Annotated in this window: 52 protein-coding genes, 1 tRNA gene and 1 pseudogene (2 of these 54 only partly in view); 27 read left to right on the top strand and 27 right to left on the bottom strand. The window is 32.9% G+C overall.

The genetic code is table 11. The features are described from left to right. Window positions 1–873 carry the beginning of an alpha-ketoacid dehydrogenase subunit alpha/beta gene (locus tag DR871_RS07785; protein WP_113665803.1) on the bottom strand. It extends 1,104 nt beyond the left edge of the window, so 873 of the gene's 1,977 nt are visible here — the first part of the coding sequence; the start codon lies at window positions 871–873; its stop codon lies beyond the left edge, outside the window. Window positions 874–1,044: 171 nt separating this feature from the next. On the opposite strand from DR871_RS07785, the gene DR871_RS07780 reads away from it, so the two are divergent. The 10 genes from DR871_RS07780 (at window position 1,045) to DR871_RS07735 (ending at window position 11,686) form a co-directional block, all read left to right on the top strand. Continuing rightward, entirely contained in the window at window positions 1,045–1,995 is a 951-nt protein-coding gene (locus tag DR871_RS07780) for an isopenicillin N synthase family dioxygenase (protein WP_113665804.1), read from the top strand. A gap of 104 nt (window positions 1,996–2,099) precedes the next feature. Continuing rightward, complete coding sequence (locus tag DR871_RS07775) at window positions 2,100–2,429, top strand: translation initiation factor (protein WP_113666059.1); 330 nt, start codon at window positions 2,100–2,102, stop codon at window positions 2,427–2,429. A 120-nt stretch (window positions 2,430–2,549) separates the two neighbouring features. Further along, the gene (locus DR871_RS07770; RefSeq protein ID WP_113665805.1) at window positions 2,550–3,419 is read left to right on the top strand and encodes a nucleoside phosphorylase; all 870 of its coding nucleotides are present in this window, start codon (window positions 2,550–2,552) and stop codon (window positions 3,417–3,419) included. Between the two features lie 93 nt (window positions 3,420–3,512). Then, window positions 3,513–4,637, top strand: a complete 1,125-nt coding sequence (locus tag DR871_RS07765; protein WP_113665806.1) for an SDR family oxidoreductase — start codon at window positions 3,513–3,515, stop codon at window positions 4,635–4,637. A gap of 162 nt (window positions 4,638–4,799) precedes the next feature. Beyond that, a complete protein-coding gene (locus DR871_RS07760; protein WP_113665807.1) occupies window positions 4,800–5,327 on the top strand; it encodes a GNAT family N-acetyltransferase in 528 nt (175 codons plus the stop codon). After that, entirely contained in the window at window positions 5,327–6,178 is an 852-nt protein-coding gene (locus tag DR871_RS07755; protein ID WP_113665808.1) for a substrate-binding domain-containing protein, read from the top strand. The genes DR871_RS07760 and DR871_RS07755 overlap by 1 nt, the downstream gene beginning before the upstream one ends. A gap of 21 nt (window positions 6,179–6,199) precedes the next feature. Beyond that, window positions 6,200–7,132, top strand: coding sequence for a transglutaminase (locus DR871_RS07750; protein WP_113665809.1), 933 nt, complete (start codon window positions 6,200–6,202; stop codon window positions 7,130–7,132). A 137-nt stretch (window positions 7,133–7,269) separates the two neighbouring features. Continuing rightward, on the top strand, window positions 7,270–9,531 hold the full coding sequence (locus DR871_RS07745; RefSeq protein WP_113665810.1) for an acyl-CoA dehydrogenase family protein: 2,262 nt from the start codon (window positions 7,270–7,272) through the stop codon (window positions 9,529–9,531). A gap of 70 nt (window positions 9,532–9,601) precedes the next feature. Continuing rightward, on the top strand, window positions 9,602–9,925 hold the full coding sequence (locus DR871_RS07740; protein ID WP_113665811.1) for a nucleoside triphosphate pyrophosphohydrolase family protein: 324 nt from the start codon (window positions 9,602–9,604) through the stop codon (window positions 9,923–9,925). Between the two features lie 345 nt (window positions 9,926–10,270). Then, window positions 10,271–11,686, top strand: coding sequence for an FAD-dependent oxidoreductase (locus tag DR871_RS07735; RefSeq protein ID WP_113665812.1), 1,416 nt, complete (start codon window positions 10,271–10,273; stop codon window positions 11,684–11,686). A gap of 510 nt (window positions 11,687–12,196) precedes the next feature. Here DR871_RS07735 and DR871_RS07730 read toward each other — a convergent pair. Beyond that, on the bottom strand, window positions 12,197–13,342 hold the full coding sequence (locus DR871_RS07730) for a serine hydrolase (protein ID WP_113665813.1): 1,146 nt from the start codon (window positions 13,340–13,342) through the stop codon (window positions 12,197–12,199). Between the two features lie 435 nt (window positions 13,343–13,777). Between DR871_RS07730 and DR871_RS07725 the strand changes: the two genes are divergently transcribed. Together DR871_RS07725 and DR871_RS07720 are read left to right on the top strand one after the other, a co-directional pair. Next, window positions 13,778–14,914, top strand: a complete 1,137-nt coding sequence (locus DR871_RS07725; protein WP_113665815.1) for a helix-turn-helix domain-containing protein — start codon at window positions 13,778–13,780, stop codon at window positions 14,912–14,914. Window positions 14,915–15,002: 88 nt separating this feature from the next. After that, window positions 15,003–15,557 (top strand): porin family protein, encoded by a 555-nt coding sequence (locus DR871_RS07720; protein ID WP_113665816.1) that lies wholly within the window; start codon window positions 15,003–15,005, stop codon window positions 15,555–15,557. A gap of 366 nt (window positions 15,558–15,923) precedes the next feature. On the opposite strand, the gene DR871_RS07715 is transcribed toward DR871_RS07720, so the two are convergent. From DR871_RS07715 to DR871_RS07685, 7 genes are all read right to left on the bottom strand, one after another. After that, the gene (locus tag DR871_RS07715; protein ID WP_113665817.1) at window positions 15,924–16,406 is read right to left on the bottom strand and encodes a cyclophilin-like fold protein; all 483 of its coding nucleotides are present in this window, start codon (window positions 16,404–16,406) and stop codon (window positions 15,924–15,926) included. A 17-nt stretch (window positions 16,407–16,423) separates the two neighbouring features. Beyond that, window positions 16,424–17,608: an NAD(P)-dependent alcohol dehydrogenase gene (locus tag DR871_RS07710; protein ID WP_113666060.1), complete on the bottom strand. Its 1,185-nt coding sequence runs from the start codon at window positions 17,606–17,608 to the stop codon at window positions 16,424–16,426. Window positions 17,609–17,617: 9 nt separating this feature from the next. Continuing rightward, entirely contained in the window at window positions 17,618–18,022 is a 405-nt protein-coding gene (locus tag DR871_RS07705; RefSeq protein ID WP_113665818.1) for a (R)-mandelonitrile lyase, read from the bottom strand. A gap of 72 nt (window positions 18,023–18,094) precedes the next feature. Beyond that, on the bottom strand, window positions 18,095–19,171 hold the full coding sequence (locus DR871_RS07700; RefSeq protein ID WP_165355316.1) for an alpha/beta hydrolase: 1,077 nt from the start codon (window positions 19,169–19,171) through the stop codon (window positions 18,095–18,097). Between the two features lie 12 nt (window positions 19,172–19,183). Continuing rightward, window positions 19,184–19,759, bottom strand: coding sequence for a sugar O-acetyltransferase (locus DR871_RS07695; RefSeq protein WP_113666061.1), 576 nt, complete (start codon window positions 19,757–19,759; stop codon window positions 19,184–19,186). A gap of 84 nt (window positions 19,760–19,843) precedes the next feature. Beyond that, window positions 19,844–20,719: a helix-turn-helix domain-containing protein gene (locus tag DR871_RS07690; protein ID WP_113665819.1), complete on the bottom strand. Its 876-nt coding sequence runs from the start codon at window positions 20,717–20,719 to the stop codon at window positions 19,844–19,846. Between the two features lie 201 nt (window positions 20,720–20,920). Then, window positions 20,921–20,998 (bottom strand) — tRNA-Val (locus DR871_RS07685). A gap of 211 nt (window positions 20,999–21,209) precedes the next feature. Here DR871_RS07685 and DR871_RS07680 point away from each other — a divergent pair. Beyond that, window positions 21,210–22,997, top strand: a complete 1,788-nt coding sequence (locus DR871_RS07680) for an ABC transporter ATP-binding protein (RefSeq protein WP_113665820.1) — start codon at window positions 21,210–21,212, stop codon at window positions 22,995–22,997. 98 nt (window positions 22,998–23,095) lie between these two features. Here the strand turns inward: DR871_RS07680 and DR871_RS07675 are convergent, their stop codons facing one another. After that, complete coding sequence (locus DR871_RS07675; protein ID WP_113665821.1) at window positions 23,096–24,265, bottom strand: proline dehydrogenase family protein; 1,170 nt, start codon at window positions 24,263–24,265, stop codon at window positions 23,096–23,098. Window positions 24,266–24,654: 389 nt separating this feature from the next. Here DR871_RS07675 and DR871_RS07670 point away from each other — a divergent pair, with 389 nt between their 5' ends. The 7 genes from DR871_RS07670 to DR871_RS07640 all read left to right on the top strand — a co-directional run bounded on the left by DR871_RS07670 (window position 24,655) and on the right by DR871_RS07640 (window position 33,961). After that, entirely contained in the window at window positions 24,655–27,027 is a 2,373-nt protein-coding gene (locus tag DR871_RS07670; RefSeq protein WP_113665822.1) for an O-antigen ligase family protein, read from the top strand. A gap of 13 nt (window positions 27,028–27,040) precedes the next feature. After that, window positions 27,041–28,108 carry a 3-dehydroquinate synthase gene (gene aroB, locus DR871_RS07665; RefSeq protein ID WP_113665823.1) on the top strand — a complete coding sequence of 356 codons (1,068 nt, stop codon included), beginning with the start codon at window positions 27,041–27,043 and terminating at the stop codon, window positions 28,106–28,108. A 288-nt stretch (window positions 28,109–28,396) separates the two neighbouring features. Continuing rightward, window positions 28,397–29,797, top strand: coding sequence for a type III PLP-dependent enzyme domain-containing protein (locus tag DR871_RS07660; protein WP_113665824.1), 1,401 nt, complete (start codon window positions 28,397–28,399; stop codon window positions 29,795–29,797). A gap of 93 nt (window positions 29,798–29,890) precedes the next feature. After that, the gene (locus tag DR871_RS07655; protein ID WP_073353127.1) at window positions 29,891–30,862 is read left to right on the top strand and encodes a deoxyhypusine synthase family protein; all 972 of its coding nucleotides are present in this window, start codon (window positions 29,891–29,893) and stop codon (window positions 30,860–30,862) included. Window positions 30,863–30,871: 9 nt separating this feature from the next. Continuing rightward, window positions 30,872–31,276 carry a DNA primase gene (locus tag DR871_RS07650; protein WP_113665825.1) on the top strand — a complete coding sequence of 135 codons (405 nt, stop codon included), beginning with the start codon at window positions 30,872–30,874 and terminating at the stop codon, window positions 31,274–31,276. 87 nt (window positions 31,277–31,363) lie between these two features. Next, on the top strand, window positions 31,364–33,475 hold the full coding sequence (recQ, locus tag DR871_RS07645) for a DNA helicase RecQ (RefSeq protein ID WP_113665826.1): 2,112 nt from the start codon (window positions 31,364–31,366) through the stop codon (window positions 33,473–33,475). 9 nt (window positions 33,476–33,484) lie between these two features. Continuing rightward, complete coding sequence (locus DR871_RS07640) at window positions 33,485–33,961, top strand: DNA-deoxyinosine glycosylase (RefSeq protein ID WP_113665827.1); 477 nt, start codon at window positions 33,485–33,487, stop codon at window positions 33,959–33,961. Between the two features lies 1 nt (window position 33,962). Here the strand turns inward: DR871_RS07640 and DR871_RS07635 are convergent, their stop codons facing one another. From DR871_RS07635 to DR871_RS07620, 4 genes are all read right to left on the bottom strand, one after another. Then, on the bottom strand, window positions 33,963–34,478 hold the full coding sequence (locus DR871_RS07635; protein ID WP_113665828.1) for a DinB family protein: 516 nt from the start codon (window positions 34,476–34,478) through the stop codon (window positions 33,963–33,965). Between the two features lie 11 nt (window positions 34,479–34,489). After that, window positions 34,490–37,075: a phosphoenolpyruvate carboxylase gene (locus DR871_RS07630; RefSeq protein ID WP_113665829.1), complete on the bottom strand. Its 2,586-nt coding sequence runs from the start codon at window positions 37,073–37,075 to the stop codon at window positions 34,490–34,492. 92 nt (window positions 37,076–37,167) lie between these two features. Beyond that, window positions 37,168–37,647 (bottom strand): Lrp/AsnC family transcriptional regulator, encoded by a 480-nt coding sequence (locus tag DR871_RS07625; protein ID WP_072943262.1) that lies wholly within the window; start codon window positions 37,645–37,647, stop codon window positions 37,168–37,170. 76 nt (window positions 37,648–37,723) lie between these two features. After that, window positions 37,724–38,878 (bottom strand): M14 family metallopeptidase, encoded by a 1,155-nt coding sequence (locus DR871_RS07620; RefSeq protein ID WP_113665830.1) that lies wholly within the window; start codon window positions 38,876–38,878, stop codon window positions 37,724–37,726. A 311-nt stretch (window positions 38,879–39,189) separates the two neighbouring features. Here DR871_RS07620 and DR871_RS07615 point away from each other — a divergent pair, with 311 nt between their 5' ends. Continuing rightward, entirely contained in the window at window positions 39,190–39,666 is a 477-nt protein-coding gene (locus tag DR871_RS07615) for a helix-turn-helix domain-containing protein (RefSeq protein WP_113665831.1), read from the top strand. 102 nt (window positions 39,667–39,768) lie between these two features. Here DR871_RS07615 and DR871_RS07610 read toward each other — a convergent pair whose 3' ends face one another. Then, entirely contained in the window at window positions 39,769–40,323 is a 555-nt protein-coding gene (locus DR871_RS07610) for a 1-acyl-sn-glycerol-3-phosphate acyltransferase (protein ID WP_113665832.1), read from the bottom strand. Between the two features lie 61 nt (window positions 40,324–40,384). On the opposite strand from DR871_RS07610, the gene DR871_RS07605 reads away from it, so the two are divergent. Together DR871_RS07605 and DR871_RS07600 are read left to right on the top strand one after the other, a co-directional pair. Then, a complete protein-coding gene (locus tag DR871_RS07605; protein ID WP_113665833.1) occupies window positions 40,385–41,050 on the top strand; it encodes a spermidine synthase in 666 nt (221 codons plus the stop codon). A 97-nt stretch (window positions 41,051–41,147) separates the two neighbouring features. Further along, window positions 41,148–41,858 carry a potassium channel family protein gene (locus DR871_RS07600; protein ID WP_113665834.1) on the top strand — a complete coding sequence of 237 codons (711 nt, stop codon included), beginning with the start codon at window positions 41,148–41,150 and terminating at the stop codon, window positions 41,856–41,858. On the opposite strand, the gene kdsB is transcribed toward DR871_RS07600, so the two are convergent. From kdsB to DR871_RS07560, 8 genes and pseudogenes are all read right to left on the bottom strand, one after another. Beyond that, entirely contained in the window at window positions 41,859–42,584 is a 726-nt protein-coding gene (kdsB, locus tag DR871_RS07595; protein WP_113665835.1) for a 3-deoxy-manno-octulosonate cytidylyltransferase, read from the bottom strand. A 66-nt stretch (window positions 42,585–42,650) separates the two neighbouring features. Further along, the gene (locus DR871_RS07590) at window positions 42,651–43,337 is read right to left on the bottom strand and encodes a GNAT family N-acetyltransferase (RefSeq protein ID WP_113665836.1); all 687 of its coding nucleotides are present in this window, start codon (window positions 43,335–43,337) and stop codon (window positions 42,651–42,653) included. A 72-nt stretch (window positions 43,338–43,409) separates the two neighbouring features. Beyond that, window positions 43,410–43,592, bottom strand: a pseudogene (locus DR871_RS07585) (cytidylyltransferase domain-containing protein); the annotation flags it as partial. A gap of 141 nt (window positions 43,593–43,733) precedes the next feature. After that, entirely contained in the window at window positions 43,734–43,991 is a 258-nt protein-coding gene (locus tag DR871_RS07580) for a hypothetical protein (RefSeq protein ID WP_113665837.1), read from the bottom strand. 12 nt (window positions 43,992–44,003) lie between these two features. Continuing rightward, window positions 44,004–44,789 (bottom strand): hypothetical protein, encoded by a 786-nt coding sequence (locus tag DR871_RS07575; protein WP_113665838.1) that lies wholly within the window; start codon window positions 44,787–44,789, stop codon window positions 44,004–44,006. 102 nt (window positions 44,790–44,891) lie between these two features. Beyond that, window positions 44,892–45,722 carry a 4,5-DOPA-extradiol-dioxygenase gene (gene ygiD, locus DR871_RS07570; RefSeq protein WP_113665839.1) on the bottom strand — a complete coding sequence of 277 codons (831 nt, stop codon included), beginning with the start codon at window positions 45,720–45,722 and terminating at the stop codon, window positions 44,892–44,894. Between the two features lie 20 nt (window positions 45,723–45,742). Next, on the bottom strand, window positions 45,743–46,138 hold the full coding sequence (locus DR871_RS07565) for a VOC family protein (RefSeq protein ID WP_113665840.1): 396 nt from the start codon (window positions 46,136–46,138) through the stop codon (window positions 45,743–45,745). An 11-nt stretch (window positions 46,139–46,149) separates the two neighbouring features. Beyond that, complete coding sequence (locus tag DR871_RS07560) at window positions 46,150–47,571, bottom strand: ATP-dependent DNA helicase (protein ID WP_113665841.1); 1,422 nt, start codon at window positions 47,569–47,571, stop codon at window positions 46,150–46,152. A 307-nt stretch (window positions 47,572–47,878) separates the two neighbouring features. Here DR871_RS07560 and DR871_RS07555 point away from each other — a divergent pair, with 307 nt between their 5' ends. Together DR871_RS07555 and DR871_RS07550 are read left to right on the top strand one after the other, a co-directional pair. Continuing rightward, window positions 47,879–48,688 carry a DUF3822 family protein gene (locus DR871_RS07555; protein ID WP_113665842.1) on the top strand — a complete coding sequence of 270 codons (810 nt, stop codon included), beginning with the start codon at window positions 47,879–47,881 and terminating at the stop codon, window positions 48,686–48,688. Beyond that, the gene (locus DR871_RS07550; protein ID WP_113665843.1) at window positions 48,685–49,281 is read left to right on the top strand and encodes an RsmD family RNA methyltransferase; all 597 of its coding nucleotides are present in this window, start codon (window positions 48,685–48,687) and stop codon (window positions 49,279–49,281) included. Before DR871_RS07555 ends, DR871_RS07550 begins: the two co-directional genes overlap by 4 nt. Before the next feature lie 726 nt (window positions 49,282–50,007). On the opposite strand, the gene DR871_RS07545 is transcribed toward DR871_RS07550, so the two are convergent. The 3 genes from DR871_RS07545 to DR871_RS07535 form a co-directional block, all read right to left on the bottom strand. After that, the gene (locus DR871_RS07545; protein ID WP_113665844.1) at window positions 50,008–50,628 is read right to left on the bottom strand and encodes an L-threonylcarbamoyladenylate synthase; all 621 of its coding nucleotides are present in this window, start codon (window positions 50,626–50,628) and stop codon (window positions 50,008–50,010) included. 83 nt (window positions 50,629–50,711) lie between these two features. Then, entirely contained in the window at window positions 50,712–53,048 is a 2,337-nt protein-coding gene (locus DR871_RS07540; protein WP_113665845.1) for an ATP-dependent helicase, read from the bottom strand. 327 nt (window positions 53,049–53,375) lie between these two features. Beyond that, window positions 53,376–54,143, bottom strand: a complete 768-nt coding sequence (locus DR871_RS07535) for a sulfite exporter TauE/SafE family protein (RefSeq protein ID WP_113665846.1) — start codon at window positions 54,141–54,143, stop codon at window positions 53,376–53,378. A gap of 131 nt (window positions 54,144–54,274) precedes the next feature. Between DR871_RS07535 and DR871_RS07530 the strand changes: the two genes are divergently transcribed. Next, on the top strand, window positions 54,275–54,796 hold the full coding sequence (locus DR871_RS07530) for a DUF7935 family protein (RefSeq protein ID WP_113665847.1): 522 nt from the start codon (window positions 54,275–54,277) through the stop codon (window positions 54,794–54,796). A gap of 101 nt (window positions 54,797–54,897) precedes the next feature. Here the strand turns inward: DR871_RS07530 and DR871_RS07525 are convergent, their stop codons facing one another. After that, window positions 54,898–56,961 carry a M1 family metallopeptidase gene (locus DR871_RS07525; RefSeq protein ID WP_113665848.1) on the bottom strand — a complete coding sequence of 688 codons (2,064 nt, stop codon included), beginning with the start codon at window positions 56,959–56,961 and terminating at the stop codon, window positions 54,898–54,900. Window positions 56,962–57,065: 104 nt separating this feature from the next. On the opposite strand from DR871_RS07525, the gene DR871_RS07520 reads away from it, so the two are divergent. Continuing rightward, window positions 57,066–57,671 carry the 5' portion of a Dph6-related ATP pyrophosphatase gene (locus DR871_RS07520; protein ID WP_113665849.1) on the top strand. The gene runs 132 nt beyond the window's last position, so only the first 606 of its 738 coding nucleotides appear in the window; the start codon lies at window positions 57,066–57,068; its stop codon lies beyond the right edge, outside the window.

The raw sequence follows: 57,671 nt of genomic DNA, 5'->3' as shown, positions 1-57,671 counted from the left end.
TAAAGCCGCATCAAAATCTTCAGTAAGCACTCCGTTTTCGGCCAAATACTTTCTGTAATTTTCTACTGGATCTTTAATAGCCCACATGTCCATTAATTCCTGTGGAACGTATTTAGTGCCACTCGCCTCTTCATGCCCACGCATTCGGAAGGTTTTGAATTCCAATAAAACCGGACGTGGATTTTCTTTCATCGAAACCTTCAATTCAGATAACAAATTAAACACTTCAAGAATATTATTTCCATCAACAATATGACTTTCCATTCCGTAGCCTTTCCCTTTATCGGCAAGGTTTTCACAACGGTATTGCTCGTTTGTAGGAGTTGACAATCCATAACCATTATTTTCGATGACAAACATCACCGGCAATTCCCAAACCGAGGCAATATTCAACGCTTCGTGAAAATCGCCTTCGCTTGTGGCACCTTCACCAGTAAAAACTGCGGTAACTTTTCCGTTTTTCTTGAGTTTATTGGCTAATGCGATTCCGTCTGCAACTCCTAATTGCGGACCTAAATGTGAAATCATTCCAATAATCTTGTATTGTTGGGTTCCAAAGTGAAAACTGCGATCACGACCTTTAGTAAAACCATTGGCTTTGCCTTGCCATTGTGAAAAAAGACGGTACAACGGAATGTCTCTCCCAGTGAAAACACCAAGGTTTCTATGCATTGGTAAAATATACTCATCCGAATCTAAAACTGCTGTGACACCAACAGAAATAGCCTCTTGACCAATTCCAGAAAACCATTTTGATACTTTTCCCTGACGAATAAGTATCAACATTTTCTCTTCAATAAGCCTTGGTTTCAGTATTCTTTTATATAAATCTAATAATTGATTGTCAGTAAGATTTTTTCTGTTGAAGATCATTTTTTCAGTTTTAATGTATGGTTCAAAGATAAAAAAATATAACAGTTTAGTATTATTTTGTTATATTTTTTTATATTGTTTGTAAGTTTTAAAATTCAGATATAAAATTATTCTTTACATTTGTATCTGCAAGGTTTTTGACCTTCAAGTTATTAAAAAATATTTAAAAGTATGCAAAACATTCCTAGTGTTGACTTGCGTGATTTCCTTTCGGACGACCCGAAACGTAAACAAAAATTTGTAAATGAAATCGGAAGTGCATTTGAAGATATTGGCTTCGTAGCACTCAAAGGGCATTTTTTAAACGACCAGTTGGTTGATGAATTGTATGGTGAAATCAGAAATTTTTTCGCTTTACCTTTAGAAACAAAACACAGTTATGAAATCCCTGGAATTGGCGGACAAAGAGGGTATGTTTCTTTTGGAACAGAGCATGCCAAAGGCAGAAAAGAAGGGGACTTGAAGGAGTTTTGGCACTTTGGACAATATATGTCTGAAGATTCAAAATATGCTTCAGAGTATCCTGAAAATGTTGAAGTTAAAGAACTTCCCCGTTTTAATGTGGTAGGTAAAGAAGCGTACCAAATGCTGGAAAAAACAGGAGTTTATGTTTTGAGAGCTTTGGCTTTACACCTTGGTTTGGATGAATTTTATTTTGACCAATATGCTAAAGACGGAAATTCAATCTTAAGACCGATTCATTATCCACCAATCACGTCTGAACCTGCAAATGCAATTCGTGCTGCTGCTCACGGTGATATCAATTTGATTACTTTGTTGATGGGTGCGCAAGGAAAAGGATTGCAAGTACAAAATCACAACGGAGAATGGATTGATGCCATTGCTGAACCGGATGAATTAGTGATTAATGTGGGGGATATGTTATCTCGCCACACCAATAACAAATTAAAATCTACGATTCACCAAGTGGTAAACCCACCAAGAGAACTATGGGGAACTTCACGTTATTCTATTCCGTTTTTTATGCATCCGGTGAGTGATATGAAATTGGATTGTTTGGAAAACTGTATTGATGCAGAAAATCCAAAAAAATTCGAAGATATTACAGCAGGAGCTTATTTATATGAGCGTTTAGTAGATTTAGGGCTTATTAAAAAGTAAACTTAATTTACGTCAAATACTAAAAGACATTAAGTTTATGCTTAATGTCTTTTGTTTTTTACCAATTTAAATTAGCATTATCCGTATTCAAAATATATAAAGTTATGGACTTACAAGACCAATTAAAAAACCTTTTTCCAGATCACGAACCATCTCCTGAAGAGCAAATTGAGGAAGTGGCTCACGAATTATATGTTCAAAAAGAACCTATGATTTGTAAATTCGAAAAGCGAAAAGGAAAAGCGACTACCATAATTGAAGGTTATGAAGGCACTGACGAGGATTTTAAAATTCTTGCCAAAGAAATCAAAACCAAATTGAGTGTTGGCGGCACTTTTAAAGACAATTCCATCATTATTCAAGGGGATTATCGTGATAAAATAATGATTATTTTAAAAGAAAAAGGATTTAAAGTTAAACGAGTTGGAGGTTAATCCCCACCTAACCTCCCCGAAGGGGAGGAACCAAACGAAAATAAAAAAAATACAATCTAAATCAGGAACTACTTCCCTTTCCTTTGAAGAGGGCTGGGGAGAGGAAAAAATATAAAAACAATGATACAATTATCAGAATTAATATTAAATCCAGACGGTAGCGTATATCATTTGAATTTAAAACCAGAACATATTGCACACGATATCATCTTTGTAGGTGATCAAAATCGCGTGGAGAAAATCACTCAATTTTTTGACAGCATTGAATTTTCGACTCAAAAAAGAGAGTTTAAAACCCAAACAGGGATTTTCAAAGGCAAGCGAATTACAGTAATGTCTACGGGAATTGGTCCTGACAATATTGATATCGTTATCAACGAACTGGATGCTTTGGTCAATATAGATTTGGAAACCCGTCAACCAATAGAAAAGCTGACTTCATTAAACATCATTCGTATCGGAACTTCAGGTTCTTTGCAAGCGGATATTCCTGTGGATAGTTTTGTACTATCAAAATTTGGATTAGGATTGGACAACATGCTTCGCTCCTATTTGATTGACGAAGTTTCGAATCTTGAGATGGAAGATGCTTTTGTAAAACATACCAATTGGGATTTACGAAAAGGAAAACCATACGTGATTGCTTGTTCTGAAAAATTAGAAAAAATCATAGAAAGCGACAAAATGCACAAAGGAATTACCGCAACTGCAGGTGGTTTTTACGGTCCACAAGGTCGAGTGCTGCGTTTGAATATTCAAGATGAAGCGCTAAATTCTAAAATGGACAATTTTAAATTTGGTGACAATCAAATCACAAACTTAGAGATGGAAACCGCAGCAATTTATGGACTTTCGGCACTTTTAGGACACAACGCATTATCTCTAAATGCAATAATTGCCAATCGCGCTTCGGGAACTTTTAGCGAAGATCCATACAAAGCAGTTGATGAATTGATTGCGTATACATTAGAAAAAATTGCTTTAGGATAGAGAAATTAATTTTCAAAACCGTACCCATTTGTAGTTTTAAAAAAGTGCTTTTAATTTTTTTAAAACTACATTTGTTTTTAGAACAAAACGATAATGAAAATAATACTTACGGGTGCAACAGGAGTTCTGGGATCTCATATTATGTATGAAATTCTGGAGCTTTTCATCACTACTAAAATTGATGGTAAACTTTTTATAATTGCTCGAAATAAAGGCAAAAAATCCGCTTTAGATCGCATCAATGAACTTTTATCCAGCAGTTATACGCCAAAAATTATAAAAGACAAAGGCATCGCAAAACTGCAAGAATACATTGAAATCATTGATACTGATTTGGCTGTTATTCAGGACACTTTTTCAAGTCAAATAAAAGATGCTTATTTTATCCATTCGGCGGGATTCGTGAATTTATCTACCGATGAAGAGCAACGAGAAAAGATTTTTGACGAAAATACCAAAATTACAAAATCCCTTTTCAATCTATTTCATCCTTTCATAAAAAAGTTTATTTACATAGGAACTGCTTTTTCATCTGGAAACCGAAAAGGATTGATTGACAATAATTTTCATAGTTTAGAATTCAAACCGGAGCATCGCAATGCGTATGAAAATGCCAAATTCCACTCGGAAAATTTTATAGCACAAGAATGTAAAAAAATAGGCTTGCCTTTTCAAATTCTGCGTCCAAGTGTGATTGGAGGCAAAATGTTAGGAACCGAAAATCCGTATTTTATATCGAAATATATGGTTTTTTATCTTTTGGCAAAATTCTTTCACTTCACTTCCCAACGAAAAGGAGATCAAGAAAATGTGCGTTTTATAGTCAATGAAGACACTGTTTTGAACATTATTCCTGTCGATTATGTGGCAAAAGTGATTTTAAATACATTCGAAAGAGAAGATATTGAACAGCTTAATATTGTACATAATAAGAGTTTCAATATGGTAAATGGATTGCGATTGATTATGAAGGAAGTTGGCTATACTAATTTTACTTTAATACAAAATTCACTCGATTTTGCATATAAAAATACTATCGAAAAATTGTATTATGAAAGTATTGGAAAACACTTAAGCCCTTATTTTACGACAGCTGCGAATGAATACGATACCACTTTGTTGAATTCCATTCTTGAAATACCAAAACTGGATGAGGAGGCATTCACCAATATGATTCGGTATGCAAAATTGAATAATTTCAAAGATATTAATGTGTAATTTTAGGAGCTATTTCCTGCTATACGTTGCAAATGAAATTCACTGACCTCAAATAAAAATAAAAGTATGGTGAAGTAATCTTTTCCTTTTTAAAGAAAAAAGAAAAAGGATTTTCACTGCGATCAGGGCTAAATCGTTCAACATCAAATTTTCAATAAAAACATGAATCTTATTTTAGAAACCGACCGATTAATTTTAAGAGAAATGCTCGCTTCAGATGCAGAAGCATTATTTGAAATGGACAGCAATCATAAGGTACATCAATATCTTTGGAACAAACCATTGACGGATATTAGCGAAGTACATTCGTATATCGAATCTGTTAGAGCGCAGTATGTTCAAAATAATATTGGGCGATTTGTGGTTGTTTTAAAAGAAACCACTGAATTAATTGGTTGGGCCGGATTAAAATACAACACCGAAATGGTCAATAATAAAATTCATTTCTACGATATTGGCTATCGCTTAAACGAAAAATTCTGGGGAAAAGGATATGCTAGTGAAGCTAGTTTTGCATGGCTGGATTATGGTTTTAATGTAATGGAAATCAAAATCATGGAAGCAGCAGCACACACAGAAAATATCGCTTCAAACACAATATTACAAAAAATTGGATTAAAAATGACTGAAAAATATCTGGAAGATGGTGTTTCTTGGAATTGGTACGAATTAAAAAATCCTAACTTATAATGAAAACAATAAAAATAGCTGGAGTTCCAGAACATTTCAATCTTCCTTGGCATTTAGCCATAGAAAACGGAGATTTCGAAAAAGAAAATATCGATTTACAATGGACCGATGTTCCCGAAGGAACTGGAAAAATGTGCCAAATGCTTCGTGATGGTGAAACTGATATTGCGGTAATCCTAACCGAAGGAATTGTAAAAGATATCATTGCAGGAAATCCAAGCAAAATAGTTCAGGTGTATGTGGAAAGCCCATTAATTTGGGGAATTCACGTAGCGGCAAACTCTAATTATAAGACGTTAGCTGATTTAGAAAACAAAAAAGTTGCCATTTCCAGATTGGGTTCTGGTTCTCAATTAATGGCGTATGTCAATGCTGACAATCAAGGATGGAAAATTGATAATCTGGAATTTGAAATTGTAAATACTATCGACGGCGCTGTTGAAGCGTTGACAAATGGAACGGCTGATTATTTCATGTGGGAACGCTTTATGACCAAACCATTAGTCGATAAAGGTATTTTCAGAAGAATTGCTGATTGCCCTACTCCTTGGCCTTGTTTTGTAATAGCAGTTCGAGAAGAAGTTTTGGAAAACAATCCAGTTCTTGTTTCAAAAATTCTGGAGATCATTAATCAAACTACAGAAGATTTTAAAGAAATTCCAAGTATTGATAAAACGTTAGCTTCAAATTACCATCAAAAAATAGAAGATATTCAAGAATGGATTTCTTTAACACAATGGTCACAAAAGCCTTTATCAACTGAAATGTTAAACAAAGTTCAAAATCAACTTTTTCAACTTAAAATTATCGATAAAAAAGGTACTTTTGAGGATATTGTAAAAACAGTCTAGATTACTGTTTTTATTTTTACTATGATAAAAATAAAAGAAATTAATTTTCAGGGTATAAAACAGCGATTCCAGGTCAAAAAACCTTGGGACGACGTTATTATTTTTGTTCTGAACATATTAATTGCCATTCCGGTTTTTATCATCTTGCATCAAAACTTAATCAACCCAAATTGGCCTCTTAATATTGACAGGGTAGTGCTGTTTTTGGTGATGATTGTAATAATTCAAATCATCCTTCGGTTCTTGCGAACGATTATCCTCTTTTGTATTATTTTGTATTTATTGGTTTTAGTGTACGGTTCTACAATTGGAAACTATGGATTTAACAGCGTTTTTGAAGATTATAATTCGATAATGTATACGATGTCTGACAATCCATATCCACAAGATATTATTATTGCAAAGTTGCTTCCGTTTCCCAATAAATCAAAAATTATCAATGCCATAGAATATCAAAATCCTAAAATCAGGAATTTTGCAGTTATGGCTACTACAAAACATTTTAAAGATATAAAAGGATATTCTGATTACAGAACCATCATACAATGTTTCGCCGTTTTCAAAGAAATAAATAGCCGATGGAACTACGTAAGTGATCCAAAAGCACGTGATTATATTGCAACGGCTACGGAATCGTTGCTTTATTTCTCTGGAGATTGTGATGATCATTCGATACTAATGGCTGCCGCTATTAAGTCTATTGGTGGAACTCCCCGATTGATTCATACTACAGGTCACATTTACCCGGAAATACTGATAGGCTCTCTGACAGATTTAGAAAAAGTCAATTTTCTAATTAAAAATGTATTATTTGTTAATGAAAGTAATGAAAAAAAACTTCATTATCACGTTGATGAGCGTGGTCAAATCTGGATGAATCTGGATTATACGGCCAAATATCCTGGTGGACCTTTCATGTCAGAAGAAATTCTCGGTGCTTTGACATTGGATTAATTTTCATGCCATTTTCGGTTAAAAAACTGGATCCTATTCCCTTCCAAATTTTCAAGTATACCAATATTCCTCATCTTTAGTTAATAAATTTCCCTATCTTAACCAAACTGAAATTATTATTTTAATTAAAGTTTACTATGGAAAATTTAAAATTAAAGGCCTTTATCCCATTTTTTTATCTCGTTTGGTCGGATGACCTTTTATCTCAAAAAGAATTCGTTACGTTACAAGAATTTATAAGTTCACAACGCTGGATTTCCGAAAAAGAACAAGAATTTCTTCTTTCAAAAGTAGCGATATTTGTTCCGCCTTCCCGAGCACAACTTGCTGAATGGAAAGGTGAAATTGATACTGTTATTCATCAAAATCCTTTGCTGAAATCTATATTTGAGGTTTCGATGGTGCTTGCTGAAAACGATTCTTTTATCAAAGACCACATAGCTGATTTTCTTCAATTGGAGAATGATTTGGGAATTTTAGGAGAAGAAGCAATTGGAAATTTTAAAACAAGGTCAAAAACCTTTACTTCAAATTATCAATCTGCCAATACATTCGAAATTGAAAAACTGACCCAAATTCTGGACGGAGAACAGTCCACAATTATTAAGAAGGTAAAATCAATCATCAGCAGACCTAAATTTGCTTATGAAACTTCGACTGATACTGCCATATATCGTGAAAAAGTATATGACTGGTGTAAAATCCTTGCAGACGAAAACTTAGGAAACATGGCTTATCCAAAACAATACGGTGGTGGCGAAAACATAGCCGATTATTTTGCGATCATGGAAACGCTGAGCTATCATGATTTAAGTTTGGTAATTAAATTTGGTGTACAATTCGGGCTTTGGGGAATGAGCATACAATCACTTGGAACCGAAAAACACTATCGCAAATATCTAAAAGATATTGGTTCGCTCCAGTTACCTGGCTGTTTTGCGATGACGGAAACCAATCACGGTTCGAATGTAAAAGGATTAGAAACAACTGCAACATACAATCATAATAACCAAACTTTTACCATTCATACACCGCATGAAAAGGCGCAGAAAGAATACATTGGTAACGCAGCAGTACATGGTCAGATGGCGACCGTTTTTGCTAAATTAATTATTGATGAAATAGATTACGGTGTGAATGCTTTTATTGTTCCAATACGCGATACTAATAGCGAAATCCTGAAAGGGATCACTATTGGTGATTGCGGACTTAAAATGGGACTTAATGGCGTTGATAACGGGACCATTCGTTTTGAAAATGTGGTTATTCCAAAAGAAAACATGTTGGATCGATTTGCCTCGGTAAACGAAGAAGGAAAATTTAAAAGTCCGATTCCAAGTGACAATCGACGGTTTTTTACGATGCTGGGTACTTTGGTTGGTGGCCGAATTGGGATTCCGAGATCAGCTTTGGCCGCAGCCAAATCAGGATTGACAATCGCGATCCAGTATAGCGACAAACGTAGGCAATTTGGCCCCGAAGGAGGCTCCGAAGTTCCAATCTTGAATTATCGAATGCATCAGCGAAGATTAATTCCATTGTTGGCAAAAACGTATGCCATTCATTTTGCTTTGCAATACGTGACGAATCGTTATATTGCTAGAACAGAATCGGAAATGCCAGAAATTGAAGCCTTGGCAGCCGGAATGAAAGCCTACTCAACGTGGAGTACCACGGATGTTTTACAAGAATGTCGCGAAGCCTGCGGTGGTAAAGGATATTTATCCGAAAATAGAATCGATGCGCTGAAAAATGATACCGAAATCTATACTACTTTTGAAGGTGACAATACCGTCTTAATGCAATTAGTTGCTAAAAATCGCTTGTCAGAATTTCGCAAGGCATTTGGTGAAATGGATGCTATGGGAATAATTAACTATGTTTTTGAAAATGCCAAAACTGCGATTTCTGAAAAAAATCCAATTGTAACGCGCAAAACTGAGGAAACCCATTTAGTACATGATGAATTTCACTTAAGCGCTTTCCAATATCGAGAAAAAACAATATTGGCATCAGCAGCAAAGCGATTAAAAAAACTAATTGATGGCGGACTTGAACCTTATGATGCTTTTAATGTGGTGCAACATCAAATGATTGATGTAGCTGAGGCGTATCTCGAACGAATTGTTCTGGAGCAATTTCAAAAAGCCATACAAGCCATCGAGGACAAGAAAAGTAAGGAAATAATGACTCAATTGTGTCAATTGTATGCCCTTTCACAAATGGAAAAAAATAAAGGATGGTATCTCGAAGATGGTTATATGGAAGCTGCAAAAACGAAAGCCATTCGTAAGATGGTAAATCAGCTTTGCTGGGAAATCAGGCCGGATGCCGTTTCATTAGTAAAAGCATTTGACATTCCGGATAGTTGTCTTGCAGCTCCAATTGCTTTAGATTGATGTATGCTTTATTTAAAAAGTACCTCTTGAAATGATTTCAGCATTTAAAACAAACTAAAAATTCACAGCAATGGCAACAATAGATTTTGAACAATTAAAAGAGCGTTCTTTAAAACTAAGAGAACGCTACCATGAATTAGAACGTACGCACCACGGTAGTGAATGGACGATTGAAGAAGATGCCTTGGCTTTCCTTACCGATGCAGGTTTAGTAGGAAGACTTACAATGTCACAGCAAGGAAGATGGCCTAAAGAAAATACTCAAGAAGAACTCAAACACAAATTAGGAGAATCGATCTGGTGGCTCATAGTACTGGCTGAGAGAATGAATATTAATATTGAAGAAGCCACAGAAAAATTCTTAACTAAAACCGAAAAATTAATAGAAGGATAAATAAAGGATTTTATTGATTTTAAAGTTAAAAATTTCTAACAATAAGATATACTACACTATTTATAATGGAGTTTTTTGAGGTTGTGCAGAACTATTTTCGAATTATTCTATGCAGTATCTAAATAAAATTCGAATAATATAGCGCTGAGAAATCCTTTCTGTTTTAAATCGAAATAAGTAATTTTGCAACACTATTTCGTCCCAAAGTTACGCAACAACAAAGAGCAATAAAATGCTGAAATATAAATTGTATTGGCTATGTTTTTTCTTTAAAAGAAAAGCAATAAAAAAGTTTAAATAAAACAGGAAGTAAAAAAATTGGAAAATAAAGAATCAAGCTGGACTATGTGCCTAGAATGTCAAGGAAGAGGTAAGAAAAGTCGAGGACTAACTAAGAAAGCACGACTCCACTATCAGATAGCATTAGACCAGTTTGAAAAGACGAATGGCGAAGGGACCATTCCGGTTCCTCCTAAAGGACACCTTCACTCCTGCCCGAAATGTTCTGGATCGGGACTGCTTCGTTCTGCCAGTCCTCCTATAGCTGATAAAGAGAACTATCCACATCTTGCCATTATTGGTGGAGGTATTGGAGGCGTAGCTCTTGCTGTGGCCTGTTTGCACCGCGGAATTCCTTTTACCCTTTATGAGCGCGATGATAATTTTGAAGCCAGGTCTCAGGGATATGGACTTACATTGCAACAAGCTAGTAAAGCAATCGAAGGATTGGGTATTTTCTCATTAGAAGAAGGGGTAATTTCGACAAGACATTTGGTTCATACTACCGATGGAAAAGTTATTGGCGAATGGGGAATCAGAAAGTGGATACAGTCAGATGCGAAAATTTTTCAAAAACGTACTAATATCCATATCGCACGACAATCTTTACGCTTAGCATTGCTTCAACAACTCGGCGGACAGGATTCGGTGCAGTGGGGACATCAGTTGGTAGATTTTAAGGAATGCGAGGGCAAAGGTGTTGATCTAAGCTTTCAAGTGGATGGGAAAATCAAGAATGCTAAAGCAGATCTAGTAGTTGGAGCCGATGGCATTCGCAGTTCGGTGCGGAGGTTGCTGATTGGTGATGATAGTACTCCTTTACATTATCTGGGTTGTATCGTGATATTAGGAATCTGTCCTTTGAAAGCACTCGAAGGTCTTAATAGTCCATTACTGGATTCGGCCACTGTATTTCAAACTGCCAATGGCAATGAGCGAATCTACATCATGCCTTATGCTTCAGACTCTGTAATGTGGCAATTAAGTTTCCCAATGCCAGAAGAAGATGCTAAGGCGTTAAGTGCTCAAGGACCTCAAGCACTCAAGGAAGAGGCCCGTCGTAGAACTCTGTGGCACAATCCTGTTCCTCAGATTTTAGAGGCGACTCTGGAAGCTCAGATTTCTGGATATCCTGTGTATGACCGGGAATTACTAGAACCAGAACTATTGGCAAAAATACAGAAAGTAACTCTGATTGGAGATGCAGCTCACCCAATGAGTCCATTTAAAGGACAAGGTGCAAATCAAGCGCTGCTAGACGCTCTATCGTTGGCTCGCATTATTTCAAGAGGATGTAGACCTTCATCTCAATGGAGAAAAGTTGGAATAAGGGAAAGTGTATTAACAGAGTTTGAATCAGAAATGCTAGAACGCAGTGCTACAAAAGTGAATGACTCTGCTGCTGCCGCACAGTTTCTACATTCTGAAATTGTGCTTTATGAGGGTGATGAACCAAGGGGTCGGCGTTTGAAAAATAAGTAAATAGTAACCGCAAAGTTGGAAATGAAAGGAAAATAAAAAGTTCACAAGGCACTCAATTTACCTATGATTTCGACTCTTTTTTAAAAAGATATTAGTCGAATCTAACCCTCATGAAACCAAAAGAATAGCTAAATTTCATGGTGTAGATGGAAAAATACTTCAAAAAATTATAAAGATTTTTTGAGTGACTTTAAATCTTGGGAGAAACGCAATCATACTAAATAATGGCTGTTGTGTCCCCAAAACATAGGTGAAAATCTATTGATAGATGAAACTGCTTTATCTTGTAACGAATAATATACTATCATTGCAAATAAAAAAAAGAAAGCAGGAAGTATTGTGGCTATCATCAAAGGGGCTAAATCAGAAATCATTATCGAAATATTTCAAAAAATTTGCTATACTATTATGATAACAAGCGCGGTCATGTCTGGATGAATCTGAATTAAATACAAGTATACCGGTGGACCTTTTTTATCCGAATAAATTTTTAGTTGCTTTAACTTTAGATTAGTTGGATTTCTTTTTAAAATTTTTATCGTAAAGTTGTCTGCCTAACTCTCCCAAAAATGGGAGGCCAACTTCATCATAATCATAAATATTATCATTAAAAACTTGATCTTTATTCACTAAAATTGTTGCCGAAATCATAAATTCAATTTGATTTTTTATATCGACAATATAAGCGCAGTCAATTAATGTACCATAAGCATCCCCTACCTTATTATATATTTTTATGTTTTCAGGAATAGGCTCTTTTAAATCGCCAAACATAAAGAACTTACAATAACCATCGTAATATTTAGTCGGATCATAACCTGCATTTTTGGGCAGATTTTGCATAGAAAAAAGAATAAACTCTCTATCTTTTTTTGTCAAATTAAAACGCTCCCGCTTCTTAAACGCTTCAGGAAAAACAATTCGTTTTAAAGAATTATGTAAAGTTTCTAAGGGATAATAATTTTTATTTGAAAAATCAAAGGGTATTTGCACGAGTTTTTCATCATTCATATACCCTATTCCTTTCTTTATTTTATTCAATCGTAAGGGTTTGTTGTCTTTTTTACTCAATACTGATGGCAGAGTCAAAATTGAATTATCATCATTGTATAATGTTACAGACTTAGTTATTGGATTTCCTGAATCTGGTGTAGACAGTCGATGTGATATTCTGAAAGGTTTCAATCCTTTTGAATGCATGCTTTTATTTAAATAATCAAAACCTATAAATTCTAATAAATTATTACTAGCATCATTATCACTGACCGCAAAAATTTTCGAAATTTCCTCTGTAAATTTATTTTTATCTGATTTTCCCTCGATTGAAAATTCTGAGTTCATTGAAGTATTTTGTATCGTGTTCAATTTTTCTAAAGCTAGAATAGCGATGGGAAATTTTATAGTACTTGCAGGATAAAAATAATTTTTGGCATTTAAATTATAGGTGTAATCTTTAAACTTCACTTCATTATGTTGATTTCGTATGATCTGAGTATAGATAATCTGAAGTTCAAATTGTGTAGGATTATCCATTACTCTTTTTATACTTTCATTTTTGGAAGACAAAGTTTCTTCAAGAATGTTTTTTTTTAAGGTTGAACATCCTACTAGGAAGAAGACTATAGAAATAAATAAAATTTGACTACTATTTTTCATAGTTACTTAATTTATTTTGTGAACTATAGGGAATAGATTAATGACTTTTATTACACTAAAAATAGGTAAAAATAGATCAAAAAAAAACTTCTCAATTTCTTGAGAAATTTTGTCGAGTGTCAAGGACAGCAATCGAACACTTACTAGCTGTTTTGACATTTTTTGAAGCCTTATGGTAATCCAGTTAAACATTTAAAAGCTAATTAGAACAAAGTAATTTTTATAATTAGTCTTGTTTGTCTTTCCTCAGACTTATAAGAACCCTTCGGGGAGTTGGTCATTTTAGTTAATCATTTCTTAATCCCTTAAGAAAGTCATCTGTATTGATATAAATTCGTTCTGTGAATTCGTATGAAATAAGTTATGTTTTAAAAAAACAACTAATTTTCATCGTATCCTAAAACAAATCTAAAGAATAACTTTTATAATAAAAAATTGATTTATACAACACTTTTAAATATTGCCATTTTTCAAGGAATAGTCTTGGGCTTAGTTATTTTAAGCTCTTCTTTATTTAATAGTAATTCAAATAAATATCTGGCATACTTGCTATTTACACTTTCTATTCTTTTACTGAATTATGTTTTTGAATTAGAAGAAGTATATACTCCTTATCCTTTTCTACACTTTATTGACAATGTCGAGTGGGCATTACTATTGCCAGCATTTCTATTCCTATATATTGTAAATCGGATTGATGATACTGTAAAAAGCAAACAAAAAATATATTTATGTTTTATTCCATTTGCTTATTCCGTTATACTTAACATTACAAACGATCTTGATCGTGTTGCAGGAATTTATACCATTCCAGAACCAGGTATCGTTATAATACAAATGCTTACTCTAATTCATCTTTTTTTTGTCTTTACATTCATCCCTTTCCTGCTGATTTACTCTTATTTTATGATAAGACATTTAAAGGATTCAGAAGAAAAAAAATGGGTAGTAACCTTATTAACCCTTTTTTCTTCATTGTTATTCTTTTGGCTTATTACCTGGTTAGTCGGCATATTTCTTCAATATGACATTTCTTCTCCTATGAGAATCGTGGCTATATCTGCAACATTCATTATTCATTGGACAGCATATATAGGTATTTACAAGTACAAACTTGCAAATAACAAGGATGCCATCTATACTTTTCTAAATAAAGATTTAGCTATTTCGTGCAGTAATTCGCAAATTATAGAAAATCACAGCCCAGAAGAATATCGGGAACCTATCTCGGTAGATAATCATTATTTTCAGAAACTTGATCTTCTTTGCAAGGAAGATCATATCTATACCGATTGTACATTGAATAGAGAAAAAATTGCTGAAAAACTAGGTATAAGTGCCGGATATGTTTCACAAATCGTAAACACGGTAACAGGAGACAACTTTACCAATTACATCAATCAATATCGGGTTGAAGCTGTCAAGGAAATGATATCAAATTCTGAATATGAAAAATATAATCTATTGACGATGGGACTAGAATCAGGTTTTACTTCAAAAACCACTTTTTATAAAGCTTTTAAAAAAGCTACTGGTCAAACACCAAATGAGTACCGGAATTCTAATAAATAAGTACCGATTTATACAATTTTAAGTTTTTGGCACCTTTTCTAGTTTTTCTTATGTGAGTTTTGCACTTCAATAATTAAAATCAATTTTTATGAAAAAAATTTTATTACTAGCTGTTGTTACAGTTTTAGGATTTACAAATGTTAATGCTCAAGAAATTAAATTTGGAGCTAAAGGAGGTTTAAACTTTGCTTCGATCAGCGGGAATAATTCCGCTGGTAGTGATATGGTAACATCATTTAATTTTGGTGTTTTATCAGAAATTTCAATTTCAGATAAATTTTCTTTTCAACCTGAATTAATGTATTCTGGTCAGGGATATAGTTTCAATGATAATACAATTGCCTTAAGTTATCTCAACATTCCTTTAATGGGAAAATATTATTTAACAAAAGGATTGAGTATTGAAGCTGGACCACAAATTGGGTATTTACTTTCGGCCAAAAATGAAAGCACAAACGTAAAAGATACGTTTAAGAAAGTTGACTTCGCTGCTAATTTAGGAATTGGTTACAAACTAGAAAACGGACTTAATTTTGGAGCAAGATATAATTTTGGATTATCAAACATTAATAATTTAGATAATTCTTCCAGTAAATATAAAAACAGAGTATTTCAATTATCTGTTGGTTATTTCTTTTTCTAAAACTTAATGATTTCAACACTTTTATACCCTTGGACTGCCATATAAACAGCAGCTTTTTTTTCGCCAATTTGATTTTTACCGGTTTTGACTACTATAATTTTTTTAATATGGTAGAGGTTAAAAATTAAAAATGTAAATAATTAAACATAAAATCCTTATTCAAAAAAGAATAAGGATTTTCATCTTTTATACCATTTCGTTTGATTTGCAAAATTTTAATTTTTCGGTTTAAAGTAAAAAAAACTTCTCAATTTCTTGAGAAGTTTTGTGGTCCATACGGGACCGTTTACTAACCATTTTATGCAAAATTTGAAGAAAATTTCAATAAAATATTAAAAATTATTTAACGATACATTTTGCTTCATATTACAACTCAAAACTAACTATAACATTTCTAGTACCTAATGCAGCTGAAAGTCCCGCTGTATAATCAATCCTACCGAGTTTGGTATAATTGTATGGAGTTGGAAATGATTTGTAAAACAATACCAATGTTCGAGAACCATAAAGCATTAAATCTGCTGTTTGTATAGTTCCAGGATTAGAAGCATTAGTAGGTAAGCTGGTCGAAAAATCAAAATACTTTTCGTTAGCATTCAGCTCCTTCATAGTGATTGTCATAGGCAACATTGCTTTGAATGCATCGGCAGTAGCATTATTTTCTAACGTGGCATTGAAAGTGCTTGAACCAATCTTAATTTTGATTTTAGTATTCATTTTTCCTGTGTTATTTCCAGTATTGTTATTTTCCGTGTTAGCGTTATTTTGAACCTCGCCAACTTTATCGCAAGAAGCAAAAACCGTAATAAAAGAAAATACTAAAAGAAGAATTAAAATTTTCTGTTTCATAACCAAGTACGGTTTAGTTAGAATGTTGAAGCATCAATTACATAACGGTAACGCGCTTCTTTATTAACAACTTTGTCCCAAGCATCGTTGATTTCTTCTGCTTTGATAATTTCAATTCGAGGAAGAATATTATTTTGAGCACAATAATCAACCACTTCTTGCGTCTCTGGAATTCCTCCAATCAAAGAAGCGCTAAACTTAACTCTGTTGAAAATCATCTGAAAATTATTAATAGATAAATGACCGTTGATAGGCATTCCAACTTGAACAAAATTACCATAGGGTTTTACACAGGAAGCATATGAAGCTACATCATAATCATAAGGAATTGTTGAAAGCATATAATCCAACTTTCCTTTATATGGAACTAATTTCTCCATTGAATCCACTACAATTACTTCTTTGGCACCAAAAGAAATAATATCTACTTTTTTATCAGCAGTAGTAGTAAACGCATATACTTCAGCTCCTTTTGAAACGGCCAATTTAATGGCAATATGACCAAGACCTCCAATTCCTATAATTCCAATTTTGTCCCCTTTTTTAAAATTTTCTCTCATCAAAGGTGAATAAGTTGTTATCCCTGCACAAAGCAATGGCGCGGCATATTTCAAATCCAAATTATTTGGAATTTTAATTGCAAAATGTTCTGTAACCACTATATTATTAGAATAACCACCTTGCGTTATTCCTGTTGGTGATGATTCTTCAGGTGAGCCATAAGTCCCCGTCATCCCAGTAGTTTCGCAATGGTGCTCTTCTCCGTTCTTGCAACTATCGCATTCCATACAACTATTAACCATACAACCAATACCAGCTTGATCGCCAATTTTAAACTTGGTTACATTTTTACCAATTGCCGTTACGATTCCTGCAATTTCATGCCCTGGTACTTGTGGATATTTTTGTGTCCCCCAATGTCCTTTAATCGTATGAATATCCGAATGACAAATTCCTGAAAATTTAATATCAATTAAAATATCGTTATCTCCTACAGGTCTGCGTTCAAAATCCCATTTTACTAGTGTGCTTTGTTCGTCTTTACCTGCGTATCCTCTTGATTTTATATTCTTGCTCATATTTAAAGATTTATTAGTTTGTGAAAGTAGTCCCAATGGATTAATCAACATTACGCCCGCACTTGCAAAAGCAGTTTGCTGAATAAATTTCCTTCTCCCTTCTTTGTTCTTGTTGTTTTTCATTTTTAACAATTATTTGCAGTTAACTGCTATATAATCTTGATCAGATACAGGTTTTAACCAAGTAACCTGAACATCTTCTTTGAAGTTAGTAATCGCAATATGTGCCATTTTACTTTTAGCAGTCGCACCGTGCCAATGTTTTACATTTTCAGGAATATTTACGACATCTCCTCTTTTGATAGATTGAGCTGGTTTGCCTTCTTCCTGATAGAATCCTTCACCTTCCAGTACAATTAAGACTTGTCCTTTCGGATGTGTGTGCCAATTGGTTCTTGCGCCTGGTTCAAAAGTTACATTGCCTGCCGAAAATTCGTTGTTTTTATAATTTGCAATAAATGCTGTTAAAAAAGCATTTCCCGTGAACCAGTCGTTCGATAATTTATCTCCTTTTGGAAAAATTGCTGTTGTGTCCATAGTATTTTCTGTTTTAGAATTACAGGCAGAAATTATAATCGCTGTAATGATTATTAGTATTGATTATAGTTTTCATTTTAAATATTTCTTAAAGAAATTTTCCAATTTATTAAAAGGAATTAAATCTGTTTTATCATATAAATCAACATGACCTGCATTTTTAACATAGTACAATTCTTTTGGTTCTGCTGCGCGTTTATAAGCATCTTCACTAAACTCTTTGGAGTGCGCTCGGTCTCCTGTAATAAAAAGCAGTGGACGAGGCGAAATCGTTTCGATATCATCAAAAGGATAAAAGTTCATAAACTTAACATTACTACTCAAAGTTGGTTTTGTAGTGGTTTCTTTTGAAGACCCTTTTGGAGTATATTCTCCACGAGAAGTTCTATAAAAATCAAAAAACTCACGTTGAATAGGATGCGTTTTTTCGTCTAATTTAAGATCTGTTCCACCCGTATATTTTACTTCTCCTCCATTAAACTCTACATACCGTTGTTCTGCTGCATCTGCAATAATTTGTTTGCGTTGCTCCAAAGTTAGAGAATGATTCAGTGCATTTCGATTCGCTGATCCCATATCATACATGCTTACCGTTGCGATGGCTTTCATTCTCGGATCGATTTTGGCAGCACTAATTACAAAACTCCCGCTCCCGCAAACGCCAATTACACCAATATTGTCTCTGTCAATATATGGACGTGTTCCCATGAAGTCAACTGCTGCGCTAAAATCTTCTGCATATACATCTGGTAAAACTGCATTGCGAGGTTCACCTTCACTTTCTCCCCAAAAAGAAAGATCAATTGCTAAAGTAATGAATCCACGATCTGCCATATTAGAAGCATAAACATCTGCACTTTGTTCTTTTACAGCACCCATTGGATGACCAATAATAATAGCCGCGTACTTTGTGTTACGATCTAAACTATTAGGAATAAAAAGATGCCCCGAAACATCCATTTTATATAGATTTTTAAAAGTAACGGCATACATCGTTACGTTGTCGCTCACTTTAAAAGTAGTATAGTCTTTTGTATTTATCTCTATCATCTCATTGTTTTTTTGAGTTTGATTTTTTTTGTCTTTTTCTGTACACCCCTGCCCTACCAACGTAATTACGGCAAGAATTAAAATAGATGTTTTTTTCATTTTTTTTTAAATTTACTTGTTGGTAATTGATTTAATAAATTTGGCAGGTATTCCACCAACAATAGTATTGTCAGGAACATCTTTAGAAACTACTGCTCCAGCTGCCACAATGGAGTTTTCGCCAATAGTTACTCCTGGTAGAATAGTTGCTCCAACACCGATCCAAGCTCCTTTTTTGATTACAATAGGTTGCGATATTGTAGCTCGTCTTTCAGAAGGGTTTATGGGATGATTAGTTGTTATGAGATTTGCTTTTGGACCAATAAGCACGTTGTCTTCTACCGTAATGCCGCCTCTATCCATGAAAGTACAAGCGTGATTTACAAATACATTTTTACCAATATGGATATTTTCTCCAAAATCAGAATAGAAAGGTGGAATCATAAAAAAAGTATCATCTACTTTTTTACCAATCAATTCACTAAAAACAGCATTGATTTCTTGCATATCATCAGTAACAAGATTGTTTAGCTTTGCAGTAGTGCGCATTGCTTTTTGAATAACCTTAAATAATTGTGGATATTCAGGATCATTTAGCGGAATAGTTTCGCCTGTTTTGTCTCTTGTAAAAATAGTTGTCGTTTCCATAATTCTTTGCATTTATTACAAATACAAAATTATAGCAAAACTGGATTTATGTGGTAACAAGATTCAAATCTATAGTTAAGAAATTCAAACCATTTCTAAACGGAAGTTTTTAGGATTTGTCCCCGTATTTTTTTTGAAAAAGTTATTAAAGTAAGTGGGATATTCAAAACCAAGGGCATAAGCAATTTCAGAAATATTCCAATCGGTGTGTTGTAAAAGGGCTTTTGCTTCGCTAATAATACGTTCAGAAATATGAGTTGTGGTCGATTTTCCTGTTGTATTTTTTACCGCACGATTTAGATAATTAACATGAAGCGACAAAACAGTAGAATAATCTTGTGCCGTCTTTAATTCAAGAGGCTTTTCATTGGTTTCAATTGGAAATTGTCTTTCTAATAATTCTAAAAAAACAGATGTAATTCGGGATTGTGCATTGTTATTACTTACGTAATCTTCAGAAGGTTGCATCTTCAATGCTTCATGTATTATCAAATTAATGTAGTTTCGAATTAAATCATCTTTATACGCATAATCCGTTTGTTGTTCTTCCATCATTTTCTGAAAGAGCGTATTCAAAAATGCCCTTTGCTGTTCTGTTATTTTCAAAATAGGAGTTCCACCAATTTTAAACAAAGGAGAATGTTGCAGACTTTCGGAACGATCTGATTTCAAAAATTTTTCCGAGAATAAGCAAGTATACCCTATATAACTTGTTGATATTGTTTCCCATGAATAAGGTATATGTGGATTACCGAAGAATAAAACAGTTCCCTCAGCCTCAAAGCTTTTATCAGCATAATGAATAATACTCTTACCTGTAGTTAGGCAAATTTTGTAAAAGTCCTTTCTACTATAAGTACGTGTTGCATTACCATCACTCTCAATTTGAAAGACGTTAAATCCTTTTAATTTCAAGTCAGTATTGAACTCTGAAACTGAACGTGTAATTTTATTTTGCATTTTACAAAATTATAAAAAACAAACCTTAATTCAATATTTACGCTTTCAATTAACATCATTTTAATAATGATAAACACCTAACGGCATTCGAACCAATATTCTCAGTGAAGCCAAGGCCTTAAAAAACTACCGTGCTTTAATTCAGTTATATTAAACAAAAAAAACCTCCAAAATCAATGACTTTGGAGGTTTTTAAATTTATGGTGGGCGATGAGGGGTTCGAACCCCCGACCCCCTCGGTGTAAACGAGGTGCTCTGAACCAGCTGAGCTAATCGCCCTAAACAATGCAGTTATTTTCATTTCCTTATTGCGAGTGCAAATATACAGCTAGAAATCGTATCTGCAAGCAAAATAGTAAAAAAAATCAATAAAATATTGACTCTATTTGTTTTCATGCTCTATTATAGCACTTTATACTAAGCATGAAACTCCAGTATTTTTTTGTATTGATTCGTTATAGTCTTACATTTGCGATATAAACAATATATAATGGCCAGGTTCAAAGAAAACGATTTACCAAAATCAAAAATTACTGCAAGTTCACTCCAAAAAGCAACTGTAATATTTCAATATGCAGGAAATCATCGTTGGAAATTTTATGTAGGTTTAATTTTTTTATTATTTACAGGAGCAACTGCTCTTGCCTTTCCTAAATTAATGGGAATGCTTATCGATTGTGTAAAAAATAAAGACAACTCTCAGGCTAACATGATTGCGGGCGGTTTAATTATAATCTTATTTCTACAATCGATTTTTTCGTTTTTTAGATTGTATTTATTTGTCAATTTCACTGAAAATACATTGGCTAATCTTAGAGTAGCACTTTATAGTAATTTAGTAAAACTGCCAATGTCTTTCTTTTCTCAAAAACGTGTTGGCGAATTAAATAGCCGAATCAGTTCTGATATAACCCAAATACAAGATACTTTAACATCAACCATAGCCGAATTTTTAAGACAATTTATTCTCATTATTGGTGGCGTTCTTTTATTGGCAAACGAAAGTATCAAATTAACGTTATTGATGTTATCCGTAGTTCCGCTTGTTGCAGTTGCTGCTGTTATTTTTGGGCGATTCATCAGGAAATATTCAAAAAACGTTCAGGATAAAGTTGCCGAAAGTCAGGTAGTTGTTGAAGAAACTATGCAAGGCATCAGTATTGTTAAGGCTTTTGCCAATGAATGGTACGAAATTGCCCGCTACAACGGAAAAATAAAGGAAGTCGTTAAGATTGCTATTAAAGGTGGAAAATACCGAGGTTACTTTGCTTCATTTATTATCTTCTGTCTTTTCGGAGCTATTGTAGCTGTAGTTTGGTTCGGTGTTCGATTAAGCATCAGCGGTGAAATGAGCGTTGGACAATTGATTTCATTTGTATTGTATTCCACATTTGTAGGTGCTTCTTTTGGAGGAATCGCTGAACTTTATGCCCAAATCCAAAAAGCAATTGGAGCAACGGAACGTGTTTTTGAATTATTAGATGAAACTCCTGAAAAAATTAAATCAGTTCGTGATCTTGCTACAATTGAAAAAATAAAAGGAAATGTCACTTTCAAGAATGTAGCGTTCAGTTACCATTCGAGAAAAGAAATTAAAGTATTGAAAGACGTCAGTTTTACGGCTAACTTTGGTCAAAAAATAGCGATCGTTGGTCCAAGTGGAACCGGAAAATCGACTATTGCTTCGCTTTTATTGCGTTTTTACAATATTGATGAAGGAGAAATATTAGTTGACGGAAAAAATATTTATGATTTTGATTTAGAAAGTCTGCGAGGAAATATGAGTATTGTACCGCAAGACGTGATATTATTTGGCGGAACCATAAGAGAAAATATTGCTTATGGAAAACCAAATGCCACCGAAGAGGAAATTCTTACTGCTTCAAAACAAGCTAATGCTTTTAATTTTATCGAAAGTTTCCCAGAAAAGTTTGAAACAATTGTGGGCGAAAGAGGAATTAAACTTTCTGGAGGACAACGACAACGTATTGCCATTGCCAGAGCTTTATTGAAAAACCCAAGTATTTTGATTCTAGATGAAGCCACTTCATCATTAGACAGTGAAAGCGAAAAACTGGTTCAGGAAGCACTTGAAATTCTGATGCAAGGAAGAACCAGTATCATAATTGCACACCGTCTTTCAACAATTCGTAGTGCAGATCAAATTTTAGTTTTGGATAAAGGAAAAATTACAGAGCAAGGAACACATCAAGAATTAATAGCTTTAGAAAATGGTATCTATAAAAATTTAAGCAATTTACAATTCAGCAATTCTTAAATTTTATTTCTAATTTGACAAAAAAAACTCCATTCAGTACATACTGAATGGAGTTTTTTTATGAATTTAAATTTACCTGAATAACTAAAAACTGATGTCTACTTCCCTTTTCTTCGGTTACGTTCTGCTTTTATCATCTCTAATTCACGACTCGTTTGTCCCGCTACCGAAGTATTTTCTTCAGCACGACGAATCAAATACGGCATGACATCTTTAACTGGACCAAAAGGCAAATATTTTGCTACATTATACCCATTAGCAGCTAGATTGTAGCTGATATTGTCGCTCATCCCGTACAACTGACCAAACCAGATTCTGTCATCGTTTGTTTTAATTCCTTTTTCCTGCATCAATTCCATTAAAGTATACGTACTTAACTCATTGTGGGTTCCTGCAAAAATAGACATCAAATCTAAATTATCTATCATATAGTGAACAGCGGCATCGTAATTTTCATCAGTAGCTTCTTTTGAAGCGCATATTGGTGATGGGTATCCTTTTTCTTCGGCACGAACAACTTCTTTTTCCATGTAAGCACCACGAACTAATTTCATACCAATGAAGAATCCATCTTTTTTGGCTTGCTCATGTAATTTTTTCAAGTAATCCAAACGATCCCAACGATACATTTGCAACGTATTGAAAACAATCGCTTTTTCTTTGTTGTATTTGCGCATCATTTCAGTCACCAAATCATCTGCAGCATCTTGCATCCAACTTTCTTCACCATCGATCAAAAGAGCAACATTTTTAGAATGAGCATCTTTACAAACTAAATCAAAACGGGCCACAACTCTATTCCATTCTGCTTGTTCTTCTGGAGTTAATGTTTGTTTTTCTCCTAATTTCTCATATAATTCAAAACGACCAAAACCGGTTGGTTTAAAAACAGCAAAAGGTATAGCCAAACGTTCTTTTGCAAATTCGATGGTTTTTAACGTCATTTCAAGAGCCGCATCAAATTGATCTTCCTCTTCTTTTCCTTCGACAGAATAATCCAAAACAGATGAAACGCCTTTTGTATACATTTTATCCACAACCGAAAGACAGTCCACTTCATTTACACCACCACAAAAGTGGTCAAAAACAGTAGCGCGAATCAAACCTTCTACAGGAAGATTGGCTTTTAAAGCAAAATTTGTAACCGCAGTTCCTATACGGACTAGAGGCTGATTAGCAATCATTTTGAAAAGAAAATAAGCTCTATCCAATTCGGTATCACTTTTTAATGAAAAGGCAACTTGCGTATTATTGAATATTTTTTTCATTATTTGTTAATTTTTTATGCAAATATAATTAGAGTTTTGAATATTATTTTAAAAAACTATTATTAAAAAAAGAAAAACGCATTTTAAAAAAAGTCAAAAACTAATTCCCTTAAAAAAATACTAATTTAATATTTAACCAATTTTTGATTTAAATCAACTTTAGAAAAATAAATATCTTAAATAATTTTGAATGATTTATTATTTATGTGCAAACGATTAAATTCTTTTTTTTTGATTACTTGGCAACAATATGGTACTAAACCTTTAAAAATTTAGCAAATACACAACATCAAAGGATTATTATTAAATTTCTGTATTTTGAATAAACTATCTTTAATTAAAATAAAAAATCTATAGATTTGCTTTGAAGAAATAGCAACTTAAAAAATATGAAAAAACAAATTAATGCAAGTATTCCTCTGAACTCAGAAGTAGCATCTCAAAATAATGTCTATTATGATTTTATGTCATTGTTATTTTTAGCTTGCTATTTGTTAATGGATTTTTTACCGGATTTTAAGAGTATCGAAATTATTGGAACACAATACTTTTACATTTCAATATTAAATTTGATTATCGCTCTTTTTATATTTAAAAATCCTACTTTTATAAATCAAAGTTTATATACAATTTTACAGAAAAGTCATCTTCTTAAAATTTATATTTTATTTATTCTCTTAAGCGGAATTTCATTCTTCTCGACTAAAAATTTATCCTTAACTCTAGTAAGCTTTATCGAAATATTGGTAGTTTTTATCATGTTTCTAAACGTATTAGCTATTGTATCTAATAGATTACATTTAATTTACAGAATTTCCATACTTGTCGGTATTAGTGTAGTACTTCAAACTGTACTACAACTTAGTGATATCCTAAAAGAAGCGGGGTCTGTAATCAATGCACTATCAAAACTAAAGGGTAATACCGGAAATATAAATATCTTCGCAGCTAGTTTAAATATAAAAATTCCTTTTCTTTTAATTGGAGCTATCCATTTTTCAAATTGGAAAAAATGGTTTCTAATTTTTTCATTATTTTTAGCAACATTTACGATTTTTTTGATAAGTGCAAGGGCTGCATATTTGGCTTTGTTTTTCGAACTATTACTATTTATCATCTTTTATTTAAAACTATACTCCTTAAAAAAAATTACAGTTCTTAATGTAGTTTACTTGCTAATCCCAATGCTATTGAGTTTAATTTTAGCAAATATTGTTTTTAAAGTTAATAATGGTACTGGTCGATATGAGTCTGTTGGTAGTCGAGTTGTTCAAATAGCCAGTACGAATGAAGCATCAGTAAGTGCCAGATTTACATATTGGGATAATGCATTAAGTATAATAAACAAATTTCCTGCCACTGGAATTGGTTTGGGTAATTGGAAGATTGAAAGTATTCCTTATGAGAAGACATCAATTGATGACGGCTTCATCTCTTCACATACTCACAATGATTTTTTGGAAATAGCAGCTGAGACCGGTGTTTTTAATGGATTAGTTTATTTGTCATTATTTATAATTGCATTTTTTATAAACATGAAGGCGATTTTAAGTAAAAGTGATCCAAATAATAAGATTATAGCACTTTTAGCCGTATTAATTTTAACCGGATACTTTATAGATGCCTTTTTTAATTTCCCTTTGTACAGACCTACAATGCAATTTGGTTTTGTTCTGTTTTTAGTTTTTACAGTAGTGAATACTTTAAAAACGGATGAAGTAAATACTGTGAGAATAACACGTCAATTTTCAATCGGAATTATCATATTAAGTTTGATTACCGTTTATATTACTTTTTTAACTTTAAAAGCATACCGTTTAGAATACGCAATTAAATACGATAAAAACCCGGCCCAAACATCCGAAGAAATATTAAAAAATTTACCTCAATTACCAAATGTAGGAATCTATTCAGAAACCTTTTATGAGCATTTAGCAATTGCCTATTTTAGTGAAGAAAAGTATGAAAATGCAAAAAAATACTTTTATTTATCAAACAAAATAAATCCTTATTTAGGTGTATCAAATTGGTATTTGTATAAAATTGAAAAAATAAATGGAAATTTTGACACCGCTTACGAATATATAAAAACAGCTTTTTATTCCAGACCGCGAACAACTAATTTTTATTTAGATGCCCTCAAAATGGCCTCATTAAAAAAAGATACCTCTGAAATATTCAAAATTCATCAATTATTTACCAAATACAGAAGTATGCCCAGTAATTGGAAGAATACCGCTTCTGCTTTATCAATATCTAAATACGACACAAATAAAATAATTGCTTTTGTCAACAAAGGTTTAAAAATATATCCTACTGATACTACTCTTTTGAATAGAAAAACAAGATTAATAAAACGTAAAGAATCTACTAACTTAAATAATACATTTATTAATGGACTACCCGCAGAATCTGCCGCTAAAATAAATTATATGGTTGAAGCAAAAAAAATGGGTGATTCACAGCAATTTGAGAAAGCAATTGTATTATATAATAAAGCATTTAAGGAAAATCCTGAAAAAGTAGTAATTTTGCAGGATATTGCGGTTTGTTATTATCAACTCGATAAACCTGAAATTGCAATCAATTATTTAGAAAGAATATTAAATAATCCACGTTTAAATGATGGTAAAACAGAATACTTGTTATCTGGATGCTATTTCAAAATAAAGGATAAAACAAATGGATGCAATTATTTAAATATTGCTTTTAACAAAAAATACCCTAACACAGAACAACTACTAAATCAATTCTGCAAATAACTACAACACTAAGATGCAATCAATTCAAGCCAACAGTTACCCAATACATTTCAACGAAAAAGGATACGAAGCATTAAACCTTCATTTAAAAGAAAATAAATACTCCAACCTATTTATAATTGTAGACAGCAATACTAATGAGTTTTGCTTACCTTATTTCCTACCATATCTGGAAACAGAACTTACTATTGAAATTATAGAATTTGATGCCGGTGAAGAAAATAAAAATATTGAGACTTGCGTCCAAATTTGGAATGTACTCACTGAACTTGGTGCTGACAGAAAAAGCCTTGTGATTAATCTTGGTGGAGGTGTTGTTACTGATTTAGGTGGTTTTGTAGCTTCAACATTCAAGCGTGGAGTTGATTTTATTCATATTCCTACTACGCTACTATCAATGGTTGATGCTTCTGTTGGAGGGAAAAACGGGGTCGATTTAGGGAATTTAAAAAACCAAATTGGTGTTATAAATGTTCCAATAATGGTTCTTATTGACACCCAATATCTTGAAACGGTGCCTCAAAATGAAATGCGTTCCGGTCTTGCCGAAATGTTAAAACACGGTTTGATATATGATAAGAAATATTGGGAGCAATTTTTAGATTTAAAATCTATAGATTTTGCTGATTTTGATTCGTTAATTTACCGTTCGGTTGAAATAAAAAATGAAATCGTCCTTCAAGATCCTACGGAGAAAAATATCCGAAAAGCCTTAAATTTTGGCCATACCTTGGGACATGCCATTGAAAGCTATTTTCTAGAAAATGAAAATAAAACAACTTTGTTACACGGAGAAGCCATTGCCGTTGGGATGGTCTTGGAAAGTTTTATTTCATTGGATAAAAAACTAATCAATAAAGAAGAATATTCTGAGATAAAATCCTGTATTAAGGCTGTATATGACGACATCCTTTTTGAAGAAAATGATATTGAACCAATCTTGGAATTACTGATTCACGACAAAAAAAATGAGTATGGTAACATTCAGTTTGCATTAATTGAAGGTATCGGAAAAATAAAAATAAATCAATCAGTTGAAAATGAATTAATTCTTAGGGCTTTTGAGGATTATAAATCTTAATTATTTTTTATAAAAAGCATTGCATTGCGTATATAATATTTTTTACATTTGCACCAATGAAAAAAAGTCAAAACAAGCGAAATTATAGTTCTAATAAAACCCGAAACAATATGTCTTTCCTGAGAATATTGAAGCGGTTTTATTCTATTAAAGGAAACTTTAGTTTTGATGTTTTCCAATACTTAAAAGCAGACCACGAGAAGCTTCAGATCGTATATGCAAATATTCGCGTTTGAATTATAGGTTACTTTATTTTTACAATATTCTAATCTATAATTATGACATCTAATGAATACAAAATATTCTGATTTAATCAATCAAACCTACTATTTTCCGCAAGAAGAATTTACATTAAACAAAGATAATCTTCAATTTCACAATATCGATTTGATGAAATTGGTGGAACAATACGGGACACCATTAAAATTCACTTATTTGCCTCAAATTTCCAACAACATTAACAAAGCCAAAAGTTGGTTTCGTAAATCGATGGAAAAAAATAAATATGAGGCAAAATATTATTACTGTTATTGCACTAAAAGTTCTCATTTTGAATATATTATGAACGAAGCGTTCAAAAATAACATTCATATTGAAACTTCATCTGCTTTTGATATTAACATTGTAGAAAACCTTTTGGCAAATGGTAAAATTAACAAAAGTACCTATGTAATTTGTAATGGTTTCAAAAGAGATCAATACATCGATAATATTGCACGATTGATTAATAATGGTCATAAAAACACCATTCCAATCATTGATAATTTTGAAGAACTTGATTTACTTCAGGGACAAATAAAAAGTAAATTCAAAATTGGAATTCGTATTGCGGCTGAAGAGGAACCGAAATTTGAGTTTTACACTTCCAGATTAGGAATTGGATACAAAAATATTGTTCCATTTTATAAGAGAGAAATTAAGGAAAATAAAAAATTGGAACTGAAAATGTTGCACTTTTTTATCAATACAGGAATTAACGACAACGCTTATTACTGGAATGAATTAGTAAAATGTATTAAGGTTTATGTAGCATTAAAAAAAGAATGTCCTTCCCTTGACGGATTAAATATTGGTGGTGGTTTTCCAATAAAGAACTCATTGGCATTTGAATACGATTATCAATACATGATTGATGAAATCATCAATCAGATCAAAATAGCTTGCGATGAAGCCGAGGTTGATGTTCCTAATATTTTTACTGAATTTGGCTCCTATACTGTAGGCGAAAGTGGTGGAGCAATTTATCAGATTTTGTATCAAAAACAACAAAATGACAGAGAAAAGTGGAATATGATTGATTCCTCTTTCATCACTACTTTACCAGATACTTGGGCAATCAACAAACGTTTTATCATGCTGGCAGTCAATCGCTGGAATGATACATACGAGCGGGTTTTGTTAGGCGGAATGACCTGTGATAGCGATGATTATTACAATTCAGAGCAAAACATGAATGCTATTTATTTGCCAAAATACAACAAAGAAAAACCATTATATATTGGATTCTTTAATACAGGAGCTTATCAAGAAACCATTGGTGGATACGGTGGTTTACACCACTGTTTGATTCCGCAACCTAAACATATTTTAATAGACAGAGACGAAAATGGTATTTTGGCCACTGAGGTTTTTTCAGAGCAACAAACCTCTGAAGACGTTTTGAAAATATTGGGTTACGACAAAAAATAAATTACCAACTATTCAATTATTCAATATAAAAATTCGTTAAATTTGAGATTATAATTTTAACGTTTTGATTTCTAAGCATTTAAATTTTAAAAAATGAGCAAAGGACCAATCAGTCAGTTTATAGAAAAGCATTATTTGCATTTCAATTCTGCATCTTTAGTTGACGCAGCTAAGGCATACGAAGAACAATTAGCCAATGGTGCAAAAATGATGGTGAGCATGGCTGGCGCTATGAGTACTGCCGAGATTGGAAAAATATTTTCTGAAATTATTCGTCAGGATAAAGTGCATATCATTTCGTGCACTGGAGCAAATCTAGAGGAAGATATCATGAATCTTGTAGCTCATTCTCATTATGAAAGAGTTCCAAATTATCGTGATTTGACTCCGCAAGACGAATGGGATTTATTGGAAAGAGGTTTAAATCGTGTAACAGATACTTGTATTCCGGAGCATGAAGCTTTCCGTCGTTTGCAAAAACATATCTACAAAATATGGAAAGATGCTGATGATAAAGGCGAACGCTATTTTCCGCATGAGTTTATGTACAAAATGTTACTTTCAGGTGTTCTTGAAGAATATTATGAAATTGACTTAAAAGACAGTTGGATGTATGCAGCTGCTGAGAAAAATTTACCTATTATTGTACCCGGATGGGAAGACAGTACCATGGGAAATATATTTGCATCGTATGTAATTAAAGGAGATTTGAAAGCTTCTACAATGAAATCCGGTATTGAATATATGGTTTTCTTATCAGATTGGTATCCAAAAAATAGTACCAATGGTGTAGGTTTCTTCCAAATTGGTGGTGGTATTGCTGGAGATTTTCCAATATGTGTGGTGCCAATGTTGTACCAAGATATGGAAATGCATGACATTCCTTTCTGGAGCTATTTCTGCCAGATTTCAGATTCAACAACCAGTTATGGTTCGTATTCTGGAGCAGTGCCAAATGAAAAAATAACTTGGGGTAAGTTAGACATTAAAACTCCTAAGTTTATTATTGAGTCGGATGCTACCATTGTAGCACCTTTAATTTTCGCTTATTTATTAGATCTATAGAATAATTTTATGAAAAGAGTAATTGTTGATTACGCAAAACTTACCAATGAAATTTTAAACCTATTGGTGGACAAATTTCCAGATGGTTATGATGATTCAAACATTATTAGTTTTAGAAACGCTAAAAATGAATTGGTTGAAGCGGTTGAAGTTCGAACTGAAGACACTATTTATTTAGTAAAAGTGAGCACTAAACTTGCAGATAGAATTGAAAATTATGATGAAGATGATGAAATCCTTATCGATGAAGTTGTTGAACCGATCAAAGGTCTAGATTTAGATGATGATATTGATGACGACGATGAAGATGACGCTATCGACAAACCAGATTCTGATTCAGGAGATGATGAGGATGACGAAGATGCTGATGAAAAAGATTTCGCTGACGAAGACGATGATGAAGATGAGGATTAATTAATCCTGTTTTAAATATACTTATAAAAAGGAACTCATTCACGAGTTCCTTTTTTTATAACTTTAGACTTCTAAATATACGCCAAAATGACTCAGCAAATTTTATATGCCAAACTCAAAGAAAACTTTGGTTTTGAAAAATTCAGACCCAACCAAGAGGAAATAATAAACTGTGTTCTCTCTGGGCAAGATACATTGGCAATTATGCCTACAGGTGGTGGGAAATCAATTTGTTTTCAATTACCAGCATTACTTTTTCCCGGAATTACAATCGTAATTTCCCCGCTTATCGCTTTGATGAAAGATCAAGTTGATGGCTTGAAAGCAAATGGAATTGAAGCCTGTTTTATCAACAGCAGTCAAACCGAAGACGAACGTCAATTTTATATCGAAAGCTTAAAATCGAATACAATTAAGCTCGTTTACATTGCTCCAGAAAGCTTGTCATTTCTGGATAATATTTTCAATAGTTTAACCATAAGTCTTATCGCTATTGATGAAGCGCATTGCATTTCATCTTGGGGACATGATTTCAGACCAGCATATACAAATCTTGGATATCTAAAAAATCGCTTCCCTTCTACTCCAATCTTAGCTTTAACTGCCACTGCTGATAAAGCTACACGTAAGGATATTAGCGAACAATTAAATCTAAAAAACCCGAAATTATTTGTTGCTTCTTTTGATCGAAAAAATTTAAGTTTAGAAGTGCGTCCCGCTTTAGACAGAGTCAAACAGATAATAGATTTCATCCAAGAAAAACCAAACGAATCCGGGATTGTATATTGCTTGAGCAGAAAAACAACCGAAGAATTAGCCGAAAAATTACAAAAAATCGGCATTAGTGCTAAGGCCTATCACGCCGGTTTAGACAATAAAATTCGCTCGAAAACACAAGATGAATTTATCAATGATGATTGCAAAGTGGTATGTGCAACCATTGCTTTTGGGATGGGAATTGATAAATCAAATGTTCGATGGGTGATTCACTATAACTTGCCAAAAAACATTGAAGGTTATTATCAGGAAATTGGTCGTGCAGGTCGCGATGGTTTGCCATCAGAAACAGTATTGTTCGAAAGTTATGGCGATGTGATTCAATTGCAAAAATTTGCTTCTCAAGGTTTAAACGCCGAAGTACAACTTGCCAAACTGGAGCGAATGAAACAATATGCCGATGCATTAAGTTGTCGCAGAAAAATATTGCTTTCCTATTTTGGCGAACTCGTTACAGAGAATTGTGGAAATTGTGATATCTGTAAAAATCCGCCGCTTTTTTTCGATGGAACCATAATTGCTCAAAAAGCATTATCGGCAATTATTCGATTACAGGAAACAGAACCATTACCTGTAATTATTGACTTTTTGCGCGGGTCCAAAAATGCGTATATCTATGAAAAAGAATACCAAAACCTGAAAACATATGGTGTTGGTGTTGATCTTTCATGGTTTGACTGGAATCAATATTTAATACAATTGATAAATCTTGGGTACTGTGAGATTGCTTTTCATAAGCAAAATAAAATTCGACTTACTTCTTTAGCTAAAAAAGTATTGTTTGAAGGCGAAAAAGTACAACTGACGACGGTTAAAAAAATCAATATCGAGAAGCAAGAAATCAAAGAAACGAAAAGCAAAACAGTAGCTAATTCGCTTTTTGAAACCTTACGGAAATTACGTTATGAAATTTCTAAAGAAGAATCCGTTCCAGCTTATGTAATTTTCAGTGATGCGGCTTTGCGCCAAATGGAAACCGAAAGACCGATGAGTGATACCGAATTACTCGCAATTGATGGCGTTGGTAAAGCAAAACTGGAAAAATATGGCGATGCTTTTATAAAAGTTATTCAAGATTTCCAAAAAGCAAAAGGCACTAAAAAGAAAAAAGAAGCCACAACTTATAAAGAAACATTAGAACTTTATAAAAACGGATTTTCTGTTGAGGAAATTGCTCAAAAAAGGAAATTAGGATTAAGTACCATTATGTCCCATTTAGCGAAACTGTATATTGACGGAGCAGACATAGATTTGGATTCGTTTATCTCAAAAGAAGAAGTTTCGCAAATTGCCGAAGCACAAATAAAACTGGAATTCCCAAATGCTCTTAAACCCTATTTTGATTATTTCGAAGAAAAAATAGATTACGGAAAAATCCGATTGGCATTAGCTGTAATAGAAAAAGAGAATGCTGTACTTTAATTGAATTATATGATACAATCCTTTCCTCCTTTTGTAAATTTTCAAACCAAAATTTTGATTTTAGGAACTATGCCCGGCATCGCATCACTGGAAAAGCAGGAATATTATGCACACAAAAGAAATCATTTCTGGAAAATAATGTACACATTGCTGGATAATTTACCAATATCTGAAATCTTCGATGAAAAGATACAATTACTCCAAGCAAACAACATTGGGCTTTGGGATGTTTTAGAAAATTGCGAAAGAAAAGGAAGCTTGGACATCCATATCAAAAATCAAAAAGAAAATGATTTTGAAACATTATTCAAAGAATTCTCCGGAATCACTAGAATCATGTTTAACGGAAAGGAAAGTCATAAATACTTTCTGAAGAAATTTGGACAAATAAAAGGCATCACGTATTATGTGATGCCTTCTACTAGTCCTGCAAATACTATGTCATTTGACAACAAGCTAAAAATCTGGTCAACCGGTTTTCAATAAATTATAAATACCTTTCCTGAAAAACCTTTTGATGGTGTTTCTGATGCCCAATCATAATAAAACCGATCGCACGAACCGACACAGCAGCATTTGAAGCAGTTCCAATTCTCTTTAATTGTTCTTCAGATAAACTTTTAAAAAGAAACAAATTCGAATGTCGCACAGCTGAAAATTCAGTTAGCAAATCTTGAATACTTCTATTGGTAGCTTGAGTATTGTTTACATAATCATTTTCATCAAAACCTGGCAAAGGCGTTTGGTCATTTCGGGAAATACGCAAAGCACGATACGCAAAAATACGCTCGGTATCTATGACATGCTGAATAATTTCTTTGATATCCCACTTCCCTTCTGCATATCTATAATCAAATTTATCCATTGGGATATTTTGAACAAAACGGATAAAATCATGTAATGAAATTTCTAATTCTTCTATCAAATTTACTTCTCCCAAAGCGTTTACATAAGGAGCATAAAAAGGAGCATATTCATTTGTTGGCAATTGTGTTGACATCATTTTTTTATCGTTTAAGCGGAGTTTCTACTAGCATTTGTATTTCCAAAAAGAGAACGAGTCACTATTTTTTCATACACTTTTATTAACGCTTCATCTGGTTGCACTTCTTTGTTTAACTCATTAATTCGTAACAAAGCATATTGTTGTATTGTCAACAATGGCAATACAATACGCTCTCTTATTTGTATTGATGCTTTACCATCAGGATAATTTTCCATCAGTTCTTTATGGCCCGCAATTTTCAAAAGTAATCGTTTTGTTTCTAAAAATTCGTCATAAATAATTTGCCAAAAAGCACCAAACTGAGGGTCTTTTTTCATGTAAGCTGTCAGTGGGAAAAATGACTTAGCCAATGACATCATACTATTTTCTAACAAGGTTTTAAAGAACAATGAATTGTCATATAAGTCCTGAACTTTACTCCATTGATTTGTATCCTCAAAATGTTTGAGTGCCGTACCTACACCGAAAAATCCGGGTACATTCTGCTTCAACTGGCTCCAAGAACCCACAAAAGGAATCGCACGTAAATCAGCGAAATCTAAATGTTCTGATTTACTTCTTTTGGATGGTCGGCTTCCAATATTCGTTTTAGCATAATATTTTAGCGTACTCATTTGTTCCAAATAAGGAATAAATTTAGGATGGTTTTTAAAGCTTAAATACTTTTCATAACCAAATCCTGCCAATTGATCCAATATATTTTTCTCATCCAAAGTCAATTCATTTTGTCCTTTACTAAAAACCTGATTGGTTACACCGGCACTTAATAAATTCTCCAAGTTATAACGACAGGAATCTAAAGTTCCAAAATTAGAACTGATCGTTTGTCCCTGTACCGTAACCTGAATTTCATTGTTTTCAATATTTGGCCCTAATGAAGCATAGAATTTATGTGTTTTTCCACCACCACGGGCTGGAGGTCCACCACGACCGTCAAAGAAAATTGCTTTTACACCATATTTTCTGGAAATCGCAGTAAGCTCTTCTTTTGCCTTATAAATACTCCAATTCGCCATTAAATAGCCTCCGTCTTTTGTTCCGTCAGAGAAACCAAGCATGATGGTTTGTTTGTTGTTTCTACTGGCTAAATGTGCCGCATAAGTTGGATTGGTGTACAATTTCTCCATGATTTCATGCGCATTTTGCAAATCATCAACCGATTCGAAAAGCGGAATAATATCAACTGGAGGATTCTCCCAATTACTCAAACGGAATAACGCAAAGGTTTCCATAACATTCAGCGCGCTTTCATTATTACTAATTATATAGCGGTTGGCACCAAATTCACCATTATTTTCCTGAATTGTTTTAATCGCTTGAATGGATTCGATTGTCAAACGAGTCATCTCATTCGGAAAAACAGCCGCATCAAGATTTCCGCTTACATTTGATAAGACCTTTAGCTTATCTTCTTCTTTTAATTCAAAATAATTTTTCGGAAAAACATCAGGATTAGCTTTCAGATAAAATTCAACAACGTCATTAAACACAGCATCATGAATTTTACTATTCTGACGAATATCTAAAGATGCAAAATGAAACCCAAATAAATTTACTTTTATCAGAAGCGCTTCCAATTCATCTAAATATAACGATTGATGTTGATCAATAATAATTTGTTTTATTTTACTTAACTGCGATTTAAATTCGTCAAGAGTAATGAAAATTTCTCCTTTGGAATAAAACACCGACCTATAAAGTTTTTGTTCCAGTTCAGTAACCAAAGTATCAACACCAGAGAAAGTTAGTTTTCTTTTTAAATCCCTCATTTCGATGTAATAACATTTCAAAATAGAAGTTCGCAAGCGTTCCGCTACTTTCAAAGTTATTTCGGTTGTTACAAATGGATTCCCATCACGATCACCACCAGGCCAAAAACCAAGTTTAATCAAAGGATTTTTTATGGAGTTTCCGTTAAAAATATTTTTTTGAAGATAATGCACCATCTCACCGGAAGTATGATAAAATACATTTTCAAGATACCAGATCAAACTTACTGCTTCATCAAAAGGATTTGGTTTTTCGTTTTGAATAAAAGGAGTTTTACCTAATTGAGCCAGTAACTGCTTAATGTTCAGTAAGTCATTTTTACGAATTGCTTCAGTTAAATCATTGATAATTCCAAGCACAGCACCAGGATAAAACTGTGTAGGATGCGCAGTTAAAACCGTTCTAACATTGAAATCTTCCAGAAAATCGACCAATTCGTCTTCTTTGTCTTTTGCATCTGATTTTTCCTTAATATCTCTCAACGATCCTCTTCCCTCCATATTATTAACAACCGGAAAAGCAGCATCTTCAATAGCATCAAACAGAACAATCTGACGTTCGATATATTGAATAAAACGAAACATGATATCAATCTTATCTGATTCTGAAGGATCGTGTAAATACCTTTTTGCAAAAAAATCAACAATCTCCTTAGGAGTTTCTTGTTTTTTGAATCCTGTATCACAAATATCTGTAAATAAAGGCAGTAAAGCTCCTGTATTATCTATGGATTGAAAGGGCAATGTAATAAATACACTATTGTAAATGTTGTATTTAGAGAGAACATCCTGGTTGAAACGTTCAATTTTCGGTAATGTGTACATAGTCTAGTTGTAGTTGGTTTAGTTAATTTTTCATAAAAAAACCCCAAGAATTAACTTGAGGTTATATTTAAATATAGCGCATTCAAGATTAATTACATATTTTTGAAAATAGTATGCATCAACCGCTTCTTATCATTTATACTTTCCTCTAGTGATATCATCGTTTCAGTTCTGTAAACTCCATCAATATCGTCAATCATAAAGATAACATCTTTAGCATGTTTCGTGTCTTTTGCTCTAATTTTACAAAAGATATTAAATTTCCCTGTAGTAACAGAAGCTACCGTTACAAAAGGAATTTCATTGATTCGTTCCAAAACAAATTTTGTTTGTGACGTATTGTTTAGAAAAACACCTACATAAGCGATAAAAGAATATCCCAATTTGTCATAATCAAGCACTAATGAAGATCCCATTATGATACCGGCGTCCTCCATTTTTTTAACTCTGACATGGACAGTTCCTGCAGAAATCAATAATTTTTTTGCAATATCCGTAAATGGAACTCTTGTATTGTCTATCAACATATCTAAAATCTGGTGATCTACTTCATCTAAACGAAATTTACTCATAACTCTTTAATTAATATTATTAATTGCTTTAACAAAGTATAAAAATATACATAAAAACAATAAAAAGACAAAAATATTATATTTTTATCATTCCGTTAACAATTTTTATGTTATTATCTAAATAAAAATCAGCTTTTTGGTTTAATTTAGGAATTGAATCAAAATCATCTTTATAAAGTGCTCCTTCAGCATCGTATTCAAAATGACCAAAATAATTTTCTAAATCGCCTATCTGTGATACATAAGCATTAAAACAAATCTGATTTTCAATTAACTCTTCTTTGTATTGTGCTGCAAAATTGGTGATTATTTCGATACCATCATAATTTATTTTGATGTTTTTATACATTAAATCATAAAAAACGACTTTATTTTGAGGAATATTCAAATATTTGTCAATTCCGTTGCTAACTATATCGTTTTCGCTAAGTATGGTAAAACTTGAAATTAGCGCCATAAAAACATATTTACGCGTCTCCTCTCTTTGATAATCGTTTGCAAAATGACCCGCTTCAAACAATAATGTAGGTACGCCCAGATATTGAAATGTATCACCAATACAGTTTATGTTGAAAGAATCATCAAAACGACCAATTTGATTCGGTAAATACTTCTGAAGCTCTTCATTTATACTCGCAATCAAATTAATAGCCTTTAATCTCGATTCGTTTACTTCTCTTTCTTCATTATAAGAAGGCGCCAAAAATGATAAAGTAGCCGGCTTACCAGTATCGCTTACGCCAAAAATAGTGCGCTGATCATGAAGATTAAAGCAATAATCTGGTTTAAAAGATTCAAAAACTTCTCTTAAAATCTTACTTTCTGGCTGCGTAAGTGCTTGCGAATCGCGATTTAAATCAACTTTATTAGCATTTTCTCTGGTATATAATGTGGCACCGTCAGGATTCAACATTGGAATACTGCAAAAAGTAAAAGTATTTAATAATTGTTGTGCCAATTGCGAACCGCTTTGCAACACATTCAAAAAATCAAATAGTGCCTTTGTAGTCGTACTTTCATTACCATGCATTTGTGACCAAAGGAAAATTTTAGTTTTACCTTCTCCAATTTCATACGAATAAATCGACTTTCCTAAAACTGATTTTCCAATAATTTGAAGTTGATTATTGGTGTTTAATTTTTGTAATAACGGTTCAATAGAATCTAAAGTAATGTAACGACCGTGAATAGTTTCTTGTTTATATTGACTGAATAATTGTTCTAAATCCATGCTGTTTTATTTGATTTACAAAAGTAAACATCTTTATATTTACATTTGTAAACAAATTATATTTCAACTATTTCAATCCTGTAAACACATCTTTGCCTTTTAAGTGAGTCCTTTTACTACTTGCGGTTAACAAATGTTATCTAACAATTAATTAGTATGTAATTATCATATTATCAATTATTTATAATTAATCACATTATGCTAAACTTTATGTTAATTAGTATAATAAATGTTATTTACACTTGTAATATTGGTTATTTGATAACTTTTGATTACATTTGTAAATAGTTAATTTATATCAATAATTTACAATGGTAAACATCGAGGATTTTATAAAAAGATTAGAAATCATACTGGATTACTACAGCTTGAATGCTTCTTCTTTTGCGGATAAAATTGGTGTACAGCGCTCCAGTTTGTCTCACCTACTCTCAGGAAGAAACAAACCTAGCTTGGATTTTATTCTTAAAATATTAGAGGTTTTTCCTGATGTAGATTTGTATTGGATATTGAACGGAAAAGGAACTTTTCCTAAAAACTCGGAGCAGTTTGATAAAACAGTAAACAACGTTGAGCAAGTTGTAAAACAAAATATTCCTGCTCCAGCTTCTGCTGATATAATTCCTGAGAATCTATTTTCCGAAATAAAAATTCCAAATCCGATTCCTGCATTGGAAACAAAAAAAATAGAAAATAAAAATAGCCCTAAAGAATCCGATTCAACTGAAATAGATAAAATCGTAATTTTTTATAAAAATGGAACTTTTAAAAGTTATGTTCCCGATTAAAAAAAGAACCCCAATTCGGAATTTCGAATTGGGGTTCTCATACATTATTTTGCTATAACAATTATTTTTACAATAAACTGAATTTATTGTTTACACTATTATTTATTCAAATGAATATCCGTTTTCCGGAATTTTACCTTTTGCACCTTTATAGTGTTTCTTCAAAACTGCCATATCACTTTCGAGATCGCCAGTTGGTAAAACTGGATTTCCTAAGTTCACTTCTTTTCTTCCAAAATCAAACGTTACAGGAATTATAGGAACATTTGCTTTTAAAGCGATATAATAAAATCCTGTTTTTAGTTCGGTAACTTTTTCACGGGTTCCTTCTGGAGCAACAGCCAAACGAAAAATTTCTTTCCTTTGAAAAATAGCCGCGATAGAATCCACTTTATTCAAACCGCCAGAACGGTCCAGTGGTTCGCCGCCCATATATCTAAAATAAAATCCGAAAGGAAAACGAAACAATTCCTTTTTACCCACCCAATTCATTTCTAATCCGGTAATGCCTCTGGTGAAAATACCCAAATAAAAATCATGCGCACTCGTATGCGGCATCACCATCATGACACATTTTTTAATATTTGCGTCAATTCCTCCCACTATTTTCCATCCCATGAGCCTGAAAAATATCCATTTGTAAAATTGTTTCTTCATTCTTTCTTATTTCACACAAAATAAATAATTTAAATCTTATTTTTGAGTAAAACTGCCAATAATGATTAAAAAAATATTCAGTTATCTCATTCCAATAAAAATTTATGAAACAAAATCTTCATTGAGCAAATCGATTGAAGTCACTTGGGCAAATGGTGAATTAGTTTTAGACTCGGAAAATGCCAATTATTCGTATGGAAGTTTACAACGTATTTTAAGATTGGGGTTAAAAAATATTGGCTTCGAAAAGATAGTTCCCATGAAACATATTCTTGTTTTGGGAGTTGCAGGCGGAAGTGTGATTAAGACCTTGGTGGACGAAATAAAATATAAAGGAAAAATTACCGGAGTTGAAATTGACCCCGAAATAATTAAAATAGCCAATACCTATTTTAAATTAAACGAAATTGAAAATCTTGAAATTGTAATTGATGATGCTTTCGAATTTGTTCTAAAAACCAAAACCAAATACGATTTAATTATTATTGATATTTTTCAAGATACAACAATGCCTAATTTCTTGTTTGAAACTTTTTTTATCAATAGAGTTTGCTCTCTTTTAAAAGGTCATGGTTTTATACTTTTCAATACCATGTTATTAAATGAAAGCCAAAATTTAAGAAATAAAAAATACGTTTCCGAGTTTTACAAAGATAAATTTCAGATTAAGACCATTCCCAGACTTGAAGTTCATAACGAACTAATTCTAATTGAGAAACTGAGTTAAATCATTAATTTTTTTTGTCAAAATTCACAATGGAATTCTGGTCAAGCAACACAATTATTTTGTAACCTTACATAGCGTTATTTAACACTTTGCTGGAATGAAAAAAATTTTAAAAAAACTACTTCTGGGAAAAACGTCAAAGGGCGTGCAACCTAAATTTAATCCTATCCAAAAACGGATTCAGAATATTCAATCCATTTGGAATAACGATCATCAGGAAGACAATGGCATTGAAAAAATTGTCCGTTTAATATTGGCTTCGTCCCAATTACTTTTTCCAGGGATTTACATTAAATATTGGGCCAGCAAGAAGGGAGTTGAATACCAAGATTTAGCTTTAGACTTTTATGTTTTATTAAAAGTAATTTTTCCAATAGTGATTTTAGTAAATCATTGGCAAAGCCATCAGTGGATTATTTGGATTCTTGTTTATGTTTTTTTGGAAACTGTTTTTTATATTCCAACACTGATTTTTGCTTCTGATTTATTTTCAAAACCACGCTCATACAAGAGATCCATGTTGTTGCTTTTCTTTAACTATTTAGAGATTGCATTTGCGTACGCAGTCTTTTATTCTGTTGGAAATTATATGAACAAACCGTTTTTCCATTGGTTTGATTCTATTTATTTCAGTATTGTAACTTCCTCTTCCATCGGCTACGGCGACTACCATCCCATTACACCAATAGGGAAATTTCTAGTTACTACACAAGCCTTACTGTTTCTATTTTTCATTGTGCTTTTTTTGAATTTCTTCTCCACCAAAGTAAAAACAAAAGGTTATTTCGATCATGAAAATCTGGAGTAACTACAGCATTTTTCTCGCTTTTTCTAAATCCTCGGGAGTATCAATTCCGATTCCGACATGTTTCGTTTCCACCATTTTAATTCTTTTTCCAAATTCCAGATAACGCAATTGTTCTAGTTTTTCGGATGCTTCCAAAGATTGCATTGGTAAACTGTAAAAATCCAATAAAGCTTGTTTTCTAAAAGCATAAATCCCGATGTGTTGCATGTAGCGAACACCCACATTTTTCTCTCTTGGATATGGAATTACCGAACGTGAAAAGTATAATGCGAATCCATTTTGATCCACCACTACTTTTACATTGTTCGGATTATTGATGTCGTCTTCATTAGTGATTTCGCGCATTAAAGAAGCTAAATCTACTTTTTTATCCAAATCATTTCTAAAAACTTCAATCACTTTTGCCAAAGGTTCCGCATCGATAAATGGTTCGTCTCCTTGCACATTAATCACAATATCAACGTCCAGATTTTCGACTGCTTCCGCAATTCGATCACTTCCTGATTCGTGTTCTTTAATACTCTTGATGGCTTTTCCACCGTGAGAAAGGATTTCGTCATAAATTAAATCCGAATCTGTTACCACAAAAACATCATCAAACAATTGCGTGTTTATGGCTGCTTCATAGGTTCTTAAAATGACCGTTTTGCCTCCCAAATCCTGCATTAGTTTTGCGGGAAATCGTGTCGAAGCGTAACGTGCGGGAATGACTGCTATTATTTTCATTTTATATGGAATTGCTAAAGCGCTAAGTTAGTATGTTTTTAGGATTTACAAAATTGTTCTCAATCCTTAAATTTGCTTCGTGATATTCCAAAAACTAATTTTTCGCCTGGTTGAAAAACCTAATTTCTCGTACAATTGTATTGCACCTTTATTGTCTTCAATCACATGTAAATAAGGAATCTTATTTTGCTTGAAAATTTCATTTACGGTATGGATCACTAATTGTTTGGCGTATCCTTTTCCGGTATGATTGGGATGTGCGACTACTGCGCTTACTTCAATAAAGTCATTCATTTGCATGCGCTCACCAGTCACGCTAACAAGTTCTTCATTTTTGAAAATGCCATAATAATTACCTAATAAAGCGGTTTTCTTTTTAAAATATCCTGGTTGCACCAAATTCACCAACTCATATAAAGCATCAATATGTTCGTCAGTCAGTTTTACAATTGGGTCATTAATGGCAATATCGATTCGATTGTAAACAATCATTTGAAGACAAACCAATTCTTTATTTACCTTCAATAGATTTGAAAGTTCCGGCTTTTCTCCAACAATAAAAAAACTATCAACCATCTCAGAATATTCATCAATAGACTTTGCAATCGCATTTCCCTTTTCAAAACCGCCAAACGGACAATAATCCGAATGATAGAATTTTACACTGCCATAATCTACCGCAAAACTTTGATCCGTTTCTGATAACGAAAACCAAACCGGATTATCTAATTTTTTATCGTCTCGTGTTTTCACAATAATTGGTTTTGATGTTAGTGATAATGATTTACTTTGTTGTCACGAGCGAGACGCTGGCGCTAGTTGGGGAGAAATGACTTCGTCATAAATTAAATCTGAATCTGTTACCACAAAAACATCATCAAACAATTGCGAGTTTATGGCTGCTTCATAAGTTCTTAAAATGACGGTTTTACCACACAAATCCTGCATTAGTTTTGCGGGAAATCGTGTCGAGGCTTAACTTGTGGAAATGACTGCTATTATTTTCATTTATATCTTTTTAATTTGCCACGAAGACGTTAAGTAGCAAAGTTTTAGTTTTTAATTGCTGGTTCGAGGGACTCGTTAGTATCTAACAAAATATATCTTTTATCGATTTATTATAATTGCGATTTGCTATAGTTGTACTTATTAAATTTGACCGTGATTAATAAATTGACCCTCTTTATCTATCAAGAAATTCCTTTTTCCTTCACCTATTTCATTAATGATTGTCTCTCTATTATTAATATTACCTATCAATTCATTAACATAAAGTTTTAAAAATTCTCCTGGTGAGGAAATCCTTTTTGCTTCTTCAATTAAGCAAATATCTTCAGGAATTATTGAAGTGATATAATAATTCCCATCAGATTTAATATTTGATTGATAAACTGGTCTCTCTTTCAAATTAATATTGATCTAATTCAAATGAGCTAGAATTTCCCTTAACTGAAAGGAACTTAGTGGTCCTTCAATTTTATCAATAAATTCTTTGAACATTATATAACTAAAGGAAGAATCATTTAATACAACAATAATACTAAATTCATTTAATTGTAATAAAACTGATTTAGCTGTTTCACTATCAACGTAATCAAAATTTTCTCTATTTCCAATTTTTAATGCTGGAAGAATTAAAACTGTACCATAAACATTTTCGTCTATTTTAGCTTTTGTGTAATGACTTCTTGCAATACAGTGAATATGATGCATATCTTGCCAATAATAATTATCAGCAATAAACCCTGATTTTTTACTTTTATCTCTTTCTAGTAAAAATGAATTATCTTTCAGATGAGTTTTTAGATATATAAGAGCTGCCCATCTAAATAAAAGTTTAAATAAACTTGGATTTTTTTTTAGTTCATCACAGATATCATTATAAGACTTATTTAGTAATTTACTAATTGGAAGCTCGTACGTTTTACCTAATTCAGTATTACATTCTTGACAACATGAAACTTTATAATGTCCATAATTTATTTTTGTACCATTTGGTAGGGTAATTTTTTGAGAGTGTAGTTTGTATTTTTTTAGAATCCAATCAGGAATTATATGCTCATCATTGAATTTTTTTAAATTTGGATTTGCTCCACAAATGAAACAATATTTATTTTCAATAATATTTTTGATAAAGTCTTGCAAACCAAAGAATAGAATTTCTCCTTTAGAATTTATTATTGATCTACTAATATTTTTGTTCATTATGTTTTAATTATTGACAAAAAATTGAATTGACTTTCCAAATAATATTTCTAAAATTATCTGTTGATATACCAAATATAAGATTTATTCCACAAAACCTTCCTACATAATCTTCACCGAAGTCATACTCAACGAACCCGCCAATAACTTGTCATTAAACAAACTCAGTTCTTCGGATTTTCCTTTTAATCCCAAAGTATAAATTAAAGGTAAATAGTGTTCTGGCGTAGGAATAGCTAATTGAAACGCCTTGCTTTGTTTCTCAAAATCAATCAACGGCTGGAAATTTCCATCCAATAAATAGTTGTTCACCGATTCTCTTGCTTCAATTGCCCAATCGTAACCATAATTGTCTTTTTTGAAATTATGAAAATCGACCAATCTCAAATTATGCACAATATTTCCGCTGCCTACAATCAAGATTCCTTTGGTACGCAACGCACTTAATTTTTGAGCCAAGTCAAAATGGTATTGCCCAGATTTTGTATAATCAATACTCAACTGAATCACAGGAACATTCGCTTCGGGATATAAATGTTTAATAACACTCCAAGCACCATGATCCAAACCCCAATGTTCGTCCAGCTCTACTTCTACTGGCGATAATAAATGTTTGGTATCTACTGCTAATTCCGGACTTCCTTTTGCGGGATATTGTACATCGAACAGTGCTTGTGGAAAACCTCCAAAATCGTGAATCGTTCGGGGCATTTCCATTGCGGTAACTTTGGTACCTTTGGTATACCAATGCGCCGAAATACATAAAATGGCATTTGGTTGCGGTAACGTTTTAGCCAAATTTCGAAAACCCGTCACAAACTGATTATCTTCAATTGCGTTCATCGGGCTTCCGTGTCCCAAAAACAAAACCGGCATTTTTTCGGTATTCGAAAAAGAGCCAGATATTTTATGTAAGTCGTTTAATGTGTTCATGTGAATAAAATTTATTTATTCTAGTTATCAGCTCGTTCTATTAAATCCCAAAGATTGCCGTAAATATCAGCAAAAACAGCTACTTTGCCATACGCTTCCAAAATAGGTTCTCTGATAATTTCTACTTTATTATCCAATAAATTTTGATAATCTCTTTCAAAATCATCAGTGTTCAAAAATAGAAAAACGCGTCCACCCGTTTGATTTCCCACTTTTTCTGACTGTTCATTAGTTGCTGCTTTTGCCAGAAGTAAACTGAATCCAATGGCACCTTTTGGTGCAACCAAAACCCATCGCTTTGTATCAGTTAAAATGGTATCTTCAATTAAATCAAAATGTAATTTTTGAGTATAAAAAGCTATCGCATCATCATAATCAGCAACAACCAAAGCAATATGTGCTATTCTTTGTTTCATTATTTATAAATTTACTCTACAAAATTCTCATCCTTAAAACCTATCAAATATAATTTATTTTTGGCTCGGGTCATAGCCGTGTACAACCAGCGAATATAATCTCTATTGATGCCGTCCGGCAAATACGGTTGTTCTATAAAAACAGTATTCCACTGACCGCCTTGTGATTTATGGCACGTAATTGCATACGAGAATTTCACTTGCAAACCATTGAAATATTCGTTGGCTTTTACTTTTTGAAATTGTTTGAATTTGGTTTCGCCTTCGTAATCTTTCAACACTTCCTGATACAATCGGTTGGATTCTTCATAGGTCAACGATGGTGATTCACTTTTTATGGTGTCCATTAATAATACCGTTTCAAATGGAATCTGATTGGGGTAATCAATCATTCGAATTTTTACTTTGGCAAACTTAAAACCATATAATTCTTTGATATTGAAAATTTCTAATATTTCGATAATATCACCATTAGCAATAAAACCAGCTTCATCCGAATCTTTTAACCAAAAATAATTGTTCTTCACCACCATCAAAAAATCCCCTGTGGAAAGTTCGCTTTCTTTATCCAGAATTTTGGTCCGGATTTGCTCATTATATTGATTCGCTCTTTTATTCGAACGAACAATAAAAGCGGTGTCTTCTATACTATAATTACTGTAGGCGGAATTTATGGCATCCTGAATATCATATCCATCGGTCAACCGAACTATATCTTTGAATTTCTTGACATCAAATTTGAATTCATCGATAAAGGAATCTTTCAATAATTCCCGAAGTTCAGTTGCGTTATGCAAAATCCCGGAATTTTCTTCCTGACGCATGACTTCATCCAACTCAATATGTTCTACTTCCTTATCATAATTCATCCCCAAAGTGCGAATGTCAAGTGCGGGACTGATATCTAAATTCACCGGAGGCAACTGAGCGGTATCTCCCAATAAAATCATTTTACAATTGGTTCCAGAATATACATACGAAATCAAATCATCCAATAAAGAACCGTTTTCATACAACTTAGAATCAGAATTAGTATCGGAAATCATCGAAGCTTCATCGACTATAAAAATCGTGTTCTTGTGTTTGTTTTGTTGCAACGTAAACGAAACGCCTCCACCGGAAGATTTCTTTGGAAAGTATATTTTTTTATGAATTGTAAAAGCCGGTTTGTTCGAATAATTGGCAATTACTTTAGCCGCACGACCCGTTGGCGCCAACAAGACATATTTTTTATTAATGTCTAATAAACTATTTACAATAGTAGATATCACAGTTGTTTTTCCAGTTCCCGCATATCCTTTTAAAACAAAAATGGTTCTATTATCAGTTTCGGTTAAAAAAATAGCGATTTTTTGAAAAAAAATATCCTGTTTATAGGTGGGTTGAAAAGGGAATTTTTTTTGTAAAAGACTATAAAACAGGGAGGAATTCATTTAGCGAAATTTTAATACAAAGTAAGTGAAAATATCAATTGCAATGGCAAAATTCAATTTCAATAGCAAAGTCTAATGAAAATAAAAATGCTACACCACAATTAGAAATACAAAGCAAAAAAGAATCCCTTTGCCATTTATGAGAAAGTCTATAATTTAAATTGGGTTAATAAATCTTCTGTAAATTGAACTTTGCTATTGTCATTGCAATTGAGTTTTGTAATTGATTTTTGCCATTGCAATTGAATTTTGATAATGAAATTGATTTTTAAATTTGTAAGTTTGCGTTGTTGAAAAAATCAATAGTATGATAAACATAGCCGAAAAAAAATATAAAAAACTTTCCATTCAAGTTTCCTTGACAGGACTTTCTTTTTGTTGTTTTGATACGCTAAATAATACGGTAACTTCATTTAACGAAGTTCATTTTGATACCTTTCATAAAGCTACAAAAATTGAAGATTTGTTTGCCGATGCTTTTAGAGATCATCCGGAATTGAAGGATTCGTATGATGAAATTCTGGTAATTCACAATAATAATCTATCAACGTTTGTTCCTGAACCGTTATTTGATGAGAACTTTTTAGGCAGTTATCTGCAATACAACACAAAAGTTTTTGAAACTGATTTTTTCGCTTTTGATGAAATTCCAAACTATCAAATGAATACGGTTTATATTCCGTATGTGAATATCAATAACTTTTTCATTGACCAATTTGGAGCTTTCGATTACAAACATGCAAATAGCATTTTGGTTTCGAAACTTTTAGTTGCTTCCAAAAATAATGATGATAAAAAAATGTTTGTACATATTAATACAGGTCATTTTGAAGTCATTGTGGTTCAGAACCAAAATTTATTACTTTTCAATTCTTTCGATTACAATACACCAGAAGATTTCTTATATTATATTTTATTCACGGCAGAGCAATTGAACTTAAATCCCGAAAACTTCGCATTGGAATTAATCGGAAATATTAATACCGAAAGTGATTATTTCAAAATCGCTTACAAATACATTCGCAACGTTTCCCTTATTGATGTGGAAGATTTGCGATGGAACAATTATTTTTCTAAGGCCGAAAACAGAAATCATTTTATACTTTTCAACTCATGAGAATCATTTCAGGAAAATACAAAGGAAGACGCATTTTTCCGCCAAAAGGTTTACCCGTTCGTCCTACTACCGATATGTCTAAAGAAGCATTATTCAATGTTTTGAACAACCATTTCAGTTTTGAAGGACTTAAAATATTAGATTTATTCGCAGGAACAGGAAATATCAGTTACGAGTTTGCTTCTCGCGGAAGCACGCCAATCACATCTGTTGATGGTGATTTTGGTTGTGTAAAATTCATCAAACAAGTGGCAGCCGAATATGATTTTAATATTGCAGCTACAAAAAGTGATGTATTCATGTATTTAGAAAGATGTAAAACATCTTACGATATTATTTTTGCAGATCCACCGTATGCTTTGGACCAAAAAACTTTTGAGAAAATTATCTTATTAGTTTTCGAAAAAGAATTGCTTAATGAAGACGGAATGATGGTAATTGAACATTCGAAATATACCAAACTGGATCACATGACGCATTTTTCGTTCCAGAAAAGTTACGGAGGTTCCATTTTTAGTTTCTTCGAAATTGGTTCTGGTGATTCAGAAGATGCTGAAAACGAATCAGAACAAAACGAAGGTGAAGAAGAATAGTCTTGATAATATAAAACAGAAAAGCTCTTGTAATTCCAAGAGCTTTTTTGTTTTTAGCAATCATTTAAAGTAACTTTTTTCCAATTACCAAAAGTAAAGTTTAAAACGGGAACTAATTTGCTGTCATTTTTGTCAAAATTATAACCAACACCCATATTCAAATCAAGGTTAAAATTCCGTTTGTGCGTTACTTGAAAACCTTAAACTGGGGCTACAGTAATCGATGCATAAACCTGAACTTAATTCTGAGTAAAGTATATTTTATAACTTTGTCGCAGTTTGTAAACAAATCCTAAAAGTATTTAATTCATTTTAAATTGACTTTTTGATATAGCTGGTTTTTCTTTTGCACTAGCGTTTGAAGTTATGAAATAGAATACATTAAGTAAGAAAAACTATTTTACATTCTTAAAACTGATACTTTCACAGATTCTAGTTTATTTAGTTTGTCGAAATGTAATTCGATTTTTATCGGGAACCAATATCATAATTTAAATTCTGATTTGTAAGAATTTGATCTTTTTTTTATATAATTATTACTTTTTTGCATAAAAAAAGCAGGTCAATTGACCTGCCCTTTATGTATCCTTAATTTTTCTTTAACAACCAATTAAATATAATTAAGAATAGCATGTGTATATCATTAATAATCAGTAAGTATTTTAATTTTAGGTAAATATAAAAATTAATATTAATTCAGCAAATATTTTGCCAAAAAATTAAATTTTACAAAATATCTAAACTTCCTTTTCCTTCTCTAACTACAATTGGTTCGTCACCCGATAAATCAATAATAGTAGATCCAACATTATCACCATAACCACCGTCAATGACTAAGTCAACCAAGTTTTGCCATTTCTCAAAAATAAGTTCCGGATCAGTCGTGTATTCTATCACATCATCATCATCATGAATCGATGTAGAAACAATAGGATTACCCAATTGCTTCACGATTTCTAAAGCTATTGCATTATCAGGAACCCTGATTCCAACAGTAGTTTTCTTTTTGAATTCCTTAGGCAAGTTATTATTTCCCGGTAAAATAAAGGTATATGGTCCTGGTAGCGCTCTTTTTAAGATTTTAAAAGTGGTTGTGTCAATTTGCCTCACATAATCAGAGATATTACTTAAATCATGGCAAACAAAGGAAAAATTAGCTTTATCGAGCTTCACTCCTTTTATCTTTGCAATTCGTTCCAACGCTTTCGTATTGGTAATATCACAACCCAAACCGTAAACGGTATCCGTTGGATATATCACCAAACCACCTTCTTTTAGAACCTTAACCACTTTAGCAATTGCAGCTTCATTGGGTTTGTCTTCGTATATTTTTATAAATTGAGCCATTTTTTTTAGTTTAAAGTTTAAAATATTTAAGGCTTAAAGTTCTTTTAACTGACAACTTTAAACCTTAAACTTGAAACAAATTTTTACCCTATAATATCCAGTTTAGCAAAACGCAACAGTAATTTTTTTATTCCGCCAACTTCAAATTTGATTTCGGCTTTTTTGTCTGCTCCTACTCCTTCAAGGTTTAAAACTTCGCCTTTACCAAAACGTTCATGCATTACTATATTCCCGGCAACGAGTTTATTATCAAATAAATTTGCACTTCCTGAAGCAGCATTATTGCTGACAGGCTTCAATTTACGAATATTTATCTCTGTTTTTGGTTCATTATCTGAACTATATTTGGTTGGAGGAGTTCCATTCGCAGGTTTTGCCAGACGCAGTTTGGACTTATCCACATCTCCAAAAATATCACTGTCAATCATAGGTTTGTACCTGTAATTATTTTCAGGAGGAGTCATATATTCCAGATATTGACTATCGATTTCTTCAATAAAACGGGAAGGTTCACTATCGGTCAATTTCCCCCAACGGTATCGTGATTGTGCATAAGTCAAATACGCTTGGTGTTCGGCTCGGGTCAAAGCTACATAAAACAAACGACGTTCTTCTTCGAGTTCGCTTCTCGTACTCATACTCATGGCACTCGGAAACAAATCTTCTTCCATTCCTACTACAAAAACATGAGGAAACTCTAATCCTTTTGCCAAGTGAATGGTCATCAACGCTACGCGATCTTCATCACTAGTATCTTTATCCAAATCGGTTGCCAAAGCCACATCTTCCATAAATTCAGACAAAGCGCCACGGGCTCCATCTACTTCTTTTTGGCCATCGGTAAAATCTTTGATCCCGTTTAATAATTCCTCAATATTCTGAATTTTAGCCATTCCTTCCGGAGTAGCATCTTTTTTTAATTCCTGAATCAATCCTGTTTTTTTGGCAACATGATCAGCAAGATAGAACGCATCCTGGTTTTCATTTATAGCCTGGAAACTTTGAATCATCGTAACAAAATCCAAAAGTTTTTGTTTGGTTCCCGAATTCAGTTTTAAGTCGATTCGTTCTATGTTTTGCATGACTTCAAAAATCGAGCGCTTGTAGTGATTGGCTGCAATAGTCAGTTTTTCGATCGTTGTATTCCCAATTCCACGTGCTGGATAATTGATTACCCGAACCAAAGCTTCTTCATCTTTTGGATTAATAACCAATCGCAAATAGCACAAAACATCCTTCACTTCTTTTCTTTGGTAAAATGAAAGTCCGCCATAAATTCGGTACGGAATGTCTCTTTTTCTCAATGCATCCTCCATCGCACGCGATTGTGCATTGGTGCGGTACAAAATAGCAAAAGCGCCATTAGGCAACTGATTTTGCATTTTTTGTTCCCAAATGGTACTGGCTACAAAACGGCCTTCTTCATTATCTGTTAAACTGCGATGTACTTTTATCTTTGGACCAAAATCATTCGCGGTCCAAACGATTTTATCCAGTTTTACTTTATTTTTGTCAATAATCGTGTTTGCAGCTTCAACAATATTTTTTGTGGAGCGATAGTTTTGTTCCAATCTAAAGGTTTTCACGCCTTCATAATCTTTCTGGAAATTTAGGATATTATTGATGTTTGCACCACGAAACGCATAGATACTTTGCGCATCATCGCCTACCACACAAATATTCTGAAATTTATCAGATAAAGCCCGCACGATTAAATACTGTGAGTGATTCGTATCTTGGTACTCATCCACCAAAATATAACGAAAACGGTTTTGATACTTGGCCAAAACTTCTGGAAAACGCGTCAGTAATTCGTTGGTTTTTAATAATAAATCATCAAAATCCATAGCGCCTGCTTTAAAACAACGATCTACATAATTTTGATATATTTCACCCATTCGAGGCTTTTTAGACATCGCATCCGCTTCTTGTAAATCTGGATTATTGAAATACGCTTTTACGGTAATCAAACTGTTTTTGAAATTTGAAATTCGGCTTAAAACCTGTTTGGGTTTGTACACATCGCGGTCCAACTGCATTTCTTTGATGATCCCGGAAATGGCACGCAATGAATCCTGAGAATCATAAATGGTAAAGTTAGAAGGATAGCCAAGATGTTCCGCTTCCGAGCGTAAAATTCGAGCAAAAACCGAGTGAAATGTTCCCATCCAAAGATTTTTTGCCTCACCAGCACCTACGATATCCGAGATACGTTTTTTCATTTCTCGGGCCGCCTTGTTGGTAAATGTAAGCGATAAGATACTGAACGCATCGATACCCTGACTCATCAAATAAGCAATTCTAATAGTCAACACCCGCGTTTTACCGGAACCTGCACCCGCAATAATTATCATGGGTCCGTCTTTTTGGAGAACGGGTTCGCGTTGGGCTTCATTAAGTTGATCGATATATTTGTGCATGGAAATTTTTATAGTATTGTATGCAAAAATAAGCATTAAAGATGTAAAAGTGTAATTTTATATGAAGCTAAAAAACCATTCTTTATTTCTTGAACCAGATAAGAAATAGCAATACGTTTTAGGACTATATTTTATAAAAAACCATGTTTGATTTTCAACATATAAGTCATGTAAGTTAGAGAAACTAATTTTTAAATAATTGATTTTATTGGTAATGTAAGCTAAATCGCTCTTTGCAAAGGGTTGTTTTGTCACAATAAACTACTAGAATTTCTAATCTACATTCAAATTAAAAACTTATCTGACTTATAAGTTTAACAACTGTACTCATTTAAAAAACACATCATACGCAAAACGGATTAAAGTCCCCACAACCACAACCAAAAAGAAAATCCGAATGAAGCTGTTTCCTTTGTTAATGGCCAGTTTTGCACCTATCCAACCACCCAAAGCATTACTGGCAGCCATTGGCAATGCTATTGCCCAAATGATTTTTCCTTTTAAAACGAACAAACAAATAGAACCAAAATTTGTCGCCAGATTCACCATTTTAGCATTTGCAGAAGCATGCAAAAAATCGAAACCCATAATAGCAATAAAAGCCACAACCAAAAAACTTCCGGTTCCCGGTCCGATAAATCCATCGTACAAACCAACTACAAAACTGATTCCAATCGCATTAAAAATTTGGGTTCTGGGAGAATGATTTTTTTCAATGTGCTGCCCGAAATTTTTCTTGGCGTAGGTATAAATCACTAAAAAAGAAAGAACAACCAGCAATAACGGTTTCATAAAATCATTACTGACATACGTCAACAAAGTTGAACCCAAAAATGCCGAAGGAAATGCCAAAAGCATCATAATCGACAATAGTTTCCAGTTCATATCTACCTTTTTCAGATATTGATATGCAGCAAAGGAAGTACCACTAAAAGCAGGAACTTTCAAGGTTCCAATTACGGTTGAAACAGGAAGATTAGGTAATAAAATCAATCCCATAGGTGTTTGTATCAATCCGCCTCCGCCAACAATTGCATCAATAAATCCTGCAGCAAAGGCCGCTAAACAAAGTAAAACTAGAACATAAGTCTCCATTATAATATTCAATTTAAAGTAATGCTGTTACGATGAGCAAAAATACTATTCGGATTGATTTATTGCTATTAAATAGAAATTGATTTGTACTCAAAAAAGTATATTTTTGCTTTTTAAATTTTTACAACAAAATGGACTCAACAAAAATCATAGAAATTCTGGCCTATACTATACCTTCATTAATTACTGGAGGAGTAGCTTATTATTTGTTCAACTCTTATTTTAAAGACCAACAAAATACAAGACGCTGGTTGTTGCAAAAAGACGCTCAAAAAGACGCTTTACCATTGCGTTTACAGGCCTACGAGCGCATGGTTTTATTTATGGAACGCATCAATCCCACTAAATTATTGATTCGAATTAGTCCTATTTCTAATGACAAAAGCGATTACGAAAACCTGATTATTGCACAAATCGAACAGGAATTTGAGCATAATTTAACGCAGCAAATCTATATGTCAGACGAATGTTGGACGATCATTGTCACGGCAAAAAATAGTACTATTCAAATGATTCGAAAAGCAAATATGAGTGATCGTGTTGACAATGCCGATACATTGCGTGAAGTACTTTTAAGTGATTTGCTGGAAAAACAATCTCCTAGTAATGCGGCTTTAGCTTACATCAAAAATGAAGTGAGCCAAATGTGGTAAACATATAACGTTACAAAAAAAATAAAATTCACTAATTTCTATAAGAATGATCTTTTGAAATTAGTGAATTAGCGGTTATTAAATCCGTATTGATTCAAAACTTATTCTTTTAACAATCGGTTCAGCTGAAATTGTTCGGCTTCATTTAAATCTAGGACAATTTCTTCGAAAGAAACTCTCATTTCAGGATTTTTAAGTAATATTCTAATGTTATCTCTCCCAAATTTAGCGAATTGCCACATGTGATGCGTAGTAGCATTTACAAGGTTTTTCAAAACAATATCATTTATTATTTTGAAAGCAAGCAATTTCTCCAAAGCATTTTGCCTGGTATTCGCTTCATAATCAATTGATGAATATTGCATTAATTCGGTTTCCAAAGCTTGTTTATCAACCGTATAATTTGGCGTTGAAAGTGCTAAAGACAGCCACAAAGTCCTCAAATTGTAATCATTGAAACCTACCCAGGTTTTTGATTTATCCAAATACAGAATGCGATTTTTTGGAAAATTATTCCATAAATTATACAGCGCCAGTTCTTGTGTTTGATATGATTTATCCTCTAATAAAGTTTCATATTGCGTTCTGAAACTCTCCGGAATTTGAGTCAATGCTGCTGCAACTGTTTGGCGTAATTGTACATTTTTAGTTTCTAAAGCTAAAATAAAAAGACTCTTTTTATCTTCCCATTTTTCATTTTTCACTTGATCCAGAATCGCTTCTTTTACCGAAAAATAAACGTCAGATTGCATTATTTTTTCCAGAAAATCTCTTTTCTCTGACAACGGTTTGTTTTTAAATTTATCAACTTCAAACAGCATCTGAATCGCTTTATTTTTTAGCAATAAACTATTGGCTTGTTGCGTGTTGAAAATAGTAGTTTCAAGCCATACTTTACTAAAATTATCTAAATCATAATCTGATACTTTTTTGATTTCAGCAAAGAAATCTTGAGTATTCACATTCTGAAACGCATGTTTTTTCAAATAGTTTTTTACCGCTTTTTTAAACGCCTTATCGCCTATTTCTTCATGTAAAACAAAAAGTGCCCAAGCGCCTTTTTGATAAAAAGTCAGCGAACTTGCTTTGGCATTCAAAACAGGAATGGTATCCGTTCGGGAGGCGTATTTTAATTGTGATGCCGACTCATATAATTTCGAATAAAAATAATCTTCTCCATAAATTTCCTTTTCGGCCAGCAGCGCATAATAGGTCGCGAAACCTTCCTGCAACCAATGGTGTTTTCCGCTTTCGGCAGTGACTAAATTTCCAAACCACTGATGCGCTAATTCATGTGCATTTACATTTGTGTAACTTCTGTCCTCAAAACCTGTAGAATCGACCACATAACGCGTGTTGAAAAGCGTTGCTGATGTATTTTCCATTCCGGCGTACAAGAAATCCCGAACAGGCGCTTGTTTATAAATTTCCCAAGGATACTTTACTCCTATTTCCTTTTCTAAGAAATCAAACATTCTTTTAGAATCACGATACGTTGGTTCAAATTTAGTTGCGTCTTTTGGTTCCAAATACATTTCTAAAGGAATTCCCGAATTTGATTGCTGTATTTGTTTTTCAAATTTCCCGATGCCAAGCATTAGTAAATAAGAACTCATCGGTTTTTGCATGTTGAATCTCCAATAGGTCATTGAATCATTATTAACCTTACTTTTTAAAATTCCGTTAGAAATTACTTGGTATTTTGAATCAACTACTACTTCCAAACTAAAAATCAATTTCTCATTGACATCATCAAAACTTGGCAGCCAATTGCTGGTGTTTTTTCCTTGTCCCTGCGTCCAAATTTGCACATTATCTTTTTCTTCAGAACCAACAAAATACAAGGCTTGCTTTGGTTTGGCAAAATAATTAAAACTAACATTATTTTTTCCTTTTTTGAAATGTGAAATCAATACAATTTGCTTTCCATTTGTAGTAAATTGAATTTTTTTCTGATTTAATTCTACATCAGAAAAATCCATATTTTGCGCGTCAATTTTAATGGTATCTGTTTCTTTTACAACAGTAAACCAATAACTGACTGCTCCGCTAACAGATTTAGCCTTAGAATTAATTGTTATCTGTCCACGAACAGATTTAAAATCGACAAATTTAGTTTGTTGCGCAAAAGTGATGGCAGATATTAAGAGAAAAAGGTATTTCATGAATTTCAAAGGTTAAAACTGAGATTTTCAAAGTTACAAACGTTTCCCCAACTAATCCGAGTAATTTTGTAAGTTTACCTCCAGAAAATCAGAAGATAATTACATTGAAAAAGAAAGCCTTATTTAATTGGAGCAGCGGAAAAGATTCTGCACTTGCCTTATACAAAGCCCTACAAAATCCAGAAATTGAAATTGCATGTTTATTGACTAGTGTGAACCAACAACATCAGCGTATTTCGATGCATGGCGTGCGAATAGAATTATTGCAGCAACAGGCCGAAAGCATTGGATTGCCGCTTGAAATTATGCAAATCCCTGAAATGCCCAAGATGGAAGTATACGAAAATGTGATGCGCAAAACATTGGATAAACTAAAAAAACAAGGCGTAACCCATTCTATTTTCGGAGATATTTTTCTGGAAGATTTACGTAAATACCGTGAAGATAAATTAGCCGAAATAGGTTTTGAAGGTGTTTTTCCGCTTTGGAAGATCCCAACTCATGAAATTATTCAAGAGTTTATCAGTTTAGGTTTTAAAACAATTGTAGTTTGTGTCAATGAACGTTTTTTGGATAAAAGCTTTGTTGGTCGTGTTATTGACCAGAATTTCATCAATGATTTACCTGAGAATGTAGATGTTTGTGGCGAAAACGGTGAATTCCACACCTTCACATTTGACGGACCTATTTTTTCGAAACCAATTGATTTT

It is taken from the genome of Flavobacterium petrolei (assembly GCF_003314435.2).
GTDB lineage: Bacteria > Bacteroidota > Bacteroidia > Flavobacteriales > Flavobacteriaceae > Flavobacterium > Flavobacterium petrolei.
The sequence above is the reverse complement of the archived record's forward strand: the minus strand, read 5'-3'. Positions and strand labels throughout refer to the sequence as shown.

Bases quoted from the DNA above. Each gene is read 5' to 3' on its own strand.
- DR871_RS07735 (WP_113665812.1), top strand. From the start codon at position 10,271: ATGTGCCTAGAATGTCAAGGAAGAGGTAAGAAAAGTCGAGGACTAACT.
- DR871_RS07540 (WP_113665845.1), bottom strand. From the start codon at position 53,048: ATGCACAAATATATCGATCAACTTAATGAAGCCCAACGCGAACCCGTT.
- DR871_RS07655 (WP_073353127.1), top strand. From the start codon at position 29,891: ATGAGCAAAGGACCAATCAGTCAGTTTATAGAAAAGCATTATTTGCAT.
- DR871_RS07640 (WP_113665827.1), top strand. From the start codon at position 33,485: ATGATACAATCCTTTCCTCCTTTTGTAAATTTTCAAACCAAAATTTTG.
- DR871_RS07695 (WP_113666061.1), bottom strand. From the start codon at position 19,759: ATGGAAACGACAACTATTTTTACAAGAGACAAAACAGGCGAAACTATT.
- DR871_RS07700 (WP_165355316.1), bottom strand. From the start codon at position 19,171: ATGAAAAAAACATCTATTTTAATTCTTGCCGTAATTACGTTGGTAGGG.
- DR871_RS07635 (WP_113665828.1), bottom strand. From the start codon at position 34,478: ATGATGTCAACACAATTGCCAACAAATGAATATGCTCCTTTTTATGCT.
- DR871_RS07550 (WP_113665843.1), top strand. From the start codon at position 48,685: ATGAGAATCATTTCAGGAAAATACAAAGGAAGACGCATTTTTCCGCCA.
- DR871_RS07755 (WP_113665808.1), top strand. From the start codon at position 5,327: ATGAAAACAATAAAAATAGCTGGAGTTCCAGAACATTTCAATCTTCCT.
- DR871_RS07610 (WP_113665832.1), bottom strand. From the start codon at position 40,323: ATGAAGAAACAATTTTACAAATGGATATTTTTCAGGCTCATGGGATGG.
- DR871_RS07630 (WP_113665829.1), bottom strand. From the start codon at position 37,075: ATGTACACATTACCGAAAATTGAACGTTTCAACCAGGATGTTCTCTCT.
- DR871_RS07710 (WP_113666060.1), bottom strand. From the start codon at position 17,608: ATGAAAAACAACAAGAACAAAGAAGGGAGAAGGAAATTTATTCAGCAA.
- DR871_RS07670 (WP_113665822.1), top strand. From the start codon at position 24,655: ATGAAAAAACAAATTAATGCAAGTATTCCTCTGAACTCAGAAGTAGCA.
- DR871_RS07660 (WP_113665824.1), top strand. From the start codon at position 28,397: ATGAATACAAAATATTCTGATTTAATCAATCAAACCTACTATTTTCCG.
- DR871_RS07535 (WP_113665846.1), bottom strand. From the start codon at position 54,143: ATGGAGACTTATGTTCTAGTTTTACTTTGTTTAGCGGCCTTTGCTGCA.
- DR871_RS07730 (WP_113665813.1), bottom strand. From the start codon at position 13,342: ATGAAAAATAGTAGTCAAATTTTATTTATTTCTATAGTCTTCTTCCTA.
- DR871_RS07560 (WP_113665841.1), bottom strand. From the start codon at position 47,571: ATGAATTCCTCCCTGTTTTATAGTCTTTTACAAAAAAAATTCCCTTTT.
- DR871_RS07565 (WP_113665840.1), bottom strand. From the start codon at position 46,138: ATGAAACAAAGAATAGCACATATTGCTTTGGTTGTTGCTGATTATGAT.
- DR871_RS07775 (WP_113666059.1), top strand. From the start codon at position 2,100: ATGGACTTACAAGACCAATTAAAAAACCTTTTTCCAGATCACGAACCA.
- DR871_RS07745 (WP_113665810.1), top strand. From the start codon at position 7,270: ATGGAAAATTTAAAATTAAAGGCCTTTATCCCATTTTTTTATCTCGTT.
- DR871_RS07675 (WP_113665821.1), bottom strand. From the start codon at position 24,265: ATGAAAAAAATATTCAATAATACGCAAGTTGCCTTTTCATTAAAAAGT.
- DR871_RS07760 (WP_113665807.1), top strand. From the start codon at position 4,800: ATGAATCTTATTTTAGAAACCGACCGATTAATTTTAAGAGAAATGCTC.
- DR871_RS07740 (WP_113665811.1), top strand. From the start codon at position 9,602: ATGGCAACAATAGATTTTGAACAATTAAAAGAGCGTTCTTTAAAACTA.
- kdsB (WP_113665835.1), bottom strand. From the start codon at position 42,584: ATGAAAATAATAGCAGTCATTCCCGCACGTTACGCTTCGACACGATTT.
- DR871_RS07575 (WP_113665838.1), bottom strand. From the start codon at position 44,789: ATGAACAAAAATATTAGTAGATCAATAATAAATTCTAAAGGAGAAATT.
- DR871_RS07545 (WP_113665844.1), bottom strand. From the start codon at position 50,628: ATGGCTCAATTTATAAAAATATACGAAGACAAACCCAATGAAGCTGCA.
- DR871_RS07750 (WP_113665809.1), top strand. From the start codon at position 6,200: ATGATAAAAATAAAAGAAATTAATTTTCAGGGTATAAAACAGCGATTC.
- DR871_RS07620 (WP_113665830.1), bottom strand. From the start codon at position 38,878: ATGGATTTAGAACAATTATTCAGTCAATATAAACAAGAAACTATTCAC.
- DR871_RS07705 (WP_113665818.1), bottom strand. From the start codon at position 18,022: ATGGACACAACAGCAATTTTTCCAAAAGGAGATAAATTATCGAACGAC.
- DR871_RS07600 (WP_113665834.1), top strand. From the start codon at position 41,148: ATGAAAAAAATTTTAAAAAAACTACTTCTGGGAAAAACGTCAAAGGGC.
- DR871_RS07770 (WP_113665805.1), top strand. From the start codon at position 2,550: ATGATACAATTATCAGAATTAATATTAAATCCAGACGGTAGCGTATAT.
- DR871_RS07615 (WP_113665831.1), top strand. From the start codon at position 39,190: ATGGTAAACATCGAGGATTTTATAAAAAGATTAGAAATCATACTGGAT.
- DR871_RS07680 (WP_113665820.1), top strand. From the start codon at position 21,210: ATGGCCAGGTTCAAAGAAAACGATTTACCAAAATCAAAAATTACTGCA.
- recQ (WP_113665826.1), top strand. From the start codon at position 31,364: ATGACTCAGCAAATTTTATATGCCAAACTCAAAGAAAACTTTGGTTTT.
- DR871_RS07765 (WP_113665806.1), top strand. From the start codon at position 3,513: ATGAAAATAATACTTACGGGTGCAACAGGAGTTCTGGGATCTCATATT.
- aroB (WP_113665823.1), top strand. From the start codon at position 27,041: ATGCAATCAATTCAAGCCAACAGTTACCCAATACATTTCAACGAAAAA.
- DR871_RS07625 (WP_072943262.1), bottom strand. From the start codon at position 37,647: ATGAGTAAATTTCGTTTAGATGAAGTAGATCACCAGATTTTAGATATG.
- DR871_RS07555 (WP_113665842.1), top strand. From the start codon at position 47,879: ATGATAAACATAGCCGAAAAAAAATATAAAAAACTTTCCATTCAAGTT.
- DR871_RS07720 (WP_113665816.1), top strand. From the start codon at position 15,003: ATGAAAAAAATTTTATTACTAGCTGTTGTTACAGTTTTAGGATTTACA.
- DR871_RS07780 (WP_113665804.1), top strand. From the start codon at position 1,045: ATGCAAAACATTCCTAGTGTTGACTTGCGTGATTTCCTTTCGGACGAC.
- DR871_RS07690 (WP_113665819.1), bottom strand. From the start codon at position 20,719: ATGCAAAATAAAATTACACGTTCAGTTTCAGAGTTCAATACTGACTTG.
- DR871_RS07650 (WP_113665825.1), top strand. From the start codon at position 30,872: ATGAAAAGAGTAATTGTTGATTACGCAAAACTTACCAATGAAATTTTA.
- ygiD (WP_113665839.1), bottom strand. From the start codon at position 45,722: ATGAACACATTAAACGACTTACATAAAATATCTGGCTCTTTTTCGAAT.
- DR871_RS07530 (WP_113665847.1), top strand. From the start codon at position 54,275: ATGGACTCAACAAAAATCATAGAAATTCTGGCCTATACTATACCTTCA.
- DR871_RS07525 (WP_113665848.1), bottom strand. From the start codon at position 56,961: ATGAAATACCTTTTTCTCTTAATATCTGCCATCACTTTTGCGCAACAA.
- DR871_RS07605 (WP_113665833.1), top strand. From the start codon at position 40,385: ATGATTAAAAAAATATTCAGTTATCTCATTCCAATAAAAATTTATGAA.
- DR871_RS07715 (WP_113665817.1), bottom strand. From the start codon at position 16,406: ATGAAACAGAAAATTTTAATTCTTCTTTTAGTATTTTCTTTTATTACG.